This is a genomic window from Gloeomargarita sp. SRBZ-1_bins_9, from assembly GCA_039794565.1.
Classification (GTDB): domain Bacteria; phylum Cyanobacteriota; class Cyanobacteriia; order Gloeomargaritales; family Gloeomargaritaceae; genus Gloeomargarita.
Genome location: JAUQVX010000007.1, coordinates 59,613 through 112,470, shown reverse-complemented (window position 1 = coordinate 112,470; position 52,858 = coordinate 59,613). Strand labels below are relative to the sequence as shown.

Below are 52,858 nucleotides of genomic sequence, written 5' to 3'. Positions count from 1 at the left end.
CCCTTGCGCACTTCATAACGCCCAAAGTAGACAACGTCCCCAGGAGTAGGTATCGGTATCAATTGTTGGAGGTCCAGGGTTAAGGGGTAAGGTATAACTGCTGCTTGGTTTAGGGCGGTTTTCAGCTCCGTCTGGGTCTTTTCGAGGATAAATTGGCTAGGGGCAACAATGCCGTCGGCAGCCAAGATGCACCACTTCTCCAGACAGCCCACCCACCAGACCGGCAACCGGTACTCGGGAAAGCCATTAACCCGTCGTGCCTGATACTGGGCGGTGTGAAGAACCAGGACAATAGGTACATTTTCCAGAGCAGGCTCCCCCTGTAGCTTCCGCTGCAATAAAAAGTAGCTCAGTGCTAAACACTCTTGGGATTCAATAACGTCTGGTTTGCCCTGTTTTTGGATGTACTCAATCACTGCTTCGGCCATCTGGTAGCTCTGACCGATGCCCTCCGACATGTGGGTGTAAGGGAAACTCAAAAGATTCTTTTCTAGCCGAACAATGCGGACACCATTGATGGTGGTCTCACGGTGATGATTGGCATCTTCGGTGAAGCCAAATACCACAACCTGATGGCCTGCCCTTACCAAGGCTTCCGAGAAGTTTTTGACGTAGTTAGCAATGCCACCCGCTAGCGGATAAAGCTCAGAGGTCAGGATAAAGATGTTCATAGAATGCCTTGACTAGCTTCGGCCGTTGTCCCTGAAGGCAAAACCTACTTTTTTTAGCACCGTGGGTGGGGATTGTCAATGGGGCTGGACGGTTGACTGGTTTCCAAGGTACCCTAAAGATAAAGACGCAGTGCAAATGCTGTGATGAGTGACGTTCCCCAACCCAGGCAAACGCCCCAGTTCGATGAACCTAAGTTCGGCTTCAATACCTACAGTGAGCGGCTTAATGGCCGGGCAGCCATGGTGGGCTTTGTCCTAGCTATCCTGATTGAACTGATTACGGGTAAGGGGGTACTAACCTGGTTGGGCTTGATCCGCTAGGTTAAAATTGAAAAGCCAGTAACTACGTGGTCCGTAATGTCTCTTGCGCGACGGATTCGCTCTTATTACAGCCGTTACCCGGTGGTCAGTATGGTGGTCACGGCGGGGTTGATTGATATGGTGCTAGGGGGGACGAAATCGGCTTGGTCCCTGTTCTGGCTGGGATTTTTGGCAACCACGGGAACGCTGACCTGGCGCTGGCTAGTGTCCCGACGCACGGCACCACCACCGGCAACGGAACGTCCCCGCCACTATCTCACCAGTGAATCGAGCGCCAGTTCGTTGCCGATGCTGCGCATGAACCGGCGGTCTAACCCATGAGGGAAACGGAAGCGCTGGTGGCGGAAATTCGCCAGGCAGTGCAATGGCGGCGGAATTTTGCCATCATTTCCCACCCGGATGCGGGCAAGACGACGCTGACGGAAAAGCTCTTGCTTTATGGGGGCGCGATTCAGGAGGCAGGGGCGGTCCGGGCGCGGCGTAACCAGCGTCATGCCACCTCGGACTGGATGGAGTTGGAAAGGCAGCGGGGGATTTCGATTACGTCTACTGTTTTGCAGTTTGCGTATAAGGGCTTTACGATTAACCTGCTAGATACGCCAGGACACCAGGACTTTAGTGAGGATACCTACCGGACGTTGGCGGCGGCGGACAATGCGGTGATGCTGATTGATGCGGCTAAGGGCATCGAACCCCAGACCCGCAAGCTTTTTGAGGTGTGTCGCCTGCGTCAGTTGCCAATTTTTACGTTTGTAAATAAGTTGGACCGGCCGGGGCGACTGCCGCTGGAACTGTTGGATGAAATCGAACGGGAGTTGGGGTTGACGCCCTATGCGATGAATTGGCCGCTTGGGATGGGGGACCAGTTTCAAGGGGTGTATGACCGACGGGGGCGCTGCTTCCACCTGTTTCAACGGGGTGAACGGGGTCAAACGGCGACGGAAACGGTGATTCCCCAGGGAGACCCCCGCATCGAAACCTGTGTGCCTAACCCCTTGTACTACCAACTGAAGGATGACCTGGAATTACTGGAGGGGTTGACGCCGGATTTGGACCTGCAGGCGGTGCACCAGGGGCAGATGACGCCGGTGTTTTTCGGCAGCGCGATGAACAACTTTGGGGTGGAGTTGTTTCTGCGCCAGTTTCTGGAGTTGGCCGCACCGCCGGGGGGACGCAACAGTACCCAGGGCTGGATTCCCCCAGATTACCCGGAATTTAGCGGTTTTGTGTTTAAGTTGCAGGCAAATATGGACCCGAAACACCGGGACCGGGTGGCCTTTGTGCGGGTGTGCTCGGGTAAGTTTGTCAAAGATATGACGGTACAGCATCCCCGTACGGGCAAAACGATTCGTCTGAGCCGGCCTCAAAAACTCTTTGCCCAGGAGCGGGAGTCCCTGGAGGTGGCCTATGCGGGGGATGTGATTGGTCTCAACAATCCGGGGGTGTTTGCCATCGGTGACACCATTTGCACAGGGAGCCAATTTCACTTTCCGGGGATTCCCAGCTTCTCGCCGGAGCTGTTTGCCTACCTGAAGAATCCCAACCCGGCCAAGGCGAAATCGTTTCATAAGGGGGTGGCACAGTTAGCCGAAGAGGGGGCGGTGCAAATTCTGTACTCAACCGATGACAGCAAACGGGACCCCATCATTGCTGCCGTGGGCCAATTGCAATTTGACGTGGTGCAGTTTCGGTTGCAGAGCGAGTACGGGGTGGAGACCATTCTAGAACCCTTGCCCTACACCTTGGCCCGTTGGGTGGTAGGGGGATGGCCGGCCCTGACCCAAGCCGGACGCCTGTTCAATACGGTGGTGGTCAAGGATGCCCAGGAACGACCGGTTTTGCTGTTCAAAAATGCCTGGAATCTCCAGCAGGTGCAGGAGGACCACCCCAATCTCCAACTCAGCCCCGTGTCACCCCTGGATTACTGATCGAGCGTGCGATAGCTGCTGGGCACTGCCACATCGGAAAGACCCGTCAGCACCCGCAGGTTTTGCGCGCGCACCAGTTCGGTGAAGTTCAGACCCCGTCGCTCCAGTTGGGCTTGGCGTTCGGTGGCCTCCAGAAGAGCGCGAGCTGCCTCCGTTTCGCTGTAATCCCGACGCTGGGCCCAGGTGAGAGCCGCCTCATCCGCTTGCAGTTCGTAGGCCGGGGAGCGGTAGTAACGCCACAGTTGCCGCACCGCCAGAGCCGTCAGTCCCGCCCCTACCACTGTGCCCACCGCATCCCCCTGGAGCGCTTCGGCCAATACTGCCACCCCACCCACCAGCGCCAACCCCTGGGACCAACCGGGCCGCAACCAGGCCATGCCCCGTAGCCAGCGGTCCATCCGCAAAAACAGCAGGTCACGCTGGGGACGGGTTAACTGCTGCCACAGCTCAAAGTTAATATGGATGGGCAACTCCCAGCGCCAGGGCCAGGGAAAAGGGGCAGCAATGACCTGGGACTGTTGAGGACGGGACAAAATCCGCACCCGCATCCGGCTGCTTGCCGGCAATAAGTCCATCAGCCGCGCGATTTCCGTATCTCGGTCAAACGCATCCATCAGGACCCCTGGACGGTGATGGTTTCCAACACCTTTATTGTGCCATCCGGTTGCACCTGCCAGACCTCGTAGGCCCCCAACACGTCCCCCTGCTCATCAAAATCCAGTACACTGCTGGCGCCCTGAAAATTAATCTCTTGTCCTTCCCGCAACAGGCGCAGCCCTTCGCACACATCCGTCACCTCCACACCGGGGGGATTGGCCACTGCCCGAATGTTGTCGCGAATCTGCACCCCCTGATTGGAACGAGCCGCCTGGGCCGCCAATACCAACACCGCCGCCGCATCCCAGGTGTTGGGGGCAAACACGTTGGGTTCGCGGTTAAACGCCTGGCGATAGCGCTGCCGGAAATCGGCCAAACCAGGTCCCCCCGCCGCCGGCGCCGTCCCCACCACACCGGCAATAATCCACTGCCCCTGGGGTGTCTTGCCCACCAGTTCGGCCAATCGGGCCTCCTTCATGCCGTCGGTCAGCACCAGGGGAATACGCGGGATAAACCCCTGTTGAAAGGCCGAGCGAATCACGATGGTGCCCGTTTCCGGATAACCCACCAGCACCACCGCCTGGGGATTGCGCCCAAAGACCGCCCGCACTTCCGAGTCAAAACTGGCCGCCTGCGCTTCGTAGAACTGGGTGACCACCACCTGTCCACCCCGCTGCTGCATCGCTTGCTGAGTCGCCTGGGCCAGTCCCCGCCCGTAGTCATTGTTGATGGCCAAAATACCGATGCGCTGCCAACCCCGTTTTTGCATCAGTTCGGCCAGGGCCTGCCCCTGAAATGAATCCGGCGGCGCGGTGCGAAACCAAAACCCCTGCAACTCCCCCCTTTTGGCCCGCTCGGTAAACACCGGACTGGTACTGGCCGGGGAGATCATCACCACCTGACCCCGCACAGCAATGTCCACCGCTGCCCCTGACACTGCACTACTGGCCGCTCCCACCACACCCGCCACCCGGTCCACCTGCACCAGCTTGGTCATAGCTGCCGCACCTGCCGTCGGTTGGGTTTGGTCATCTTCAGAAATGAGCTGCACCGGTTGGCCGTTGACGCCGCCGCAGGCATTTACCGTTTGCACCAACAAACTAGCCGCATCCTGCATACCCGGACCGAACTGGGCCAGGTCACCACTGATGGGCAACAACGTACCGATTTTCAAAGCCCCGCCCCCCGGCTGGCACGCCGCTAAGCCCACCAGCAACAGCCAACACCACCGCTTCACCCGCGCACCTCCTGCACAGACCTGCCAACGTAAGATGACCCTATCCTGTGTATCGTATCAGGTGAGAGTGCTGGACAGCCGCTCGATGTCCGCCCCGATGGCCCGCAACTTTTCCTCTAACCGCTCGTAGCCCCGGTCCAGGTGGTGCAAGCCGCTGATGATGGTCTCCCCCCGGGCCGCCAGACCCGCCAGCACCAAGGCCGCCGATGCCCGCAAATCCGTGGCCGTCACCGGCGCACCCGTCAAAAAGGGCACCCCCTGGATAAGGGCATGGTTCCCCTTCACCCGAATATTCGCCCCCATGCGCTGCAACTCCGCCACATGGCGCAGGCGATTTTCAAACACCGTTTCCGTGACCACGCTGGTGCCTTCGCTCAGGGTCAACAGGGCCATGAACTGGGCCTGCATATCCGTGGGAAACCCCGGAAACGGCAACGTTTCAATATCCGTGCCCCGGTAAGGGTCATCCCCCGGTTGCACCCGCAGCGTGTTGGGCGACTCCAACGTGACCCGGCAGCCAATTTCCGTCAACTTGGCCGTCACCGGCGTCAGGTGCTCAGGGATCACCGGACTCAGCAGCAACTCCGAGCGGGTAATGGCTGCCGCCACCATGAACGTCCCCGCTTCGATCCGGTCCGGGATGATCGTGTAGTCTGTGCTGTGCAAGCGGGGCACCCCCACCACCGTAATCGTTTTCGTGCCGGCCCCCCGAATTTTTGCCCCCATACTGCGGCAGAAATTGGCCAAATCCACCACCTCCGGCTCCTGGGCCGCATTTTCGATCACCGTTTCCCCCTCCGCCAAGGTCGCCGCCATCATCAGGGTCTCGGTGGCCCCCACGCTAGGGTAGTCCAGGTAAATATGGGCACCCCGTAATTTGCGGGCGTAGGCGTGGACCATACCATGTTCAATCTGCACCGTTGCCCCCAGGGCCTGTAACCCTCGCACATGCAACTCCACCGGTCGCGCTCCAATGGCACAGCCCCCCGGCATGGGCACCCGCGCCACCCCCAACCGCGCCAACAACGGTCCAATCACAAAAAAACTAGCCCGCAGTTGACTGACGATTTCGTAAGGGGCCAGGGAACGATGCAAATGGGTCGCGTCAATCTCCAGCATCCCCCGGTCATAGTGGACCTCCACCCCCAAGGCCGTCAGCACCTGCCCCATGCGGTGGACATCCACCAGATCCGGTACATTGCGAATCCGGCAATCCCGGGAACACAGCAACGCCCCCGCCATCAGCGCCAGCGCCGAATTTTTTGCCCCACTAATGCTGACCGCTCCCCCTAGGGACAACCCCCCACGAATCCGCAAGACAGCATTGGACCCCGTTCGCTCCTCCACCTGCGCAGGCATTTCTCTCAACTCCTCACCACCCCAATTACCCTGATTCTACGCCAAATCGGCGGGGGTTCACAGGGTAGGGTACCGTTGCGGGGTAGCCAAGGAGCTGGCCGTAGGTTGCAACTTGGGCATCGCCTGGCGCACCAGGGCCGTCACCTGGGTCGTGGTCGCATCGTACATGCTGGTCACCAAACGGGGATACAGCCCAATGCCAATTACCGGTACCAGCAACGACGCAATAATAAACACCTCCCGCGGCTCCGCATCAATCAATTTTTCGTGGGCCACCAATTCCTCGTTCTCTGGCCCATAGAAAATCTGGCGCAGCATAGACAGCAGGTAAATCGGCGTCAGAATCACCCCTACCGCCGCCAACAGCAACACCAGCACCTTAAACGGCACGCTGTAGGCATCACTGGTAGCAAAACCAATAAACACCATCAACTCCGCCACAAACCCACTCATCCCCGGCAGGGCCAGCGACGCCAAAGAACAGGCCGTAAACATGGCGAAAATCTTAGGCATCTTTTGGCCCACCCCGCCCATTTCCTCCAGGATCAGGGTGTGGGTACGGTCGTAGGTCGCCCCCACTAGGAAAAACAAACTCGCCCCAATTAACCCATGGGAAATCATCTGCAAAACTGCCCCGCTCAGGCCCGTCGTCGTATAGGACGCAATCCCGATCAACACAAACCCCATGTGGGAAATAGACGAGTAGGCAATTTTCCGCTTCAGGTTGCGCTGGGCAAAGGACGTCAACGCCGCATAGATGATATTCACCACCCCCAAAATCGCCAGCACCGGCGCAAACAGGGCATGGGCCTCCGGCAGCATCCCCATATTCATGCGGATCAGGGCGTACCCCCCCATCTTCAACAAAATGCCCGCCAGCAACATGTGCACCGGCGCCGTCGCCTCCCCGTGGGCATCCGGCAACCAGGTATGCAGGGGAAAAATGGGCAACTTCACCGCATAGGCAATCAAAAACGCCCCATAGCACCAAAGCTGCAGCGCCAGGGGGTAGGACTTCAAGGCCAAATCCCGCATCTCAAAACTAATGGGGTCCCCGTAAAAAGCCATCGCCAGCCCCGCCACCAAAATAAACAGGGACCCCCCCGCCGTATAGACAATAAACTTATTGGCCGCGTACTGCCGCTTGTGCCCCCCCCAAATCGCCAGCAGCAAATAAACGGGGATCAGCTCCAGCTCCCAGACCAGGAAAAATAGCAGCATATCCTGCACGGCGAACACGGCAATCTGCCCCCCGTACATCGCCAGCATCAGGAAATAAAACAGCCGGGGCTTCAGCGTCACCGGCCAGGCCGCCAGGATCGCCAGGGTGGTAATAAACCCAGTGAGCAAAATCAAGGGCATGGACAGCCCATCCACCCCCACCGACCAGTTCAGGCCGATTTGCGGCAGCCAGGGGTAGCGCTCCACCAGTTGCAAATCCGGCGAATTCAGGTCGTAGCCCCGCCAAAAGCTATAACTAATCAGAGCAAAATCCAACAGCCCCACCCCTAGGGCATACCAGCGCACCGTTCGCCCTTCCTTATCCGGCAAAAAAGGGATCGCCAGGGCCGCCACCACCGGCAGGAGAATGATCGTGGTCAACCAGGGAAAACCAGCCGTCACCATACACCCCCCTTAGGAAAACCAGCCCGACACCACCGCCAGCCCCAACACCGCCAGCAGGATCACCAGCGCATAGGTCTGCACCCGCCCGTTATTGACGTACTTGAGCACCTCCCCCGTCACCAACGTCACCAGCCCCGTCAGGTTCACCAGCCCGTCAATAATGCGGTAATCCGTCTCCAGGGCCTGGCGGGCCAGCCGACGCAACGGCAACGCCACATACCGCTCGTACAGGTCATCCCAGTACCACTTGTGCACCAGAAACTCATACAGTTTCGGGAAGCGCTCCGCCAGGGGTTCCACCCCCGTGTACTTACCGCCATAGGTGGCCACCGCTAGGGCTATGCCCAGCAAACTCACCCCCACCGACGAACCCGCCACCGTCAAAAACGCCCTCCAATCGAAGGCCTCCTCCAGTCCATGGCCGCCTTCTAGGAAACGGGCAAAGTGATTGGCAAAGGGCAGGCCCACCCAGCCAACGGCCACCGACGGCATCGCCAGCAGCACCAACGGCAAGGTCATCGTCCAGGGAGACTCGTGGGGTTCCGGGGCATGGGTTTGCGCGTGGGTCAGCTCCGCCACCTGCATCGCCCCCGGCCCAAACGCCAAACCGCGAAACTCCCCCCCAAATGTCAGCAGGTAAATGCGAAACATGTAAAACGCCGTCATGCCCGCCGTCAGCCAGCCCACCAACCACAGCCCCGGGTGAGCGGCAAACACCACCTGCAAAATCTCATCTTTTGACCAGAACCCAGAAAACGGCGGAATCCCACAAATAGCCAACGTACCAATCAAAAACGTGGCCGCCGTAATGGGCATGTATTTCCGCAAGCCCCCCATATAACGCATATCCTGGGCCTTTTCCGGGTCATGGCCCACCACCGCCTCCATGGCATGGATCACCGACCCCGACCCCAAAAACAACATCGCCTTAAAATAGGCGTGGGTCATCAGGTGGAACATCCCCGCCACCGGTGCCGCCACCCCCATCGCCATCACCATATAGCCCAACTGGGAAATGGTGGAATAGGCCAACCCCTTTTTGATATCCGTTTGCACCAGGGCAATCGTAGCCCCCAAAAAAGCCGTAAACGCCCCCGTCCAGGCCACCACCTGCAACGTCCCCGGCAAATACACATACACCGGCATCATGCGCGCCAGCAGGAACACCCCCGCCGCCACCATCGTTGCCGCGTGAATCAGGGCGGAAATGGGCGTAGGCCCCTCCATGGCATCCGGCAACCACACATGCAGCGGCGCCTGAGCCGACTTGGCCACCGGTCCTAGAAACACCAGAATTCCCAGACCTGTTGCCGCCCACAGGGGGAGTGATCCATCCTTGAGCAACTCCCCAACCCGCACCGCCAGGTCATCAAACTCCAGCGCCCCCGTCGTCCAATAGAACCCGAGAATCCCCAGCAGCAGGCCGAAATCCCCCACCCGGTTGACGATAAACGCCTTTTGGGCCGCCTCCCGTGCCGCAATGCGCTCGTACCAGAACCCGATCAGCAGGTAGGAGCACATCCCCACCAGCTCCCAGAACACGTAAATTTGCACCAGGTTGGGACTCAGGACCAACCCCAGCATGGAAGCCCCAAACAAACTCAGGTAGGCAAAAAAGCGGGAATATCCCTTGTCGTGGGCCATGTAGCCATCGCTGTAGAGCATCACCAGCAGGGAGACGGTGGTGACAATCACCAGCATCAGACTGCTGAGCCGGTCAACCACTAGCCCCATATCCAGGTGAAACGGCCCCGCCACCGCCCAGGTGAAACGCCAGATGTAGGGGTCGTGCCCTTGCGCTTGACTCCACAACAACGCCGCCGAATGGGCCAGGGCCACCCCCATCAGGGTAAGCACAAAAGCCGCATTGACCCGTTTGAGCCGACTGGTCCACTCCCCAAAGGTGATCAAGCCCGTACCGACCACCGTTGCCCCCAGCAAAGGCAGCACCGGAATCAGCCACGCATACTGGTAGAGCGCTTGTTCCATAGAAATCCACGGGGACAAAACCGTTAACATTTTGCCACAGATCCAGGGATACCGCCGCAGCGACCCAAACGGTCATCTCTGCTGGCATACACAGCCACATCGGCCCTGCCCTCATACAGAATCCTTTAACAATTGCCCCCAGGGGATATGGGCGGCCACGGTTTCGGTCAGAGTGTGCAGCAGCTGAGCGCGCTGGTGGGCAAAGTCCGGGACGGCAGTGGGCAAGGGCGCTAACCCCCGCTGTTGTCGCAATTGGTTCAGCCAGGTGCGCCGCCAGGCCCCGTTGTCCAAAACCCCATGCAGATAAGTACCCCACACCCGGCCCGTTGCATCCACGTAGCCCAGGTCAGGGTCGCTCAACAGGGGCTGCACCTCCCCCTGCACCTGCGTAACCCCCTGATGGATCTCATAGCCCCGCACCGGGAGACCGGCCACCGGATATTGCGCTTGGACCTGGCGTTGGCGGGTGATTTTGTGGGGGGTCATCACCGTGACGATAGGAAGCAAGTTCAACCCTAGACAAACAGAAGCCGGCCCTTCTAACCCCAGGGGGTCCTCCACCCTTTGCCCCAGCATTTGCATCCCGCCACAGATGCCCAATATCCAGCCCCCTTGCCGGTGATAGTCCTTGAGTTGCTCGGCCAGGCCCGTTTGGTGTAACCACTGCCCATCGGCAAGGGTGGTTTTGCTCCCCGGCAAGATGACAGCATCCAACCCGGCTAGCTCCTGGGGCTTATGGATGTACTTCACCTGCACCGTTGGCTCCAGTAGTAGCGGGTCAAAGTCGGTGAAATTGCTCAGGCGGGGCAACCGAATGATGCCAATGGTCAATTCCGCCTGGGGTTGGCAGGGGGCAAAAAGGCTCAGGGAATCCTCCGCCGGCAACAGAGTATCCAACCAGGGCAGCACCCCCAGCACCGGAATCCCCGTCGTTTGCTCTAGCCAGGCCAGCCCCGGCTCCAGCAGCGATAACTCCCCCCGGAACTTGTTAATCACCAGGCCCTTGATGAGCGCCCGTTCCTGGGGTGCCAGCAGCGCCAGGGTGCCAACTAAGTGGGCAAACACACCACCCAGGTGAATATCCCCCACCAGGATGGTTTTCGCTTGGAGATACTGGGCCACCCGCATATTGGTCAAATCGCGGTGCTTCAGGTTGATTTCCGCCGGCGACCCCGCCCCCTCACAGACGATGTAGTCGTACTGGGCCTGCAGCTGCGCCAACGCCTCCGTAATGGCCTGCCATCCCCGGTGGAAGTAATCCCGGTAGTAATCCTGCGCCCGTGTCACACCGGCCACCTGTCCCCGGATAATCACCTGGGAGGTCATCCCCCCCTGGGGCTTCAGCAGGATGGGGTTCATGGCGGTGGTGGGTTCAATGCCGGCGGCCCAGGCCTGCACCGCTTGGGCGTAGCCGATTTCTCCCCCATCGGCCGTGACGTAGGCGTTGAGAGCCATGTTCTGTCCCTTGAAGGGAGCCACCCGATAACCCTGTTGAGCCAACCATCCGCACAAGGCCGTTACCAGCAGGGATTTGCCGGCGTTGGAGGTGCAACCGACCACCATCAGGGCAGGCATAATAGGGAAGAATTTCTACCGGTGACCTTTAACCATCATGCTGACCAAGTCCCGCTACATCAAGGGTTTGCAGTGCCCCAAATGTCTCTGGTTGGATGTTCATGCCCCCGAAAAGGCTGCCATTTCCGATAGCCAAAAACTGCAATGGCAACAGGGAACCGATGTGGGTGCCATGGCCCGTCAGTATTTCCCTGGGGGTGTGTTAGTCACGGGTTTTGGCAACACCCAATGCCAGCAAAAAACCCAGCACTTGCTCGCCCAAAGGGTGACCTGTCTGTTTGAAGCGACCTTCGCCTGGGAGAACATCGTCGTCAAATGCGATGTGCTGCAACAAACCGCTCTGGGGGGTTGGGAAATAATCGAGGTCAAATCCAGCACCAAAGTCAAAAATGAGCATGTGGAGGACCTGGCCATCCAGTGGTATGTAGTCCAGCAAAATGGCCTTCCCCTACAGCGAGTATATGTGATGCACCTCAACAGTCAGGACTGTTTTTATCCCGACTTGAGCAATTTATTTGTCCAGGTTGATGTCACAGCCGAGGTGCAGGCTCTTGTGCAACAAATTCCTGAACGGCTGGCCCAGTTCCAGGCCCTTGTGCAGCAAGAGAATGAACCCGACCACCCGATTGGCGACCACTGCGACCAGCCCTACACCTGCAGTTTCAAAACCTATTGCTGGCGCGATGTGCCCAAAGTGTCCATTTTTGATATCCCCCGCCTGGATAGACAAAAACGCCTAGACCTAATTAGCAAAGGCATTTTTCAGATTGAACAATTGCCGGAGGAGATTCTGAGTACCCTTTCTGAGTCTCAGCAGGCTTTTGTGCAGCAGTATTTGCGGGGACAACCTAGGATTAACCACGACGGCATTCGGGAGTTATTAAACCAATTACGTTATCCCCTGTGCTTTTTTGACTTTGAGGCCACCAATCCAGCCATTCCCCGTTACCCCCGCACCCGGCCCTACCAGCGCGTGCCCTTTCAATTCAGTTGCCACATTTTGACAGCCGAGGGCGTCCTGACCCACTGCGACTATTTGCACACCGACCGCGATGACCCCCGCCCCGCTCTAGCTCGCGCCCTGGTGCAGGCCATTGGCGATACCGGCTCCATCATTGTTTACAACCAGGGTTACGAAAAATCCGTGCTCCAGGAATTGGCCGAACTGCTGCCGGAGTTGGCTCCCCAACTCACCAGCATGGTGGCCCGCCTGTGGGACCAGATGGTGATTTTTCGGGACCACTACCATCACCCGGCCTTTGGCGGCTCTACTTCCCTGAAAAAAATCCTACCTGTGCTGGTGCCGGAACTGAGTTACCAGGACTTGGCTATCCAACAGGGGGACATCGCCAAGTATCGTTGGGAGGCGGCCATTCTCAGCGACGACCCTGTCCTGCAAGCCCAAACCTGGCAAGAGCTACGGGACTACTGCCGACATGATACGTTGGCGATGGTGGCCCTGCACCGGCATCTGGTGGACCTGGTGGCTACACCGACCAAGGCTGTTGGTGTGGCTCTCTCTGATACTGGCTAAACAGCAGCTCCAGAGCCGCAATGTAAGAGAGTGGCTGCTGGCGCGGCATGGATACCCCCACCGAGTCCCGGAATCAATTGCAGAAGGCTGTTTCCAGTGTGCTCCTGCTTTGGTCGCCAAACTGCCCACTAGCCCCGCTCCATGGGCAACCCAAACGTCGCTACCGGCTTGGCACGATTAGGCATCCGACAACGGCAAAGGGTTTGCCTCTACTGTTGCTGCACTACTGGCTGCCGCCCGGACAATGCTATGGGACTGGCTTTTTTCAGCTCCAGGTCTACCTGCTGGCCTGCCGCCAATGCCCGTTGACATCCCCGGGGCACCACCTGCATGGTGAGTTCCACCAGCTCCCGCGAGGCAACACCATCCCTTCGTCCAGTCCTTCGCGCCTAGCCCGCACCCGGACAGGTTAACCGCCTGGGGCAGCAGCTCCTGTAGCCCGAAAACCCTGGTCCGCCCGTGGTAATCACCACGATCACCCGAATGTGCTCCCGCGCCAGTAGGGCCGCCAACTGCTCCTCAGGCGGTTCGACACGGCGACTGTCTTCGGTGGTGCACACCCAAGCGCAGTGTGTCCCCTGGGGTCCCAGCGCTGCCGTCGCTCTCGGATCAAGCCTTGCAACTGCTAGAGCGTCTGCTGGTAGTCAGCCATTTCCAAGCCGCGCAGATCGCAATGGACAGGGGAATATCAGGCTTGTTGATTTCGCGGGTGTGCCGGGTCACCAGTCATCCCTGGCTGGTCTTTGCCAAATTCCCCTGAAAAGTGGCGTTGATCAGGGTGCGACCCGCCATCAGAATATGCAGCAGGTATCCCCGTTCCCGAAAAGCTTCCTACAACGCGGTCTGCACCATTTGGCCGAGTTGCTCTTCCACCATGGTCATTTCTGCCAACCCACCTCCACTTCATGCAGCGCCCTGAATGAAAACCTGACAGCCCTAGCCCCTCACTCCCGTCCCACCGGCAGGAACGGGTTTGTAACAATCTTTGTCACCCATCACCCCCGAAAAAGACCCCTCTCCACAGGGGAAAGGGGCCAGGTACTGGGCACCTATGCCAGGTGCTACACCGTGACCAGCTTGCGGGTGGCGGCCTTCAACTCACCCTTGGCGTACTTGGCGGCGTATTCCTCGCAGGACATTTGCTTGATCTTGCTGGCGTTACCCGCCGTCCAGAACTGTTGATAGCGCTCGGCGCACACCCGCTTCATGTAGGCAATCGAGGGCTTCAGGAAGTGGCGCGGGTCGAACTCTTTGGGGGCCTTGGCCAAGGCTTCCCGCACCGCCGCCGTAATCGCCAAGCGGTTATCGGTATCAATGTTGACTTTGCGTACCCCGTTTTTGATGCCCCGCTGGATTTCTTCCACCGGCACGCCGTAGGTTTCCGGGATGGCCCCACCGTAGGCATTGATCAGGTCAATCAGGTCCTTGGGCACCGAGGAGGACCCGTGCATCACCAGGTGAGTGTTGGGCAAACGCCGGTGCAACTCTTCGATCCGGTCCATGCGCAGGATTTCCCCTTCCGGCTTGCGGCTAAATTTGTAGGCCCCGTGACTGGTGCCAATGGCCACCGCCAGCGCATCCACGTCGGTCTTTTCCACAAAATCCACCGCCTGGTCCGGGTCGGTGAGCAGTTGGTCGTGGGAGAGCACCCCTTCGGCCCCGTGGCCATCCTCCTTGTCCCCCATGCCGGTCTCCAGGGAACCTAGGCACCCCAGCTCCCCTTCCACGCTCACGCCGACCGCATGGGCTACCTTCACCACTTCCGCCGTCACCGCCACGTTGTATTCATAGCTGGCCGGGGTCTTGGCATCCTCCAGTAGCGAGCCGTCCATCATCACGCTGGTAAAGCCCAGGCGAATCGCCGAATAACAGGTTGCTGGGCTGTTGCCATGGTCCTGATGCATGGCCACCGGAATGTGGGGATAGGTTTCCACCGCCGCCAGGACCAGGTGCCGCAGGAAATTTTCCCCGGCGTACTTGCGCGCCCCCCGCGAAGCCTGCAAGATCACTGGGCTGTCGGTTTCGTGGGCCGCCTGCATAATGGCCTGAATCTGCTCCATGTTGTTGACGTTAAATGCCGGAATTCCGTAATCGTGCTCCGCAGCGTGGTCGAGCAACAAACGCATGGGAACCAGTGCCATAGTCTCCTCCTAAACTGGCCAATTACGCCAAAAGTCTTCACATTATTTTTAACATCTCCCGGCGTCGGCTGGGAAAGTTTTTAGTTGCCGGTCTCGGGATGTTGTAAACGCGCGAGGTCCTGCAAGACCTGCTGGGCGTGGGTTTCCGGTTTTACCTGCCGGTAGATGTGGGCAATTTGCCCCTGGGGATCAATGAGAAAGGTATGCCGCAGCACACCCTCGTAGGTCCGGCCCATGAATTTTTTGGAACCGTAACTGCCATAGGCGCGCGCGACTTGCCCATCCGGGTCAGAAAGCAATAAAAACGGTAGGTTGTATTTCCGACTGAATTTGGCGTGGCTTTCCGGTGGGTCGGTGCTGATGCCGATGACCACTGCTTGGGCCTGCTGCAGGGCCGGATACCGGTCCCGAAACCCACAGGCTTCTTTGGTGCAACCGGGGGTGTGGTCGCGCGGGTAAAAGTACAGCACCACCCACTGGCCGCGAAATTGCGCCAGCGTCACTGTCTGACCGTCGCCGCTGACTAGGCAAAAATCAGGAGCTGGCTGACCGACGGTTAAAGCACTCATGGCTGTTCAGAAATCCGGATCCAAGGGGTGGGTCGTCCCAACGGCGGCAAGGGTTGGCTGAGGGCGCTGGCCGGTTGCCCCAACTGTACCCGCGCCCCGTACAACAGTAAATTCGTCAGGCTTTTCAACCGCGCCCGCCAGGTTTGGATTTGCCAGGGTTGCACCCCCCGCCAGTGATCGAAATCCCGGTCCAAGGCCTGAAGGGCTGCCTGGGCGACCTGCCAGTGGGATGCCGTCGGCTGCTGGGCCAATTGGGTTAGGGCCGTGGCCACCTCCTGCAAAACCCGCCAGTCGGGAATTTGCAGTTGCCCCTGCTGCACCAGAAATAACCACTCTTCCCGTTGGGCCTGATAGCGCTGGAGCAGGGTTTGGAAGGGTTGGCGGTGGGGCACCGGGACCATGGGCTGCTGGATTAGGGGTTGCAGCGACTCGCGGAAATGGGACATGGCAAACAGGGCATAACCGGGTCCCAAACCGCTGTGCCGGGCCGTTTGCACCTGGTCGAGTACAGCCGTCGGGGTCGTCCGCATCAGGGAAATTCCTGGCAAGAACAGCACAGGTGCTGTAAGGGGCCGGGCCGGTTTAAGCAGGTCTTGTAACCCCCGGCTATCTTCGGCGTAGGACATCAACACCACCATGTCCACCGCCCCGGTCACGGCCCAGGTCTCCCAGTCCTGCTGCAAGCGGTACAACCGGGAGGGCCGGCTATAGGCAAACACTGCCGCCGACAGCAACAAATCCGGACGCTTTTGCTTCAGCCGTTGATTTAAGGTGGTGACCAAGTCCGTGACCTGCTGGGTGCGCCAATTCGTCCAGTCCTGCCACTGGGGATGGCCGGGCGATAGGGTCACGGGGTCTATGCCGGTACGCTCCTGGTAAGCTCGCTGCGAGGCCAGACCGTAGCCGTAATGCACCCCGCCACTTTGAAGCGGATAGCGGATGTAGTCCAGGTGCAACCCGTCCACGTCATAACGGGTGACGATTTCCTCGAACAGCCGGAACAGGTACTCCCGCGCCTGGGGATGGGCCGGGTCGAGAAATGGTTTGTCCTGCCGGGGGGGAATGGGTTGGCCCCGGTTGTCCAAATTCGCCCACTCGGGATAAACACTCAGCACCGGCCCCAAGTAGTTCCAGGGTTGACCCACCAGCTGGTTGTGGCGTTGATTGCCCACGGCCAACACCCAGACCCAGGCGTGCAACTCCATCTGCCGCTCTTTGGCCAGGCTCACGGCTGCCGCCAGCGGGTCCCACCCCCGGGTCAAGGGATTTTGCTGGGGGGCCACCCGACTGGGATAAATGGGATACCCAGCGTTCACCGTTTCCAAAAACACCAAATTAACCCCGGCGGCCCGCATCCGGTCAAACAGCCGCGCCAGGCCCGCTGCCGACCCTGCTTGCACGATCGCTCCCCGGTCCAGCCACATGGCCCGCACCTCCGGTTTAGCCGGGGACACCAACGCCGGATAGTTCTGCCAGAGCAGGTCCTGGGCCTGGAGCCACTGCTGGCGAGCTAGTTCCGTATTACCTTGGGCCATCCATCCCTCTAATTGACCCAGCACCGCTTCGGCAAACTGTAGGGCTTGGATAGCCCCCGCTACCTGGGTTTTCTGATTGTGCATCTGGGCGGTGATGACCAAAGCGCGTACCCGCTCCACCAGTTCCCCCAATTGCCCCTTCATGGTGCGCAGTTGAAACGGGCTAAGATGGCGGGGGAGCGGCCGCGCCGGCAGGACAAAGTTGCTAGGGTCGTGGGTGTCCAGGGGTAATCCCCCCTCCTGGGCACGGACAGGGGAGGTTACCAGCAGCATTGCCGTCCAGGCGATGATGGTAAGGAGCGATTTCATGGCGTTTTTGGGGACAGACGCCTTGATTGTAAAAGCAAACCCTGTCCCGGCCAACCCCTTGACATCCCCTGTTAGACTGGGGGCAAGACGCAGGCGTGAGGGGGCTAAATCAATGGATGACCTGTTTATCCTCGTCTTAAACGCCGGTTCCAGCAGTCAAAAAAGTTGCCTATATCAACTGCCGCTATCAACCTTACCCGAACAGCCTCCCGCGCCCCGCTGGCAAGCCCATGTGGATTGGCATAAAATCCCCGGTCAAGCCGCCATTAAAATTAAGTTGCCAAATCGGGTTCTAACCCAAGAAATTCCCCTGACCTCCCGCCTAGAGGTGATGCACAAAGTACTGCATACCCTGGTGTCTGCCCCCGGGCAAATTTTAGAAAATTTTCAACAAGTCACTCTGGCGGGGCACCGGATTGTGCATGGGGGGTCCAAGTACGCCGTGCCGACCCTGATTACCCCGACGGTCAAGCAGGATATTCAGGATTTGATTCCCCTGGCGCCCGGTCACCATCCCGCCCACCTAGAGGGGATTGAGGTGTTAGCAACCCTGTTGCCCCACGCTCCGCAGATTGCCGTTTTCGACACGGCGTTTCACCAGAGCTTGCCCCTGGCGGCCCAGGTGTATCCCATTCCCTACGCCTGGTACGAAAAGGGCATCCGGCGCTACGGGTTTCATGGGATTAATCACCAGTACTGCGCCCAGCGGGCTGCTCAGTTGCTGCACCGGCCCCTGGCTGAACTCCGGCTGATTTGTTGTCACCTGGGGAATGGGGCCTCCTTGTGTGCGATTCGCGGCGGTCAAAGTGTGGATACGACGATGGGATTTACGCCCCTGGAGGGTCTGATGATGGGGACGCGCTCCGGCTCGATTGACCCGGGGATTCTGTTGCACTGGTTACGCCGGGAGGGGCTGACCGCTGACCAAATCGATCACCTGCTCCATCAAGAATCCGGGTTGAAGGGGGTTTCCCAACTGGCGGGGGATATGCGGCAGATTTTGGCGGCCCGGGCGCAGGGCCATCCGGGAGCGACCCTGGCGTTTGAGGTGTACCTGCACCGGCTGGCTCAGGCGGTAGGGGCGATGTGGGCGAATTTGGAGGGGTGCGACGCCCTAATTTTTACCGGTGGAGTGGGGGAAAATGCGGCGCCGGTGCGGGCGGAACTCTGTCAAAAACTGGCCCACTGGGGGGTGTACTGCGACCCGGAAAAAAATCAACTTTCGGAGGGCGACCGGGATATTGCCACCCCTGATTCACCGGTGCGGATTTTGGTAATTGCAGCGGAGGAAGATTGGGCCATTGCCCAGGCCTGTTGGCACTGGTGGCACCGGCAAAGGGGGAGCTAGAATGGGGGTCTATAGGAGAAATTGCTGCGCTACCGCCACTCCAGCCAGGCCATCCTGGACGCCGATGATGTCTCAGTGGTGGAAATTGCCGCCGGCGGTGGAGCTATTGACCCCGCACGGTAACGAAACAAGCATAGGCCCCAAGGGGGTACGAGAATACCTAGTTGACGGACGCCGGATCGCCGTTTCAGGCCGCATAGCTAGAGCACTTGGAAAGCGACGTTTTCCCGGGGCTGTGGCCGGCGGTTGCAGTGGGTTTTAAGGGGAGACGCATCGGCATGGCCTGTCCCGCCGGCCTCGAGATGGCATACAATAAACAGCAATAGATGGATGTATCCTGCTTTCACGCGGTGGTTGGACCACGAATTTTGGTCATTGACAACTACGACAGTTTTACCTACAACCTGGTGCAGTACCTGGCGGAACTGGGGGCGGAGGTGCAAGTGTTCCGCAATGACCAAATTACGCTGGAGCAGGTTGACCAACTGCGCCCCCAGGGGGTGGTGATTTCACCGGGTCCGGGGCGTCCGGAAGAGGCGGGGATTTCCATGGCCTTGATCCGGGAATTGGCCCCTACTTTGCCCATCCTGGGGGTGTGTCTGGGGCACCAGAGCATTGGGCAGGTGTTTGGGGGGCGGATTGTGGGGGCGCCAACCCTCATGCATGGCAAAACTTCGGAGATCTATCACCAAGGGGTGGGGGTTTTCCAGGGATTGCCCCAGCCCTTTACCGCCACCCGCTACCACAGCCTGGTGATTGAGCGGGAGTCCTGCCCGGAGGTGTTGGAAATTACCGCCTGGACGGATGATGGCACCATTATGGGGGTGCGCCACCGGGCCTATCCCACCTTGCAGGGGGTACAGTTTCACCCGGAAAGTATCCTGACGACGGCGGGCCATGCGCTGCTGGCGAACTTTTTGCGGGACGTGGCCTAGGGGTAAAATGGGGGTAGGCGCGAGGGAGGACCGGTCGATGGTGATTTGGGTGAATGAGCAAGTGGACCCGGGCGGTTTGATCCATGCCTGTTTGGCCACCTGTGATGAGACGGTCGCCTGGCAGTGCCATGTCAATTTCCAGCAAAATCTGACGCCGGACCAACGAGCGAAGGGGTGGCAAGCGCGGTTGCGAGCGGTGCACTCCTGGGAAGAGGTGCCGGTAACCGCTCTCAAACTCTGCTAGGACGCTGGTTCGATGACCACCGCTCCCCTGACCCCTAGTCAGCAACGCATCCTGGCCCTGTTGCAAACGGAAGGGCAAGCCCTATCGGCCCAGGGGATTTATCTCCGACTCAAACAACTGCGCCAGGGGGTGGGGTTGGCCACGGTTTATCGGGCGTTGGAGGTGCTCAAAAAAAGGGGGGCGGTGCAGATGCGGTTGCTCCCCAATGGCGAAGCCGTCTATAGCGCCCGGCTCCACGACCGCCATCACCTAACCTGTCTGCACTGTCACAGTTCCATCGCCCTAGGGGACTGCCCCCTGGAGGACCTGGAAGCGTTTTTGCAAAAGACCTACCATTTCCAGGTCTATTACCACACCTTGGAATTTTTTGGCGTTTGCCCCCGCTGCCAGACCCAAACCTTGGCCTCCTAAGCCCCCAGGGCCTCCTTGGCTGCGTACAGGACTTCCAGGGTAATCGTGCTGATCCCCTGTTCCCGGGCGAATTTCTCGGTGTTGCGTTTGACCCGCCCCCGCACAAAACCCGGTACTTTTTGCAGTTCCTTTTGGGCGGCTTCGCTCCAGTGCAAATCCGTGGGGGCCGATAGGGTTTTGGTGATGACTTCCTTGGTATCGTGGCCGCCGAAAATTTCCAGCAGATGGTCCTCCATGCCCAATGTGAAAGAGTGATAGACCAAATCGGCAATTTGATTGGTTCCCTCATAGCCCAAAAAGGGGCGGTAGCCCAAGGGGAAGTTTTGGATATGCACTGGCGCAGAAATCACCCCACAGGGAATGTTCAAGCGTTTGCCGATATGGCGTTCCATCTGGGTGCCAAAAATGGCCGCCGGTTCCGCCTGGGCAATGGCATCCGCCACCTGGGTATGGTCTTCGGTGACCAACACCCCATCGCAACAACCGGTGACTTGTTCCCGAAACCAATCCGCGTCATCGGTGCAGTAGGTTCCGGCCCAGACGACGTGAATTCCCATTTCTTTGGCCAGGATGCGGGTCATGGCCGCCGCGTGGGTATTATCGCCAAAAACCACCGCTTTTTTGCCCGTTAAATTCTGGCAATCAATGGAACGGGCAAACCAGGCCGCCTGGGATTGCCAACGGGTTTGCTCGTCTATAAAAGCTTCGTAATCAGCGGGGTATCCTTGGGCATTCAAGACCCGTTGCATATCGCGGATACATTGGGCCGTTCCTAGCACCCCCATCGGTGTCGTCGTGACCATGGGCAGGCCGAATTGCTCCTGTAGGTACTGGGCCGTGCGTAAACCCACTTCCCGATAGGGCACTAGGTTGAACCAGGCCTGGGGCAGTCGCGCTATATCGTGAACCGTAGCTCCCAACGGCAGGATCAGATTGACCTGGATGCCCAAATCCTGCAACAGTTTCATCAGTTCGCGCCGGTCGTGCTGGTGATGGAACCCCAAGGTCGTTAAACCAATGATATTGACCGATGGATGAGGGGTTTTTTCCGTTGGTAAACAGCCCTGTCGCCTGGCTTTTTCGATATAAAAACGCACCACCTGAGCCAGGGTGATGTCCGCCGCCTGCAATTCATTGACCCGGTAGTGGTTGACATCGGCCAGCAGGACGTCACAGTGGGTTTGTTCCCTGGCCCGCTCCACAAAGTTCTGCAAATCTTCCTGCAAAATGCTGGAGGTGCACGTGGGGGTAAGGATGATTAAATCGGGATGGTCTTGGCTATCTTTGCGAAGGATATTTTCCACCACTTTTTCCTGGGATCCCTGGGCTAAAACATGGCGGTCCACAATACTGGCCGTCACGGGCGTAAAGTGGCGTTCGCGCTCGAGCATGGAACGCATGACATTGAAATAGTCATCCCCCAAGGGCGCATGCATAACGGCATGGACCCGCTGAAAGGAGCTGGCAATCCGCAAGGTGCCGATATGGGCCGGTCCGGCATACATCCAATAGGCTAATTTCATGCCCTGTTCTCCCACCGCACACGCCGATAGGCTTCAGCTTAGAGCGCCCGGGCAACTGGCCAACTATTTCGTTAGAAAATGTAGGTGTTTTTAACTTTTGTTATGGGTTAGGCAAAGATTTGCAGCATGGCCGGGTTAGGGGTTGCTCCAGTCAACTTGGCTGTTGCCGCCCTGGTCGATCCCCAAAAAGGGAGCCAAGCGCGAGTGGCGAATGACGGGTTCCAGGGCTTGTAGGATGTGGGCGCCGTAGCTGCGATGGCACACGCGACTGTCCAGCAGGGCCACCCGTCCCCCCCGCACTGGGGCCACCGCCCGTTGGAGACGATCCAGCGTCTGGGGCAGCAAATATTCCCGAAACCAATCCCGTCCTTGGCGCCGCAGGGCCTCTAACCGAGCTGCCACCAGGGGTTGCTCCCGCGAGGGAATGGGCAGTAAGGGAATAACCAGCAGGCTGGGGGTGGGCAGGCGCTCCTGGTGGGTTTGCCAAAACTGCCAGCCGCTGATAAGAAGGCCGTTTTCCTCCAAGGCCGTGCGTTCCCGTTGCACCCGGGAGCCAAATTCGGCCGCCAGGGTCACAGCCAGTTGGGTTTGCAGGGGTTGCTCGTCCACGACAATCACCACCAGACCGCTGACATGGGGCAGGAGACGATACAACTCTTGCCGCAGGGCGCTGTAGAACTGGGGATGGTTGGGGGGCGGCAAGTGTCCTGGCGCGTACAGGTGTAGGACTTCATCCCGGGGATGGGGCGCAAACCGGCAGCGGGTCACCGGGGGTAGGGTGATGCTGCTCAAGGCCATTCCCAAACCCACCCACGGTCGGCGGGGCCAGTAGGGCAACAACTCCCGCAGCGGCCACAGGGGTGAACAGTGGCAGGTGAACCGCTCCAAGGACCGCTCCAGGGTCACCCAACGCACCCAGTCCCAGTGGTTACAGGGCCAGACCGCCTCTAGCCAGCCGCGTTCGGTCTCGTTGAGTAACCACTGCTCGTAGGGGTTGGGGGGATGGCTCAGCAGGGATTGGGTCAGGGCCAGTTGGGTTTCCCGGATGGCTTCCGCCTGGTGGGGTTGCGCCCACACCAACGCATCCCAGCCGTCAGGGGGCAAATGATGGGTGAACACCGCCTCCGCCCAGCTTTCGAGATCGTCTAAGCCGTCCACAATCGTCGGCCAGTCCGGCCAGGGGGAACTTTGGGCCAGCAATAACTTTAACCAGTGATCCGGCGTGACCAACACCAGGGCACCGTCTATTGCCTCTGGCACTTCCGGGTAACGATACAGGGGTTTATCCGTCCCTAACCAGGTGCGCAACCGGGGTAAGTCCACCTGTAAACAACGCTGTTGGATAGGGGAAGGGGCCACCACCACCACCGTCCCCGGCCACAACAAAGCTGCAGCCAGATAGCCCAGGCGATAGTAACCCTGCACCCCGGCCAATCCTCCTACCTCCAGCACTGTACTGGGACCCAGGCGTAAGGCACGGGTGACCAACCGGGCCAGGGTCAAATGGTGGGGCCAGGCAGGGAGCGATTGGGTCTGCAACAGGGAACGCAACCGTCGGTGGACTTCGACTTCCAACATTGGGCTAGAGTGATTTATGTTCATCCTACTGCGACCAAGGCATGCGCATCGGCATTGTCGGGTTGGGTCTCATCGGTGGGTCCTTGGCCTTGGACTGGCGACGGGCCGGCCATCAGGTGATCGGGGTCAGCCGACAGGACGAAACGGTGGCCCTGGCCTTGGAGCGGGGGGCGATTGACCAAGGAGCTACGGATTTATCCCTGGTGCGGGGATGTCAGGTAGTAGTGCTGTGCGTGCCCCTGTCCCAGATGCTGCCGGTAACCCAAGCCCTACGGTCCTACCTGCACCCTGAAACCATTTTGACCGATGTGGGGTCAGTCAAAGCGCCCCTGGTGCAAGCCCTGACATCCCTATGGCCAGGATTCATCGGTGGGCATCCCATGGCCGGAACCGCCGATCAGGGCATGGCAGCGGCCCAGGTGGGTTTGTTTCGCCAGCGCCCCTATGTGCTTACGCCCACGCCCCGGACCGACGCCCACCAGTTGCAACAGTTGCAGGACCTCGTTAGGGAATTGGGTGCCCAGGTCCTGGTCTGCGACCCGACCCTGCATGACCGGGCGGTGGCCTGGATTTCCCATCTGCCCCTCTGGGTAAGTGCAGCGCTGCTGGCGGCCTATGCCCAGGAAACGGACCCCCAGGTGGCCCATCTGGCGCAACGGTTGGCCAGTTCCGGTTGGCGGGATACCACGCGGGTCGGGGGAGGCAATCCGGAGCTGGGAGCCTGCCTGGCCCAATTCAACCGGGAAGCCCTGCTCCAAGGTCTCCGGCAGTACCAGGCCCAGTTGCAAGCGGTGATTCACCTGGTGGAAAGTCAAGACGTGCCGGCGCTGACTGCCTACCTTCAGCAGACGCGGTGGGTACGTCAACAGATGACCACACCCCCCTAGAATAGAAGCAGCAGCTCAGGAGGTGGCTATGGAGGCATTGACCTACACCGTGTTGCTGGTGGGTGCCCTGGGGGTGATCTTTTTTGCCATCTTTTTCCGGGAACCCCCCCGCATTGACCCCAGCGTGCGCCGGGAAAACAAATAGGTCTTACAGGTAGGCGCTGTAGCCCTGGGCCTGCAGATGGGTCAGCAGTTTTTTGATCTCTTGGGTGCGGTCGGCGGCCACCACCAGGGTGACGGAGCCGTGGCGTACGATCACCACGTCCTGGAGGCCCAAGGTGGCAACCAGTTCCTGGGGGTCGGTGCTGTAGACCTGGACGCCTTGGCTCTGCCAATCCACGTGTTGCACCGGTAGGGGACGCTGGGGTAATCGTTCCAAACTGCGCCAATCCCCCAGGTCATCCCAGGCAAAGGTCACTGGCACCACGACGGCCCTTTGGGTGTGCTCCATGACGGCGTAGTCAATGCTGATTTTGGGCAAGGTGGGGTAGGCGGCTAGGCCCTGGTCCTGTAAGGGTACGGCAATTTGGGGCGTGTGCTGCTCCAGCTCCTGCCACATCACCCCCGCCGGAAAAATAAACATGCCCCCGTTCCAGTGGTATTCGCCGGTGGCCAGAAACTGCACAGCCTGGGCTACATCCGGTTTTTCCGTAAAGCGCACCACTCGGTAAGCTCCTTCGGCCACGGGTTCCCCTCGCTGGATATAGCCATAGCCGGTGGCCGGATGGGTGGGAGTGATCCCCAAGGTCACGATGCTCTGGGTTTGGGTAGCCACAGCAATCGCCTGGGCCAAGGTGTGCTGAAACGCCTGGGTGTCGGGAATCCAGTGGTCCGCCGGGAAAATGCCCACCACGGTTTCCGGGCCATAGCGCCGCTGCAATTCCCATGTGACCCAGGCCACCGCCGGCGCTGTATCTCGGGGTTCTGGCTCCCCTAAAATTCGGTCGCGGGGTAGCTCGGGGAGTTGTTCGTGCACTAGGGGAACCAAGTCGGCGCGGGTCACCACCCAGACCTCCCCGGCGGGCAAGCGGGCCACGGTGTTTTGGAGCAGGGTGCGGCCACTGCCATCTAAGGAAAGAAACTGTTTGGGTCGGTTGAAGCGACTCAGGGGCCAGAACCGTTCCCCTTTACCCCCCGCCAGCACCACCGGCACAAAGCGCACAGTCATTCCCATCCCTCCTCACAGCAGGCGAAAGCGTTTGCACACCTCGGTCAATGCCTGTTCCAGTTGCCGGGCCAATTCCGCGGCGTTGCGGGGCAGTAGGCGGAGTTCATCGCTGATGCTAAAGGGAAAGCGGACCGGTTCCGGGGACGGCCATTGCACCAGCTTGATTTGGTAAGGCTTTTTGGTCATCAGGGCATAGCCTACCCCCAGGCACACCTCGGGACTGGGAAACCCCTTGCCGTTGACGGTGATAATCGGGGTTGTATCAGCAATCACCACCAGGGACTGGCGAATCAACCGCCGCACATCCGTATCCAGACGCACGGTGCCATCGGGTAGGCGGGCCGGGCGTTCAAGGCGGATTTTTCCCCGTAGGATGTGCTGGGTTTGCAACTTGTGGATGGTCTGGTGTAGGGCGTGGCCAATTTGGGCGCTGCTATCGGGTAGGTCCGTTTGGTCGCAAAAGAAAATTAGGGGGGGAAAGGCCGGCGGCAGCTCGGAACGCTCTAGGTATACCTCGCGGCTGACCAGGTCCATATTCGCCAGGGTGTAGGTGCCGCTGCCCTCCAGGTAAAACTCCACCTTTTCCCCGGCCAGGAAACTGCGAAACCACGCTGCCTGTTGCACTTCCTGGGCATCATCCACAAAAAAACCCCGAAAGGCCCGTTTCAGTAAACTTTTTTTGCTCAACCGCAACGTTGGGGGGCGCTGTTCCACATCCTCCGGCAGTAGGGGGTAGTCCAAATACCAGGCTTTGACGATTAACATGGGCGGGGGTAGCGGCGCCGTGCTTCATAGATAGCAGGAACGACCCCTGGCGTCAACTCCCCTGCCGGTGGCACTGCAGCGCCAATTGGTACAAGGTCCGGCGGGGCCAACCGGTCTGGGCGGCCAACTGCTGGGCAATTTCCCGACAACCTAACCCCTGGGCCACCAACCGCTCCACCTCCGACTGCACCTGGGCCAGGGGAATGTCCGGGTTTGGTTCGGCGCCCGCTACCACCAGGGTGATTTCCCCCTTGGGGGGATGTTCGACATAGTGCCGCGCCGCTGCCGACAAGGTTCCTCGCCAAAATTCTTCGTGGACTTTGGTCAACTCCCGGGCCACCACACACCGCCGGTCCCCCAGCACCTCCGTCATGGTAGTTAGACTGGCGACCAGCCGATGGGGTGCCTCATAGCAAATGAGCGTGGCTGCCACCACCTTGACCCGCTGGAGCACCTGGCGCCGCGCCGTCTCCCTAGGGGGCAAAAACCCCAGAAACAGAAAGGGAGTGGTGGGCAAGCCACTGGCCACCAGGGCGGTGATGGCGGCATTACACCCGGGAACGGGCGTTACGGGAATCCCTTGGGCAAGGCAGGCTTGGACCAGTTCTTGGCCCGGGTCACTGATGCCCGGCGTCCCCGCATCACTCACCAGGGCAATCTGTTCCCCGGCCTGCAACCGCTGGAGCAGTTCCCCCAGACGCTGGCGCCAATTGTGCTGGTGATAGCTCACCTGGGGCGTCGTGATGCCATAGTGATGGAGCAATTTCCCTGTGTGGCGGGTGTCCTCGGCGGCGATCAGGTGCACTTCTTTCAGCACCCGCAGCGCCCGTAGGGTGATGTCCTCCAAATGGCCGATGGGGGTAGCCACCAGATACAGCCGTCCCTCAGGAAGTGGCGTCATGGTTGCGCAGGTAGGGGGGTCGCCAACCGGGTTTGACCACCTGGCGCGCCCGGGCAATGACCAAGGCATCGGGGGGTACATCCTCCGTCACCACCGACCCTGCCGCCACCGTTACTCCTTCACCCAACGTCACCGGCGCCACCAGCACACAGTTGGCCCCCAGCTTGCAGTTGTCCTGGATCACCGTGGGGTGCTTGTCCCGCCCATCGAAATTGGCAGTGATGGCGCCGGCCCCCACATTCACCCGGGCACCGATTTGGGCATCCCCCAAATAACTCAGGTGAGCCGCCCGACTACCCGGCCCCATCTGGGTTTTTTTCATCTCCACAAAATTGCCCACCCGGCAGTTTTCCGCCACCTGGGTCTGGTCGCGCACATGGGCAAAGGGTCCCACCTGGCACCCCGCGCCAATAACGCTATTGGCCACCACCGAGTAGAGAATGCGCACGTTTTCCCCGATGGTGCTGTTTTCCAGCCAGCAGCCGGGGCCGATGTGACTGCCCGTACCGATGACCGTACGCCCCCGCAGATGGGTTTGGGGTTCGATCACCACATCCGGCGCCAGTTCCACCTCATCCTCAATCGTGACGCTATCCGGGTCAATCATGGTCACCCCCCGGTGCAGCCAAGACTCCCGCAGGCGGGCGTAGAACAGTTGGGTGGCCGTCGCCAGTTGCTGCCGGTCGTTGATGCCCAGGATTTCCGTGCTGTCAGGAATGTCCACCGCCCGCGCCGGTTTGAGCCACTGAATGGTGTCGGTCAGGTAGTACTCCTGCTGTTGATTGTTGGGGGTCAAACGGGGCAGGACTTCCCGCAACTGGGGCCAGCGGAAACAGTAAATGCCCGCATTGACGCGCTGGTTTTGCCGTTGCGCCGGTGTACAATCCCGGTCCTCAATGATAGCGCTCACGTGCATCTGCCCATCGCAAATCACCCGCCCGTAGCCCGTGGGGTCCATCAACAGGGCCGTCAGCAACGTCACCGCGTACTGTCCCTGGCGATGGGTTTCCCACAACTGCAGGAGCGTTTCCGGGCGAATCAGGGGCACATCGCCGTTGAGCACCAACAAATCACCGGTGTAGTTCTCCAGGTAAGGCACCAACTGCTGCACCGCATGCCCCGTTCCCAGCAGCGGCGATTGCTCCACGAATTCCACCCGGGGCCAATGGGCCAAGACCTGACGCACCCGGTCCGCGCCATGGCCCACCACCACCAGTAACCGCTCCACCGGCAGCGCCTGGGTGCTCTGGAGTACCCGCTCCACCATCGGTTTCCCCGCCAGCGGGTGCAGCACCTTGGGAATGCTCGACTTCATCCGCGTCCCTTTGCCCGCCGCCAATACTGCCACTGCCACCATCGCTGCTGCTCCTTGCGTCCTACGTCACCCCCCCCCCTGATGACTCTAGCGACCCGGTGGCCCCCCTGGCAAGCCTCAGCCCCGCCCTACCGTCGCAAAAATAGCCTGGAGAATGGCCTCCGCCCCCTGTTGTCGCAGGGATTGGGCCAGGGCCTCCCCTAGGACTGCTGCCTCCGTTTCGTTGGTCACCCGCGCCGTTTGCGTACCCGCCACCCGCTGTTGCCCGTCCAAACTGAGCACCACACCGCTCAGGGTCAACATCTCCCCCTCGAGTTGTGAATGCACCCCAATCGGCACCTGGCAACCTCCCTCCAACTGGCGCAAAAAGGCCCGTTCCGCCCAACAGCGCAGCGCCGTCTCCTGGTGATGCACCACCTGCAAAAGCTCCCGCACCGATTCATCTGCCGCCCGGCATTGCACCCCCAACGCCCCCTGCCCGACGGCATACAGGGAAATCTCCGGCTCCAACACCTCGCTAATCCGGTCGGCCCACCCCAGCCGCCGCAAACCCGCCACCGCCAGAATCAGCCCATCGTAGTCCCCCCGGTCCAGCTTTTGCAGGCGCGTATTCAAATTGCCGCGAATGTCCCGGAAGGTAAGATGGGGAAACCGGTGGCGCAACTGGGCCAACCGCCGCAGGGACGACGTGCCGATAACCGTACCCGCCGGTAAGTCCGCCAGCCGTGCCCTCTGCCAGCGGGGATGGAGCACCAGGGCATCCCGGGGTTCTTCCCGTTGGGTAATAGCCCCCAACACCAGACCCTCCGGCATACGCGTCGGCAAATCCTTCAGCGAATGCACCGCCAAATCCACTTCCTGTCGCAGCAGCGCCTGCTCCAGCTCTTTGGTGAACAGTCCCTTGTCCCCAATCTTGGCCAGGGCCACATCCAAAATTTTGTCCCCCTGGGTGGTCATGGTGATGATGGGAAACTCCCGGTCCGGGTAATGCTTTTGCAATTCGTCGCGCACCCAGTGGGTCTGAATCAGGGCCAGTTGACTCTGGCGGGAACCGATGCGGGTGACAAGAGCCATGGGGAGTTAAAAAAAGCCAGTAATTCTCTAGGATAGGTCCAAAGGGGCTACAGCAGGAATGCCCCACAGGGGATAGCCGCACCGAAAAACGGCACCGTCTGGTCACGGGTGTAAACCGTCTGCTTCTGATAACCCCCTGTTTTCGGCTCGCTGTCAACCTTAGTTGTCCAGTAAGTTCACCAGCCAACGGGTGGGAATCCCCGCCTGGGCATACATTTGATCACCAGGAGAATCGCCGGCGGGCTGGGGTGGCACTCCAGATCAACCCCGTCTTCGACAATGACCATGTCCTACTCCGGCTCACTGTGTAATCCAGTCCTGGCATTGGAGTCAAGGACGGCAAAAGCTGCAATAGGGCGCCTTTAGGGAACATCGGGTGTAATAGGCCGGCAATCAACTCTATGCGTTCCTGGGGTGCCAACTGCCCCTGCCGAATCAGCGCATGGTACTACCCGGAGGTCAGTTGCGCCATGGCCCCCAACTGGCAAACAGCTCGTTGCGGGATTTCCAGGGGTAGTGACCCATCTCCCAGCCCAGCAACCTTGCCGGGGAAGGACTCCCCCATGGCGTGGCAGCAGATATAGTGATAAACAGGCGACCTCCGTCCCTATGGCCCAGCCCATCATCGAATTTCGCCACGTTCACAAAACCCTAGGTAGCCGGCCTGTCCTCAACGGCGTGAGTTTGGCGGTGTATCCTGGGGAAGCGGTGGCCATTATTGGACCATCGGGGGCCGGCAAATCCACAACTCTACGACTCATGGCGGGACTGATGGTGCCCGATGCGGGAGAAGTTTGGGTCAAAGGCCACCCCCAAGTCCTGGTCACCGAAGGGGAAAAAAGCCCAGCCCGCATCGGCATGGTATTTCAGGAAGCGGCCCTGTTTGACTCCCTCACCGTAGCCGAAAACGTAGGTTTTTTGCTGACCGAACACAGTCGCCTACCGCCAGAACGCATCCAGGAACTGGTGGAGCAAAGTTTAGAGCGCGTTGGACTCAAAGGCATCGGCGACCGCTATCCGGCGGAACTTTCGGGGGGCATGCGCCGGCGGGTGGCCCTAGCTCGGGCGATCATCGCAGACCCCGACACCCCCGACGACAATCTAGACATTTTGCTTTATGACGAACCCACCGCCGGCCTAGACCCCATCGCCGCCCATCGCATCGAAGACCTAATGCGCCATTTGCAAAAGTCCGTCCAGCACGCCGCCACCTACGTCGTCGTCACCCACCAAGAAAGCACCATTCGCCGGGCCGCCGACCGCATCTTACTGCTCTACGACGGTCAAATTCGCTGGGAAGGCACCCCCGCCGACCTGGACACCAGCGACAACCCCTATCTCACCCAGTTTCTGCGCGGTGAGCTACAGGGGCCGATTCGCCCGGTGGACTAGGGTGCTGGTAACCAAAAAAGTCAATCCGGTAATGGGTAATTTTCGTGCCCGTCTGCCGCTCCACCTGAGCAATCAACTCCGGCGGCAGCTCCACCCACACATCCTGAATCCGCTGCGTATCTAAGCAATGCACATGGCTATGGGGTTCGCTGATCCGGCCATAGAGACGCCCATCTGCCCGCTCGATACACTCGATTACCCCTTGGGACGCCAGGGCATCCAGATTCTGATACACCGACGTGTGGCCGATGTCCTGGCCCTGGGCATTCAACCGGTGGTAAATCTCCCGCGCCGACAAATGCTCCCCCGTTTGCCACAACAACTCCAAAATTGCCCGCCGCTGCTGACTTAAGCGCATCCCCAGCGCTTGACACCGCTGGATCGCCTCCGCCAACGACCGCACGCCCGTACCTTTACCGGCCATCACCCTACCCCTACGTTTGTTAAATCTTGGTTAATATACCCCCATGCCCCCATTATAACTCAAGGCAAAGTCATTTCCAGTACGGCTTGGGTCAGTAGTTAGGGCAAATCGTCGAGTTGATGGCCGGGATTGTCGGGTTATGGCTGAAGGCCGCACTGGCACCCCCAGTCACTGTATTACCAGCCCCTGTAGTTAGAAACGTCCCCAACTGGGCGTTAGTGGTAATCGGATTAGGCGTGGCATTGAAGAGAGCGACACCGCCGGCCACATGCAAAAAGCGGAAGTGGGTATTGAGGGCGTTAGGAGTGGTTGACGCATTACCTGCAATCCGTACACAAACTGGCCGGGTAGCTGTACCTGTATTAGCCTGGACAAAAACACCAGAAGAAGAACCATCGTTCGGTGAACCTGTCGGTGCAAAATTGCCGCCGCTAAAGTTGATCGTGTTATTGAGAATATCCACATTGACGTGATTGGGGTTGGGTATGGCCAGGTTATCGTTATAAATGCGGATACCGGTAGCTCCCGCTTGGCCTACTAAATTGGCTGACTGCACGTTGATCGTATTGTTGGCAACCAAAGCCCGACCAATCTCAGGATTTTGCCCCGCTTGTGGAAAGAGCAATTCCGTCCCCAGCAAAATGCCATCAGTAGTTAACGTAGTAGCATTGCCGGCCGTCACGCTGTTGTCACGAATAATAACACTTGGAGCACCGGGGGTAACCGTACCAATGCGCGGACTGCCACCTGGCAAATTAGAGACCACAGCATTCGCAACGATTCCCTGGGCCCGTGAACCCGCATTAGCGATAACGCCATTGACAGTATTACCCTGTATAGTTAAGTCACCAATTGTGTTATTGTTGACCGCACGCACCAATATACCAATGGCATCACGGAATGATGTAGCCGTTACCTCGACAGGAGAAATGGGACTACCCACCTGATTACCAGTAATTGACACATTGCCCATATTGCCTGGCGTTGGCCCAGATTGCGTAATTCCGGCTTGCACAACAATACCCCTAGCAGCCAGGGTGCCCTTGACCTGACCACTAGTACTGACATCTGAATTCCGTATAGTCACATCACCAAAAGTTGAACCGATACCCGTCTGTACCTCAATCCCATAGGCTCTACCCTGGACGCCAGTTGCCCGCACATCCTGAACACTTGTTCTTTCCGTTGGGTTGGCCGAGCCGATGGTGATATTGCCCACTGTACTGTTGAGGGCGCTGGGGGGAACTCGAACACTAATTCCGGCAGCAGTGGCCGTTGCCAGGATATTGCTAATTGTGTTCTGACCCGTAATACGAATATCCCCAATAGTCTGATTTGTAAATAGGAAACCTGGAAATCCCGTGGCTATGCTAATACCGGAACTATCAACCACAGCAGTGACATTATTCACTTTGATATTGCCAACATTAATCACCCCACTGCTAGCAATACTAGAGGCGGTAGCGCTGGCCACAATCCCTAAACCCGCTGCCCCATTAAAGGCTGAAGTATTTTGAATATCCAGATTTTCAATGTTGATAGTACCGTTCTGAGCAATGGTGGCATTATTGGCATTAAAGTTTGTTAGAATTGCCGCGCCAAAGGCCACCGAATTACCGAGGGGATTCGCCTCTGTATTGACGATCTGATGGCTGCCAGTGATATTGATAACGCCACCATTGGCAATCTTAGAATTTGCTCCTGTTGTACCGACAACCAATCCAATAGCTCTAAATCCACTAGTTTGGGTGTCAGTAATGACATTATTACCGGTAATACTCACGCTACCAATAGATGAATTAGCGCCATTAGTTGTGACACCAATCCCCCCTGCTTGGTCGCCGGACTTGGTTTGAGAAATGGTATTATTTCCCGTGATATTTACTACGCCGATTGTTGAATTATCTGCCGTTGTAAAAATACCAATTCCACCGGCAGTTGCATCCACAGTAGCCAGAGTAGTTGTATTGCTAATGGTATTGTTGGCGCTGACATTGACTTGACCAATCGTGGAACCTGGTGCGATAGTCGTTACTGCCAAGCCCAGGGCTGTAGCTTTATCAAAATCAGCTTGGGTGTTTTGGATAGTATTGCTACCGGTAATATTCACCACCTGGATCGTATCCTGTGTGGAAATGGCCACCCCTGATGCCCCATCACCGAGAGCGCCACCTGCTGTAGCTTTGGTATCATTAACCGTATTCGTGCCACCGATGGTAACTGTAGCAACATCGCCACCCTGAGTTGTCACATCTATCCCAACTGCTTTGGTTTGACCCGTGGTTCCCTGTACGTGGGAATTCAGGATAGATATACTGTTTGTATTACCTATAGCTTCTACGCGAATTCCCCGGGCATCTGGGGCGATTGTATCACTGATCCTACTGTCTGCAACCGTAACGCTTCCGCTTTTAACCGTAACCAAAATACCCCTGGCATCCTGCGAACTGGTGGTCTTTTCAACCTGATTATTGACAACAAATATATCTCCGGCTTTGACAAGCTGATTTTTGATAGACAAGGTGAAACTGCCGATTGAGCTGCTGGCGTTCTTTAATGCGATTCCCGTATCCTGGGCGTCGGTAATCTTGTTGGAAAGGATTACCGGGTTACTGTTGTTGGTACCGCTTATCCCGGCGCTGGCGCTGTTAGGGTTAATTGCCAAGCCCACAACAGCCTGGCGATTCCCACCCGCAACCAGTTGAATGTTTCCCTGAATCTGGGGTAAGGGTTGACCGTCATTGACCGTCAAGAAACTGTCAAAATCCACCGGCGGCCCACCCACTCCCCGCTGGGCAATAAACGGCAAGCTTCGGTTGAAGAAATTGGCCACCGGTGCCGAACTCGATACTAACTTCACCCCATCCCCGACGGAAAAACTACCCACTAAAGGCGCCAAAGCACTATTTTTTTGATAAATATAGGTCACCCCATTCCCACTAGCACCGGCGGCACTGCTCAAGGCAGCTGTTAGACCTGCTGGTGTCCCTGGGAATACCATCGGTGTCCCCCGCAAACCTGCCGGATTATCCGTCACGATGTAAAACTGATACGGCTGGTTGGTGTCGGGATTGATTGCCAAAATGTCGGTAATCCCCTCCGCGACATTTTGCACAATGATGGTGCTAGGTTTTTCCACAGGCTCATATAGCCGCTGGGCAAGCGTGGGTGCCTGGGGTTGGCGCGGATGACCCGGTAAGTTGATCCCCACTTGGAACGATACCCGCGTATCAAACACCCTATCATGCTGCACCCCCAAACCGAGGTTGAACCAGGCATGGTCGTAGCGTATTTCCCCCTTGACCCCAACTGTACTGGTGTAGGGGGACTCCAAGTAGTACACCCCTAGGCGTGGACGCATATAATCTGGCCCTACGGGAATGGTGGTATCTACGGCGATTTCCCAACCGGCCATCGTGCTATTAAAACGACGTTCCCGGCGCTCAAACACGTAAAAAGGGCCATCGAAGAAGTTGGCATCGAGTACTGTGCCTAAGCCAGCATCTGCCTGCCGCCGCCCGATGGGTAAAAAGCCGGTGACATAGGCCCCAAAGCGCTCCCGTTTGTACTCGGCGCCGACGCTGAGTTGGTGGAAGACGCGGCCTAGGACATCACGGTTGTCGTAGCCGATAAAGGTGCCGAAGAGGTCTTTGCGCCTAAGGGTACGCCAACCCACAATGACCGATGAACCGAGGCTGCCATTGTCGAAGATTTTCAGGTGGGGTTCCAGGAAGAAAAAGGAGGCCGTTTCCCGAGTCAAGGGAATACGTACCCCTAGACTGGTATGGCCGTCCTGTCCCCGTTCCTCACTGTGGTACTTCACAAACCCATGGGGCTGAATTGGCTGCGCCCAGACGGGATGGACACCGACAGACCATAGCAAACCACCCCCAAAAAACAACACCCGCAAACGCAAATGACAATCGGTTAAACCCATGAGTTACCTACTGCAAATTCAAAGGAGCGGCAATCTTGAGAAACGCTGAGTTTTAGCTGACAGCCCTAGCGCTTGGCCATCTGAGTACCCATCTATCGTAATGTATATTGATTTTGTAGTTCCAGTCAAGCTCATGGTAATCAATAGTCTCCGGCGCTGGTTGTTGCCCTTTGCGGACCCAGAGGTATTGTCCTGGTCGGCGGCGGCCCGCTGGTTGCAACGACTAACGTTTCTGTGGCTGGGGGTGGGCTTGGTGGTGCTATTTTCGGCATCCTTGCCTATGAGTTTGGCCGACCACGGGGATGGATTTTATTACATCAAGCGGCAGTTGGCCTGGGCAATATTGGGGGTCTTGGGCTACAGTGCGGTGTTGCGGCTGCCGCTGAAATGGTGGTGGCGGATGGCCGGACCGGGGTTGTTGGTGTGTACGGTGCTGATGGGGTTGACGCTATCCCATGGCACGGAGGTGAACGAAGCGAGTCGCTGGCTGGCGCTGGGGCCGTTGCTGGTGCAGCCGTCGGAACTGGTGAAACCCTTTCTCATCCTGCAAAGCAGTCGGCTCTTTGGCAATTGGTTCCACGTTTCCCCGATGGCACGGTTGTGTTGGCTGGGGGTGTTTGCCCTGGTGGTGGGCATGATTTTGCTGCAACCGAACCTGAGCATGGCGGGGCTGACGGGGATGACCCTGTGGGTGCTGGCGCTGGTGGCGGGGTTGCCCTGGTTTTATCTGGGAACTACGGCGGTCACGGGCGTGCTCCTGGCCGGGATCAGCCTGATGCTTAAAGACTACCAACGGCAACGGGTGGTATCTTTTCTCAATCCCTGGGCCGACCCCCTGGGGCATGGATATCAACTGGTGCAGAGTTTACTGGCGGTGGGGTCGGGGGGCCTGTGGGGCACGGGGCTGGGCCTGTCCCAACAGAAATGGTTTTTCTTGCCCATCCAGCACACGGATTTTATCTTCGCAGTCTTTGCTGAGGAATTCGGGTTGATTGGGGGGTTGCTGTTTTTGGCGTTTTTGCTGGTGTACGGGGGGTGGGGGCTGCGAGTGGCCCTGGCGACAGAAACGCAACCGGCCCTGCGTTTGGTGGCCCTGGGGGCAACGGTCTTGCTGGTGGGGCAGTCGTTGTTGAATATCGGCGTGGCGACGGGGGTGTTGCCCACTACGGGGTTACCCTTGCCGTTTTTTAGCTACGGGGGGAACTCCCTGTTGGCCAGTTTTCTCCTGGCGGGTCTGCTGGTGCGGGTGGCGCGGGAGGTGGACCGGGACGAGGTCATTCCCTGGCCCAAACGCTCACTACACTGGGGGTAGGGAAACGGTGACCGGCTATACCCCCTCCTGCGGTGAAACCAAAGCATCTGCGGCGCCGAACCCTTCTATCCCTGGGGATATTGGTGGCAGGGGTAGTGTTGACCTGGGCGCCGCTGCCGGGGGTATCCCGCAAGTGGTGGTGGTAGGAACGGAACTGCGGCAGGTGCTGGAAGCTTGGCAACCCCACTTTGAGCAACAACAGCCGGGCCTGCAATTAGAGTTGCATTTCCAGGGTTCCTAGGAGTTGGTCAATAACTACAAGGTATTTGTGCAACAGGGGTTTCGTCCGGTGATCAACCTGGCCCAGTGCCCGCCGGACCCTGGAGCCAAGGGATTCCCGGTGCAGCGGCTGCCCATGCCCCCAGCAGCGGTCCTGGAGGAATTGCAAAAGCAGTAGCAACGGCTCTAACGGCGGCCCAGTAGGTAGTACACCCGCATTTCGCCCTTGCCCTTGACCGGAATGACCCCCCGTTCCTGGAGGACAAATTCCGCCTTGAGCAGATGATAGGTGGCTTCCGAGACCTGAATGGTGTTGGGGTGGCCCACCATTTGCATGCGGCTGGCGGTGTTCACCGTATCCCCCCACAGGTCGTAGATGAACTTTTTGGTGCCGATGACCCCCGCCACTACTGGTCCGCTGTGCATACCGATCCGTACCCGCAACAGTCGTTGGGTGTTTTCATCCGCCTGTAAGGTAGCCAGCACGTCCAGGGCAAAAGCTGCCACCGCTTGAGCGTGGTCAGGACGGGACATGGGCAATCCCCCCACCACCATATAGGCATCGCCGATGGTTTTGATCTTCTCCAAGCCATGGCGTTCCGCCAGGTGATCAAACTGGGAGAACACCCCATTGAGGAGGGCCACCACCTCCTGGGCGGGCATGCGGGCGGCTAACGAGGTGAAATCCACAATATCGGCAAACAGCACCGTTACCGCCGGGAAATGGTCGGCAATCACCTGCTGGCCCTGCTTGAGCCGTTCCGCTACCGGTTTGGGCAGGATGTTGAGCAGTAAACGCTCGGACTTTTCCTGCTCTAAGCGCAGCAAACGGTGCTGTTCATCCAAAGATTGCAGGGCCTGGCGCAATTGGGCTTCCTTGGCTTTGCGCTGGTCCGTTTCGTGCTTGAGCCGCAAACAGGAACGCACCCGGGCCAGGAGTTCGATTTGGTGGGGTGGTTTGACGATGTAATCCGTTGCCCCCGCTTCAAACGCCGATTCCAGGTCGGACACCTCCACACTGGCGGTGACCATAATGACGGGAATATCGTGGAATGCGGGTTGGCTTTTCAGGTGGCGGCAGGCTTCGATGCCGTTGATTTTGGGCATGCTCACGTCCATGAGGATTAAATCCACAGGCTGCCGATGCAGGAGAGCGAAGGCCTCCTGGGCGCTATCGCAGGCGTACAGCCGTTGGAAACCCGCCGCCTTTAGGATGGCCAGTAAGGACAACCGCTGACTGGGAGAATCGTCCACAACCAAGATGGCCATCTCCGCTAGAGGACTGGCCGCTGTTTCCATAGGGGTCTGATTGCAGGGCTACCCGTATCCTAAGGCAAGACCTGGGACCCGAACCCATTTGTGCGGGAGGTTTTTAGGTTTGGGGCCGTTCATTACCGGAACTTAACCTGGGGATTCCCCGTTTGCCGGTAAACTAAAGGGCAGATGTACACGAGGAAGCCACCATGCACTTTGCCAGCAAGCCGCAACGGGCCTGCTACGAAAAAATCCGTCCTTGGATGCAAGAGCTATTCGGCGACCAGTTGGAAGTGCGGGATGATTTACCCATTTTTATCATCCCCCGGGGGTCGGCTTATGCTGCGGTAGAAGTATTGCCCTGGACCGAGAACGATGCCCTCATTTGTACCTGGTCCTACGTGGTCAAGGGCGCAGAACTCAAACCGGAACTGTTGCAGTACCTGTTGCGCAAAAACACGGAAATTCCCTTCGGGGCCTTCGGCATTGACGAGGACGGGGATATTTTGCTTGAGCACACGATAGTGGGTTCAACGTGTGACCCCAAGGAGCTGGAAACTTCCGCCCGTTCGATTATGGAAATGGCCGACCGCTTTGACGACGAAATCGCCGCCCTGGCGGGGGGCCAACGCGCGGCTGACCGCTTGGGGCTACAATCGTCATAAGGTTGCCGGTTTAGAAGAAACATCGTGAGGAGTGAACGTGATGACCACCAATCCACCCGACATGACCAATAAAAAGATACTGGCCGGTGTCCTGGCGATTGTGCTGGGTGCCCTGGGGGTGCATAAGTTTGTTCTGGGCTACACCACCGAGGGATTGATCATGCTGCTGGTGACCCTGGTCGGCGGCATCATCACCTGTGGTTTAGCCTCGGCGGCGATGGGAATTGTCGGCCTGATCGAAGGGATTATCTACCTCACCAAAAGTGACGAGGAATTTGCCCATACCTACATCTTCAACAAAAAGGGTTGGCTATAGGCGATGACGGCAGGGATGGTGGCAGGAGCCTGTCTGTGGGCGATTGCCCTGTACTGGGGGTTTATGGACCTCAACGATTGGATCTATGAACGCCTAGAGCGACGCTTGCCCTCGGCGCTGGCTTCCGTGGTGGCCATTTTGCCTCTCCTTGGGGTGGGTACGGCCTGGGAATGGGTTTTGGACGGGTCCCTGGGCAAAAGCTGGGGGGTCAGCTGTGCTCTGCTGGCGGCCATCGGGGCGGGGGTTTATGCCTTGGGGCGGCGCAGCGTGTCCTAGGGGGATTAGGGGATACAATAGAGCCATCCCGTCTTTCCCCAACCAATGGACACGCCCCGGCTGCACCCGGAAACCATCGAACAGGTGCGGCGAAAGTTAGACATTGTGGACATCGTTTCCACCCGGGTGGTGCTGCGGCGCCAGGGGAAGGATTTGGTGGGCCTATGTCCCTTCCACGACGATAAAAACCCCAGTTTTCATGTCAATCCCCAAAAGCAGCTCTATCACTGCTTCAGTTGTGGCGCCGGGGGGGATGCCATCAAGTTCCTGATGGAGCTAGGGAAAACCTCATTTCAAGAGGTGATCCTGGACCTGGCCCATCGCTATCAAGTTCCCATTCGTACCCTGGAGCCGGAACAACAAAAACAACTGCAACAGCAACTTGCCCGCCGGCAACAACTCTACGAAATCCTGGCCGTGGCCGCCCACTTTTACGCCTACGCCCTGGCTCAGAAGAACAATCAAATGGTGATGGATTACCTCACCCAAAAACGGCGGTTGACCCCGGAGACCATCCAGGCGTTTCAACTGGGTTATGCGCCCCACGGCTGGCAGACCCTCTACAGCTATCTGGTGGAACACAAGGGATTTCCAGCCCCCCTGGTGGCCGAGGCGGGGTTGATTGTGCCGCGCTCCAGCGGTGGCTACTACGACCGGTTCCGCAACCGCTTGATGATTCCCATTCGGGATGCCCAGGGGCGGGTGATTGGGTTTGGGGGCCGCAGTCTCGATGGCGAAGAACCCAAGTATCTCAACTCGCCGGAAACACCCCTGTTCAACAAAAGCCAGGTCCTGTTTGCCCTGGATAAGGCCAAGGAGGCCATTGCCCGCGCTGATGAGGTGCTGGTGGTGGAGGGTTATTTCGACGCCATAGCCCTGCACCAGGCCGGCCTGACCCACACCGTGGCCGTATTAGGAACTGCCTTGAACGCGGACCAGGTGCGATTGCTCCTGCGCTATACGGAATCCAAGCGGGTGATTCTGAACTTTGATGCGGACGCGGCCGGCCAAAAAGCGGTGGATCGGGTGATCGCCGAGGTGCAGACCATGGCCTACCGGGGGGAAGTGGCGTTGCACGTGTTGTATCTACCTGCTGGCAAGGACGCCGCCGACTACCTGCAAGAACACACCGCCGAAGACTACCAGGCCCTGGTGCGGGCGGCCCCCCTGTGGTTGGACTGGCAGATCAACCGGATTTTGCTGCAACGGGACAACCGCCGACCCGACCAGTTAATGGCCATTCTGCGGGAGTTAGCCGACCTGCTGCGTCAAATTCCCAATCCGGCCCTGCGCCTGCGCTACCTCAGTACAGCGGTCAACGACCTGAGCCAGGGAAACGCCCGGTTGGTATTGCAACTGGAGGCCTACCTGCGTCGGCTCCTGCGCCGGTGTGATGTTGCCCCACAGCGGTTTGTACCACCGGTGACCAGCGCCAATTTACTAGAGGCGGCCGAGGCCCAACTCCTGCGGATCTACCTACACTTGCCCCCCTATCGCCAAGCGGTGGTGGATGCCCTGGAGGAGTGGGATTTGGCCTTTGGTACGCCCCATCACCGCTGGCTATGGCAGCAAATTCGGGCGCTGGAGCAACGGGTTGCCCAAAGCGGTGGCGTGCCCTACACCCTGGACCTGATTCAGGCCCTGCAACGGCTCCACCAGGATTACCCCGAAGAAATGCGCCAGGTCCAGGGATTGTTCCAGCTCAACGAAGTGACGGCGTTAGAACTGCGCCAGCCCCCTTTGGTCATCCAATCGGCTGTGGCCACCATCGCCCGCGTGATCTGCGAAAAGAACTGCCAGCAGCTGCTTTCTCTGTGGCAGGAGCGCAGCCAATTGCTCAGTCAAACCCAGGACCTACAGGAGCGCCAGGCCCTTTTGGCCGAACTGCAACGCCTACAGGACTCCATCCAGGCGGAGAAAAGCTATTTGGAACACCTGGACCGGCAACGCTGCTGGCAACCTGCCCGTCCGAGCCTGGCGGCAACCGACCCCGGGCAGCCCTCCATTGAGATTGACACCGCTGATTGGTCGAGCTAAGCTAATCAGAAGACACATTACCCTCTTTTTTCTGGAGTCATCCACTACGGAACCCTTTGGTGGTTGTAGCCTGAGCGCTGCAATCAGCAGGGAGAAGTTCCGCGTTAGCCCAGGGGCAGGGGACAGGTCTGGTCGTGTAGGGGTGCTGAATTAGCGGTCTGGGCAGCTCATCTCCTGACTAACTACTGGGCACGGTGGGAACGTCAACGGCAAGCTCAAAGGAGGTGGGCTATGGGTCGGTATAGAGCCATATCCTGGCGATGGTGGATGTCCTCTGGTGAGAACCTCCTAGCTATTGGTGTCTTAGTCAAACGAAGACGTTGACGTTCGTAGGTTTAGTGGCCTTGCCATCTTGCGGGCATGGTACCGGCGGTGACCCGTTGAGGTAATCCAGAGAACCCCTATTGGCTTCAAAGCAGGACAGGGCAAATCCTGGCCTTGAGGATTAGTTTTGGCATTTTTTACGTCCAGACCGGCGGACAAAAAGGAGGCGGGGGCCATGCGGCTGTTTCGGTCGGGTGCTAGATCCCTGGATGAAGCCCCGTTCCCGCCCGGCGACCCAAGGCTTGACCGGCTCAAACTGGATGATTTCTTTGGCAAAGGAGGTGATAACCATGGGTCAACTGCAACAGTTCCTATACCCGGTGGCCCGTTACCGGGGAGCGATGGACGGCTACAGCGCCGAGTTCAACCGGCATTTGCAACTATTTGCCCAGCGGGTGACCTTTCTGGCCAGTTTGCACACGGGCGGTAAGCTCTCGACAGATGAGACCTACCGACAGCTATTGAGCTGCTGGAACGAATTGCGCCCTTACCTGTCCCTGGTGGTCGAGCACCAACCCCTGGAGACGGCGGCAGACTTCAGACCTCTGGAAGCCGATTAGCCTTGCCCTGGCTCCAGAACCTACAGGACAGGGCGCCTGGGAATGGCTGGGGGAAGTGCTTGTGGCCTGACCTTCCCCTGGCCAACCGGGTGATCCTAGATGCCGTGCTGGTTCCCCGGGTTCTGGTCAACCCTCCATCTTCCCAGCAACAGGTCCTGTTAGTTGCTACCTAGAGATGAGCATGACGGACAACGTGCTGAATCATTTGTTTGACCACCTGACCCGCCCAGAGGTCATGGCCTATCAGTTGCAGCGTTTGAGCGACTCGATGCTAGTGACCCAGCTGCCGGAACTGCCCCTACATCGCCAGGCCCTGGTGTTGCTACTCTTGCCCGATGACCGGGCGATGACCGTTTTTCAGCAACTGCCCCCTCCGCAACAGGCTCAACTGTTACAGGAATTGGACGTGCCTGAAGCCAAACAATTTTGGACTGCTCTGACCCCCCGACAGCAACAGGCCCTTCGTCCCTATCTGCTGACTGCTCCCGGCGGGCATACAGCGGTCATTCTACAGGAACCCCTGGACCAAGCCCCTTGAGGGCAGCTACGGGGCAGGCTTTCCAGCGTCGTTTCAACAGGGGCATCCCCTGGTGACAAAGTTGAATGATGACATACCCCACTGTACAGCCTATGATCAGGGGCGACAAAACCTTCAGAACCGGCAGCGTACAACCCAAACGGGACAAGCCAACGACAAGGGCATCATCCATGAACCCAACTAACAGGGGAATCAATGGGCGTAACGGAATACTCAAAGGGTCTTCAGCTTGGTTAGTCATTGTTACCTTGCAACAGATGAAAACCTACAAGTCAGCTCTCCAACAGCCAATTGGCTCAATCACCCCCCTTTTACCAAGCTAGCGCAACCCTAGACCGATCATTGTTAAGACGGCTTTAAGTTAGGGTTATAGGAAAGCGGGCCACCTCCCCTCCGCCGATGCAGGGACTGGTCCTCCAGGTGACGCAGACCCGGCTCTACCGGCGGACCTTGGCGCTAAAGCCCATGGCCTTAAATTGACTCAACTGCAACGGGGGTGGTTGATCCGCCGGAACCATCAGGGGCAGATGAAACTCGCTGATCCCCGGCGGGATTTCTTCGATGGTGCCGAGGCGCCCACGCTTAGGAATCGCTGGTTCCCCGTTAGCGTCATAAACCCGACCAAACACATCCGCGTCATACACCGTGCGGTTGGTGGGATTTTCCGCCTGACCGGTTACCCAGTAGCACCGCGCCGGCAGGGTATGACCCCCACTGGTGACCGCACCTTCCGCCAGTTCCGCCGGGCAATCACTCACCTGTAGGTTGAACAAGCGGACTTCCGTCAGAGCCAGGACCGGCGTGGTCAGCCCTCCCCAGATCACCACCACCGTCAGCCAAGCGACCAGTAACCGCAACACCAGACTCGCCCCTCCTTAATTTTTTTTGACTAGCCTACCAAAAATCTTACCTCCCCCCCTCTTAAACAAGTATTTACCCATGTCAAAGTCAGCAAAGAGTTATCACAAATATGTAATAAACGACCGCCAGTCCAGGGGAATTTTCTATAGTGATATTAGGCACCTAGAAGGCAGCAAAAAAGGGATCGAGACGTAGGTGCCCCGGTCGCGATCCTACCCACTTCCCGGCAGGGAGGGTGTAAACACAAGCGATTGCGCAGTCGTGTTGGTTGAACCCATTAGTGCTGAGTCAGGTGGCATAGATAGAGAGTCTCGTGTGGGTAACGACTCTGTAGTTGGGTCTGGATCGACCCAGGCCACCGTCAGCCCCGCAGTGAGAAGTTGGGTCCGTTATCCGTCAACCTCGTTTACTTCGTTTACCTAAAATACCTAACCTAAAAGTCGCTTGATGAAGATGCTTGGAGGGTTTGGCTCGACTAACAGCCAGACCCTTGCCGTGTTTATGGGGGTGCCGTTTTGCGCTAGCCTGAAAAACGGTGGTGGAGGAATAGGCATGACGGCATCCCCTGAACTCATCAAGCTGGCCAAGCAGGCGGTCGGGCAACAGGCGGCCCAGTTGGTGGCCTCCGGCATGGTGGTGGGGTTGGGGACGGGTTCAACAGCGGCCTTCATGATCCAGGCGCTGGGGGAACGGCTCCGGCGGGGTGAAATTCAAGGGGTGCGGGGTGTGCCCACCTCCTTTCAAGCGGCTGTTCTGGCCCGGCAGGCGGGGATTCCCCTGACAACCCTGGATGAGGTGGAGACGATTGACCTGGCCATTGACGGCGCCGATGAGGTGGACCCCCACAAGAATTTGATCAAGGGGGGAGGGGCGGCCCACACCCGGGAAAAGGTGGTGGATAGCCTGGCCCAGGAGTTCGTGGTGGTGGTGGACGAGTCCAAGCTGGTGGAGCGCCTGGGCAGTACCTTCCCGGTGCCGGTGGAGGTAATCCCCATGGCGGTAACGCCGGTGATGCGGGCCTTGGCCAGATTGGGGGGGCAGCCGGAGTTGCGCATGGCGGTGAAAAAGGACGGCCCGGTGATCACCGACCAGGGCAATATGGTGATAGATGTGAGGTTCCCGGCGATTCCCAACCCGGCGGATCTGGAAATGCGGATCAACAATATCCCGGGCGTGGTGGAGAATGGACTATTTGTCGGTCTAGCAGGGCGGGTGCTGATTGGCCAGGTGGTGGAGGGCCAAACCCAGGTGCGGGTGTGGTGAGGGAGATTCTGATACAATGCTTAACCGACGTGCGTGCGAGAACGGCATGGTGTGCAACCGGCCCCGGATTGCGGTAGATGCGATGGGAGGGGACTATGCGCCTGAGGAAATCGTCACCGGTGCCCTGCGCGCACAAGCCGAATTGGATGTGGAGATTTTGTTGGTCGGCCAGTCGGAGCGCCTGCAACCTCTGTTGGCCCAGCACCAGCACCGACTGACGATTATTCCGGCTCAGCAGGCCATTGCCATGCATGAGGAACCCCTGACGGCCCTACGCCAAAAGCCGGAGGCTTCGATCACGGTGGCCATGAACCTGGTGCGGGAGGGGCAGGCGGATGCGGTTTATTCGGCGGGTCATACGGGGGCGGTGATGGCGGCGGCGTTGTTGCACCTGGGGCGGTTACCGGGAATTGACCGACCGGCGATTGGGGTCACCCTGCCGACGTTAATCCCCGATAAATCGGTGTTGTTGCTGGATGTGGGGGCTAATGTGGATTGCCGGCCCAAATTTCTCAACCAGTTTGCCCTGATGGGTTCCATTTACAGCCAATGCGTACTGGGGGTGCCCCGGCCGAAGGTGGGTTTGCTGAATATCGGGGAAGAACCCTGCAAGGGCAATGACGTGGCGGTGCGAGCCTATCAACTCCTGGCCCAGAATCCCGAAATTGATTTTGTCGGCAATGCTGAGGGCCGGGATGTGATTTCCGGGGCCTATGATGTGGTGGTGTGTGATGGCTTCGTGGGCAACATCTTACTGAAATTTGCTGAGGGGGTGGGGCGGGTGATTGTGCAACTGCTGCGGGATGAACTGCCGCGGGGCTGGCGGGGAATGGTGGGGGTGCCCCTGCTGCGGGATAACCTGCGGCGGGTGAAGCAACGGTTGGACGACGCGGAACGGGGTGGTGCTTTGCTGCTGGGGGTGCCGGGGGTGTGTGTGATTGGCCACGGCAGTTCCCACGCACCCTCGGTTTTCAATGCCATCCGGCTGGCTGCTGAAGCCGTGGAGCAGCGGGTGGTGCAGCGGCTGGAGGAAAAAGTGGGTGCCTTGACCCGGCGGGATGGTCGCTAGTGCTGGGCGTGCGTTGGCTGGGAACGGGTCGGGCTGAGGGAGCCGGCGTACTGGATAATCACCAGTTGAGCCGGTTGGTGGACACCAGCGATGAATGGATCGTCACCCGCACCGGGATTCGCACGCGGCGCTTGGTCCACCCCGACCAGGGAGTGACGGATTTGGCGGTCCAGGCGGCGCAACAGGCCCTGACAGCAGCAGGTTGGCATCCCCTGGACATCGAGTTGATCATTCTGGCCACCTCCACACCCGATGATTTGTTTGGTTCGGCCAGCCTAGTGCAAGACCGGTTAGGGGCAAAACGGGCGGTGGCCTTTGACCTGACGGCGGCCTGCTCTGGGTTTGTGTACGGGGTGGTGACGGCGGCCCAATTTTTGAAGACGGGGGCCTATCGGCGGGCGGTGGTGATTGGGGCGGATGTGCTGTCGCGCTGGGTGGATTGGCAGGACCGGCGGACGTGTATTTTGTTTGGGGATGGGGCCGGTGCAGTGGCCTTGGCGGCAGATACCCCGGACGGTCTGCTGGGGTTTGAGTTGCAAAACGACGGCAGCCAGCACGCCTGTCTCACCCTGGCCTATGGGGGCAAACCCCAACCCCTGCTTGACGGTTTGACGGTCACCTGCGGCGCCTACCGGTCCATTGCCATGAACGGTCAGGAGGTCTATAAGTTTGCTGTCAAACGGGTGCCGGAGGTGATTGAAAAGGCGCTGTTCCGGGCCGGTTTGACCAGTGACCAGATTGATCACTTTGTATTGCATCAAGCGAATCAACGGATTTTGGATGCGGTGGCAGCCAGGCTGGGGGTGCCGGCGGCGCGGATGCTGAGCAATCTGGACCGGTATGGCAATACGTCGGCGGCTTCGATTCCCATCGTGCTGGATGAGGCGGTGCGCGCAGGGCGTATTCGCGTCGGTCAGACCCTGGTGCTGGCGGGCTTCGGGGCCGGGTTGACCCTGGGGGCGCTGGTCTGCCGCTGGGGTTAAACCGTTGCCTTTAGTAGGTGGTGCGCTTTAGACTGGGTCTGATGTCTGTCATTCAAGAGATAGGGTCATGGTGAATGGGGGTCTGTACCCGCTTTTGGCAAGTTTGGAGGTGGGGGAACATCTGTACTGGCGCTTGGGGAACTTAAAAGTCCACGGTCAGGTGTTAATTACCTCCTGGGTGGTGATGGCCTTGTTGATTGGCGCGGCGCTGCTGGCGACCCGTAACGCCCAACGGGTGCCCCACGGCTGGCAAAACTTTATGGAGTATGTCCTGGACTTTGTGCGCAATCTGGCCCGTAACCAGTTGGGGGAGAAGGAGTACCGGGCTTGGTTACCGTTTGTGGGGACGTTGTTTTTGTTTATTTTTACCTGTAACTGGACGGGGATTCTTGTGCCCTGGCGGTTGATTGAGCTACCGGCGGGGGAACTGGCGGCCAGCACCAATGACATCAATACCACGGCGGCCCTGGCGCTGCTGACCTCCTTGGCCTATTTTTATGCCGGGTTTAGTCGCAAGGGGTTGCTGGGGTATTTCAAGGGGTATTTGTACCCGTCCCCCATCATGCTGCCGTTTAAGGTGATTGAGGATTTCACTAAACCCTTGTCCCTGAGCTTCCGTCTTTTTGGGAATATCCTGGCGGACGAATTGGTGGTGGGGGTGCTGGTGTTGTTGGTGCCGGTGCTGGTGCCCGTGCCGTTGATGGTGCTGGGGTTGTTCCTGAGCGGGATTCAGGCGGTGATTTTCGCCACTCTGGCAGCCACCTATATCGCCGAAGCCCTAGAGGACCACGAGCACCACGAGGAAACCGAAGGGGAAATGGCCTAAGATTGTTGTGGGACTGGGAACAAAACCTGGTATGGTGATCTGCGGGGAGTTTATATCCCGTTACAGTTAACTGAGTGCGAGGATGAGCGTATGGATGGACTGACGTCTGCTGCTTCGGTGATCGCGGCCAGTTTGGCGGTGGGTCTGGCTTCCCTGGGGCCGGGTTTGGGCCAGGGGAATGCGGCGAGTCGCGCCGTGGAGGGGATTGCCCGCCAGCCGGAAGCGGATGGGAAAATTCGGGGTACTTTACTGCTGAGCTTGGCCTTTATGGAGGCGTTGACGATTTACGGCCTGGTGGTGGCTTTGATCCTGCTGTTTGCCAACCCGTTTGCGGGCTAGGGGAGGTTCAAGGGGCATGACCGTATTGCCGGGTTTGCTGGCTGAAGCCGGGGGTTTGTTTGACCTAGACGCCACCCTGCCCGTCATGGCGGTGCAGTTTCTGGTGCTGGTGGCCATTTTGAATCAGGTGTTCTACCGGCCCCTGTTGCGGGTGGTGGATGAGCGGGAGGAGTACATCCGGTCGAACCGGGCCCAGGCCAAGGAGTTGCAGGCGAAGGCGGCAGAACTCACCCGGCAGTATGACCAGGAACTGGCCCTGGCGCGACGGGAAGCGCAACAGATGGTGAACACCGCCCAGGCGCAGGCTAAACAGGAGGCCCAGGCCCAAATTCGGGTGGCCCAGCAGGAGGCCCAAGCCCAGTTGACCCAGGCCCGGGCGGAATTGGCCGTCCAGCAGGAAAAGGCTCTGGCCCAACTGGAACCCCAAGTGCAGAGCCTGGGCGAGGCAATTTTGGCGAAATTGTTGGGTTGAGCTATGGATGCCCTACTTTTGGCCACGACAGCGGAGGCAACAGGGGTGCAATTCAACCCCGACCTCCTGGGGAGCAATACCCTGAACATTCTGGTGGTGCTGGGCCTGCTGGTGTATTACGGGCGGGGTTTTCTGGGGCGGTTATTGCAGGAGCGGCAACAGAGCATTGCCCAGGCCATCGCCCAGGCGGAAACGGCTCAACGGGAGGCGCACCAGGCCTTCGTGACGGCCCAGCAGAATTTGGCCCAAGCCCAAGCCCGGGCAGAACAGATCCGGCAAGAGGGACGGGCCAAAGCGGAACAGATGCGGGAGGCGATTCTGGCCCAAGCGGCTCAAGAGGCAGAACGGATTGGTTTACAAGCGCAACGCCGCATCGAGGTGGAACAGGCCCAAGCGATTGCGGCCGTTCGCCAGCGCTTGACCGAACTGACCTTGGCCTACGTCACGGCCCAACTGCAACAGCGGTTGACCCCGGAACAACAGGCCCGGTTGATCGATGCGGGGATTGCCCGGTTGGGAGGTGACCTATGACGGTGGCCGTAGCCCGTTTAGCAGAACCCTACGCCGAGGCCTTGATCGACCTGGCCCAAGCCCGTAACCAGGTGGAGACCATCGAACAGGAGCTGGTGGGCCTGAAGCAACTACTCCGGCAGGTACCGGAATTGGCGAACCTCCTGCGGCGGCCTACGGTGCTGGCGGAGCGGAAAAAAGCCCTCCTACGGCAAATTTTCGGTGGGCGGATGCAGCCGGTGGTTTTGAATTTTCTGTTGCTGTTGATTGACCGGGGACGTATTGTCCTGCTGGAGCGCATCATTCAGGTGTTTCAGGAGCGGGCCAGGCAGGTGCGGGGAACCCGGTTGGCGCGGGTACGGGCAGCGGTGCCCTTGACCCCCGACCAAGCGGAACGACTCAGCCGGCGGTTGGCCCAGCTCAGCGGCGCTCGCCAGGTGGAATTGGAGGTGCAGGTGGACCCCTCGCTGCTGGGGGGGTTTACGGTGCAGTTGGGTTCCCAATTTTTAGACACCAGTTTGCGGAGTCAGTTGCAGCGGCTGGCTCTACGATTGAGTCAAAGTGTTGTCTAGTCCCCAGGTAAGGAAGGAAGGTTATGATTAGCATTCGCCCTGATGAAATCAGCCAGATTATCCGCCAGCAGATCGAGCAGTACGACCAAGTTGTGGAGACCACCAATATCGGTACGGTGCTGCAGGTGGGGGATGGCATTGCCCGGATTTACGGCCTGGATCAGGTGATGGCCTCGGAGTTGCTGGAGTTTGAAGACGGCACCATCGGCATTGCCCTCAATCTGGAGCAGGACAATGTGGGGGCGGTGCTGATGGGGGACGGGCGCAACATTTCTGAAGGGAGCACGGTAAAGGCCACGGGGAAAATCGCCCAGGTGCCGGTGGGGGAAGCTCTCATTGGGCGGGTGGTCAATCCCCTGGGGCAACCCCTGGATGGCAAAGGCCCGATTGAGACCACCGAGAGCCGATTGATCGAGTCGCCGGCGCCGGGGATTGTGGCCCGTCGGTCGGTGTACGAACCCTTGCAGACGGGGATTACGGCCATTGACGCCATGATTCCCATCGGGCGGGGACAGCGGGAGTTGATCATTGGCGACCGGCAAACGGGGAAGACGGCCATTGCCCTGGATACCATCCTGAATCAAGCTGACCAGGACGTAATCTGTGTGTACGTGGCGATTGGGCAGAAGGCCTCCTCGGTGGCTCAGGTGGTGGGGGTGCTCGAAGAACGGGGCGCCATGAAGTACACCATTGTGGTGGCGGCCAACGCCGATGACCCGGCCACGTTGCAGTACCTGGCTCCCTACAGCGGCGCCTCCATGGCGGAGTATTTCATGTACAAGGGCAAGGCGACCCTGGTGATCTACGACGACCTATCGAAGCAGGCCCAGGCCTACCGGCAGATGTCCCTGTTGCTGCGGCGGCCGCCGGGGCGGGAGGCTTATCCGGGGGATGTGTTTTACCTGCACTCCCGGTTGTTGGAGCGGGCGGCCAAGCTAAATGACGCCCTGGGCGGGGGGAGTATGACGGCCCTGCCCATTGTGGAAACCCAGGCGGGGGACGTGGCGGCCTACATTCCCACCAATGTGATTTCCATTACCGACGGGCAGATTTTCCTGTCGGCGGACCTGTTCAATGCGGGGGTGCGGCCGGCGATCAACGTGGGGATTTCCGTGTCCCGGGTGGGGTCGGCGGCTCAGATCAAGGCCATGAAGCAGGTGGCGGGCAAGTTAAAGCTGGAGCTGGCCCAGTTTGCCGAGCTGGAGGCCTTCGCCCAATTTGCCTCCGATTTGGACAAGGCCACCCAGGAGCAACTGGCGCGGGGGCAACGGATCCGGGAAATGCTCAAGCAGCCCCAGTTTTCGCCAATTCCAGTGGAGGAGCAGGTGGCCATGATCTACACCTGTACCAACGGCTATGTAGACGATTTGGCCCTGGCCCAAGTGCAACCCTTCCTAACGGGGCTGCGGGAATACCTGCGCACCAACAAACCCCAGTTTGGGGAAATCATCCGCACCAAGAAACAACTGACGCCGGAGGCGGAAACCCTGCTCAAGGAAGCCATCAGCGAATACAAAGCCAGCTTTACGGCCTAGGGGGGATGGAGCGATGCCGAGTTTAAAAGCGATTCGGGACCGGATCAATTCGGTCAAGAACACCCGTAAGATTACGGAAGCCATGCGGTTGGTGGCAGCGGCCAAGGTACGGCGGGCGCAGGAGCAAGTGCTGGCCACCCGTCCTTTTGCTGACCGGCTAGCCCAGGTATTGTACGGCCTACAGTCGCGGTTGCAGTTGGAGAATCTGGATGTGCCTTTGTTGCAGCAGCGACTGGTGCGGCGGGTGGCCCTGGTGATCCTGTCGGGGGACCGGGGGTTGTGCGGGGCCTACAACGCCAATGTCATTCGCCGGGCCGACCAGCGGATTCAGGAGCTAAGGGAGTTGGGATTGGACTACACCCTAGTGCCGGTGGGGCGCAAGGCCACCCAGTATTTCAGCCGCCGGCAACACCCGATTAACCGCTCCTTTACCGGCCTAGAGCAAATTCCCACCGCCGCCGAGGCCCGCCGGATCAGCCAGGAGATGCTCAGTCTGTTTCTGTCGGAGGATGTGGACCGGGTGGAACTGATCTATACCCGCTTTGTCTCCCTGATCAGCTCCCGACCGGTGGTGCAGACCATCCTGCCCATGTCCCTCCAGGGTCTGGAACCCCAGGATGACGAAATTTTCCGATTGACCACCCGGGAGGGACGATTTGCGGTGGAACGGCGTCCCCAAGCGCAACCACCGGGTCTGGTGTTTCCCCAGGAAATGCTCTTCGAGCAGGACCCAGTGCAAATTTTTAGCGCCCTCTTGCCCCTTTACCTAAACAACCAAGTGTTGCGGGCGTTGCAAGAGGCTGCCGCCAGCGAACTGGCTGCCCGGATGACCGCCATGAGTAACGCCAGCGATAACGCCAAGACCCTGATCAAAAACCTGACCATCTCCTACAATAAGGCCCGACAGGCGGCCATCACCCAACAGATTATGGAGGTGGTGTCCGGGGCCAACGCCCTGAAGGATTAGAGTTACTCGGACACCTTGTTCTGGTCGGTGATGCGCTGGAATAGGTACCCCGTGCCCCGGGCCGTCAGGATCAGATCCGGGTTGCTGGGGTCGTCCTCCAACTTGGCCCGCAGGCGGGAGATATGTACGTCCACCACCCGGGTATCCACGTGGCGCTCCGGCGTGTAGCCCCAGACCTCCTGGAGGATGTCCGTGCGGGAGAAAGGTTCCCCAGAGCGGCTCACCAACAACTCCAACAGGCTGAACTCCATCCCTGTCAGCCGGATACGCTCGTTGTTTTTGTAGACCTGGCGTTTATTCAGGTCAATTTTGAGGTTGTTGATCACGATCACGCCCGAGCTGGGGATACTGTTGGAGCTGCCGTTTTTCTCCACCCGGCGCAGGACCGAACGGATGCGGGCTTCCAACTCCTTGGGGGAGAAGGGCTTGACCACGTAATCATCCGCCCCTAGCTCCAAACCGGTGATGCGGTCCGCCACATCCCCCAGGGCCGTCAGCATGATGATGGGGACATCCGACTCCTTGCGCAACTCTTGACAGACCCCATAGCCGTCCAACTTGGGCATCATGACGTCCAAAACCACCAGGTGTGGGTGCTCCCGCCGAAAAACGGTGAGGGCTTCCTCCCCATCGGCCGCCGTCACCACCTCATAGCCGATCATGGAAA

General features: G+C 58.9%; 53 protein-coding genes. 29 read left to right on the top strand and 24 right to left on the bottom strand.

Annotated features, from left to right (window positions below; genetic code table 11):
- The coding region (locus Q6L55_07915; protein MEN9258636.1) for a glycosyltransferase family 4 protein at window positions 1–671 on the bottom strand (671 nt) is incomplete at its 3' end.
- A gap of 144 nt (window positions 672–815) precedes the next feature.
- Here Q6L55_07915 and Q6L55_07910 point away from each other — a divergent pair.
- The 3 genes from Q6L55_07910 to prfC are packed head-to-tail and all read left to right on the top strand — an operon-like array spanning window position 816 to window position 2,920.
- Window positions 816–992: a chlorophyll a/b-binding protein gene (locus Q6L55_07910; protein MEN9258635.1), complete on the top strand. Its 177-nt coding sequence runs from the start codon at window positions 816–818 to the stop codon at window positions 990–992.
- Between the two features lie 36 nt (window positions 993–1,028).
- A complete protein-coding gene (locus Q6L55_07905; GenBank protein MEN9258634.1) occupies window positions 1,029–1,313 on the top strand; it encodes a hypothetical protein in 285 nt (94 codons plus the stop codon).
- Window positions 1,310–2,920, top strand: a complete 1,611-nt coding sequence (gene prfC, locus Q6L55_07900) for a peptide chain release factor 3 (GenBank protein MEN9258633.1) — start codon at window positions 1,310–1,312, stop codon at window positions 2,918–2,920. Before Q6L55_07905 ends, prfC begins: the two co-directional genes overlap by 4 nt.
- On the opposite strand, the gene Q6L55_07895 is transcribed toward prfC, so the two are convergent.
- From Q6L55_07895 to Q6L55_07870, 6 genes are all read right to left on the bottom strand, one after another.
- Window positions 2,914–3,534, bottom strand: a complete 621-nt coding sequence (locus Q6L55_07895; protein ID MEN9258632.1) for a DUF3318 domain-containing protein — start codon at window positions 3,532–3,534, stop codon at window positions 2,914–2,916. The genes prfC and Q6L55_07895 overlap by 7 nt on opposite strands.
- On the bottom strand, window positions 3,534–4,754 hold the full coding sequence (locus Q6L55_07890; GenBank protein ID MEN9258631.1) for an ABC transporter substrate-binding protein: 1,221 nt from the start codon (window positions 4,752–4,754) through the stop codon (window positions 3,534–3,536). Before Q6L55_07890 ends, Q6L55_07895 begins: the two co-directional genes overlap by 1 nt.
- 57 nt (window positions 4,755–4,811) lie before the next feature.
- On the bottom strand, window positions 4,812–6,113 hold the full coding sequence (gene murA / locus Q6L55_07885; GenBank protein ID MEN9258630.1) for a UDP-N-acetylglucosamine 1-carboxyvinyltransferase: 1,302 nt from the start codon (window positions 6,111–6,113) through the stop codon (window positions 4,812–4,814).
- A gap of 57 nt (window positions 6,114–6,170) precedes the next feature.
- Entirely contained in the window at window positions 6,171–7,739 is a 1,569-nt protein-coding gene (ndhD1, locus tag Q6L55_07880; GenBank protein ID MEN9258629.1) for a photosynthetic/respiratory NAD(P)H-quinone oxidoreductase subunit D1, read from the bottom strand.
- A 9-nt stretch (window positions 7,740–7,748) separates the two neighbouring features.
- Window positions 7,749–9,728, bottom strand: a complete 1,980-nt coding sequence (locus Q6L55_07875; GenBank protein MEN9258628.1) for an NAD(P)H-quinone oxidoreductase subunit 5 — start codon at window positions 9,726–9,728, stop codon at window positions 7,749–7,751.
- Between the two features lie 111 nt (window positions 9,729–9,839).
- On the bottom strand, window positions 9,840–11,303 hold the full coding sequence (locus tag Q6L55_07870) for a cobyric acid synthase (GenBank protein MEN9258627.1): 1,464 nt from the start codon (window positions 11,301–11,303) through the stop codon (window positions 9,840–9,842).
- Between the two features lie 37 nt (window positions 11,304–11,340).
- Here Q6L55_07870 and Q6L55_07865 point away from each other — a divergent pair, with 37 nt between their 5' ends.
- A complete protein-coding gene (locus tag Q6L55_07865) occupies window positions 11,341–12,837 on the top strand; it encodes a DUF2779 domain-containing protein (protein MEN9258626.1) in 1,497 nt (498 codons plus the stop codon).
- 209 nt (window positions 12,838–13,046) lie between these two features.
- Here the strand turns inward: Q6L55_07865 and Q6L55_07860 are convergent, their stop codons facing one another.
- The 5 genes from Q6L55_07860 to Q6L55_07840 all read right to left on the bottom strand — a co-directional run bounded on the left by Q6L55_07860 (window position 13,047) and on the right by Q6L55_07840 (window position 17,391).
- Window positions 13,047–13,181, bottom strand: coding sequence for a hypothetical protein (locus Q6L55_07860; protein ID MEN9258625.1), 135 nt, complete (start codon window positions 13,179–13,181; stop codon window positions 13,047–13,049).
- A gap of 45 nt (window positions 13,182–13,226) precedes the next feature.
- A complete protein-coding gene (locus Q6L55_07855) occupies window positions 13,227–13,397 on the bottom strand; it encodes a hypothetical protein (protein ID MEN9258624.1) in 171 nt (56 codons plus the stop codon).
- Window positions 13,398–13,898: 501 nt separating this feature from the next.
- Window positions 13,899–14,978 carry a fructose-bisphosphate aldolase class II gene (fba, locus tag Q6L55_07850; protein MEN9258623.1) on the bottom strand — a complete coding sequence of 360 codons (1,080 nt, stop codon included), beginning with the start codon at window positions 14,976–14,978 and terminating at the stop codon, window positions 13,899–13,901.
- Window positions 14,979–15,058: 80 nt separating this feature from the next.
- Complete coding sequence (gene bcp, locus Q6L55_07845) at window positions 15,059–15,547, bottom strand: thioredoxin-dependent thiol peroxidase (GenBank protein MEN9258622.1); 489 nt, start codon at window positions 15,545–15,547, stop codon at window positions 15,059–15,061.
- Window positions 15,544–17,391 (bottom strand): family 10 glycosylhydrolase, encoded by a 1,848-nt coding sequence (locus Q6L55_07840; protein MEN9258621.1) that lies wholly within the window; start codon window positions 17,389–17,391, stop codon window positions 15,544–15,546. Before Q6L55_07840 ends, bcp begins: the two co-directional genes overlap by 4 nt.
- A gap of 112 nt (window positions 17,392–17,503) precedes the next feature.
- On the opposite strand from Q6L55_07840, the gene Q6L55_07835 reads away from it, so the two are divergent.
- From Q6L55_07835 to Q6L55_07820, 4 genes are all read left to right on the top strand, one after another.
- Complete coding sequence (locus Q6L55_07835) at window positions 17,504–18,739, top strand: acetate kinase (protein ID MEN9258620.1); 1,236 nt, start codon at window positions 17,504–17,506, stop codon at window positions 18,737–18,739.
- 326 nt (window positions 18,740–19,065) lie between these two features.
- Window positions 19,066–19,674, top strand: a complete 609-nt coding sequence (locus Q6L55_07830; protein ID MEN9258619.1) for an aminodeoxychorismate/anthranilate synthase component II — start codon at window positions 19,066–19,068, stop codon at window positions 19,672–19,674.
- A 37-nt stretch (window positions 19,675–19,711) separates the two neighbouring features.
- On the top strand, window positions 19,712–19,918 hold the full coding sequence (locus Q6L55_07825) for a glycogen debranching protein (protein MEN9258618.1): 207 nt from the start codon (window positions 19,712–19,714) through the stop codon (window positions 19,916–19,918).
- A 12-nt stretch (window positions 19,919–19,930) separates the two neighbouring features.
- The gene (locus Q6L55_07820) at window positions 19,931–20,329 is read left to right on the top strand and encodes a Fur family transcriptional regulator (GenBank protein ID MEN9258617.1); all 399 of its coding nucleotides are present in this window, start codon (window positions 19,931–19,933) and stop codon (window positions 20,327–20,329) included.
- Here the strand turns inward: Q6L55_07820 and bchB are convergent.
- Together bchB and Q6L55_07810 are read right to left on the bottom strand one after the other, a co-directional pair.
- Entirely contained in the window at window positions 20,326–21,852 is a 1,527-nt protein-coding gene (bchB, locus tag Q6L55_07815; protein ID MEN9258616.1) for a ferredoxin:protochlorophyllide reductase (ATP-dependent) subunit B, read from the bottom strand. The genes Q6L55_07820 and bchB overlap by 4 nt on opposite strands.
- A gap of 135 nt (window positions 21,853–21,987) precedes the next feature.
- A complete protein-coding gene (locus Q6L55_07810) occupies window positions 21,988–23,430 on the bottom strand; it encodes a hypothetical protein (GenBank protein ID MEN9258615.1) in 1,443 nt (480 codons plus the stop codon).
- 41 nt (window positions 23,431–23,471) lie between these two features.
- On the opposite strand from Q6L55_07810, the gene Q6L55_07805 reads away from it, so the two are divergent.
- Window positions 23,472–24,317: a prephenate/arogenate dehydrogenase gene (locus Q6L55_07805; GenBank protein MEN9258614.1), complete on the top strand. Its 846-nt coding sequence runs from the start codon at window positions 23,472–23,474 to the stop codon at window positions 24,315–24,317.
- A 28-nt stretch (window positions 24,318–24,345) separates the two neighbouring features.
- Window positions 24,346–24,462: a photosystem II protein T gene (locus Q6L55_07800; GenBank protein MEN9258613.1), complete on the top strand. Its 117-nt coding sequence runs from the start codon at window positions 24,346–24,348 to the stop codon at window positions 24,460–24,462.
- A 3-nt stretch (window positions 24,463–24,465) separates the two neighbouring features.
- On the opposite strand, the gene Q6L55_07795 is transcribed toward Q6L55_07800, so the two are convergent.
- The 5 genes from Q6L55_07795 to hemC form a co-directional block, all read right to left on the bottom strand.
- Window positions 24,466–25,485 carry a sugar phosphate nucleotidyltransferase gene (locus Q6L55_07795; GenBank protein MEN9258612.1) on the bottom strand — a complete coding sequence of 340 codons (1,020 nt, stop codon included), beginning with the start codon at window positions 25,483–25,485 and terminating at the stop codon, window positions 24,466–24,468.
- Window positions 25,486–25,497: 12 nt separating this feature from the next.
- Window positions 25,498–26,250 (bottom strand): hypothetical protein, encoded by a 753-nt coding sequence (locus Q6L55_07790; protein ID MEN9258611.1) that lies wholly within the window; start codon window positions 26,248–26,250, stop codon window positions 25,498–25,500.
- 52 nt (window positions 26,251–26,302) lie between these two features.
- Window positions 26,303–27,151, bottom strand: a complete 849-nt coding sequence (rsmI, locus tag Q6L55_07785) for a 16S rRNA (cytidine(1402)-2'-O)-methyltransferase (GenBank protein MEN9258610.1) — start codon at window positions 27,149–27,151, stop codon at window positions 26,303–26,305.
- A complete protein-coding gene (gene glmU / locus Q6L55_07780) occupies window positions 27,135–28,508 on the bottom strand; it encodes a bifunctional UDP-N-acetylglucosamine diphosphorylase/glucosamine-1-phosphate N-acetyltransferase GlmU (protein MEN9258609.1) in 1,374 nt (457 codons plus the stop codon). The genes rsmI and glmU overlap by 17 nt, the downstream gene beginning before the upstream one ends.
- Before the next feature lie 75 nt (window positions 28,509–28,583).
- Window positions 28,584–29,540: a hydroxymethylbilane synthase gene (gene hemC, locus Q6L55_07775; protein ID MEN9258608.1), complete on the bottom strand. Its 957-nt coding sequence runs from the start codon at window positions 29,538–29,540 to the stop codon at window positions 28,584–28,586.
- 609 nt (window positions 29,541–30,149) lie between these two features.
- Here hemC and Q6L55_07770 point away from each other — a divergent pair.
- Window positions 30,150–30,932, top strand: a complete 783-nt coding sequence (locus Q6L55_07770) for an ABC transporter ATP-binding protein (protein ID MEN9258607.1) — start codon at window positions 30,150–30,152, stop codon at window positions 30,930–30,932.
- Here Q6L55_07770 and Q6L55_07765 read toward each other — a convergent pair.
- The gene (locus Q6L55_07765; GenBank protein MEN9258606.1) at window positions 30,880–31,356 is read right to left on the bottom strand and encodes a Fur family transcriptional regulator; all 477 of its coding nucleotides are present in this window, start codon (window positions 31,354–31,356) and stop codon (window positions 30,880–30,882) included. The two genes, Q6L55_07770 and Q6L55_07765, sit on opposite strands and share 53 nt — an antisense overlap.
- A 91-nt stretch (window positions 31,357–31,447) precedes the next feature.
- A complete protein-coding gene (locus tag Q6L55_07760; protein MEN9258605.1) occupies window positions 31,448–35,293 on the bottom strand; it encodes a hypothetical protein in 3,846 nt (1,281 codons plus the stop codon).
- Between the two features lie 133 nt (window positions 35,294–35,426).
- On the opposite strand from Q6L55_07760, the gene Q6L55_07755 reads away from it, so the two are divergent.
- Both Q6L55_07755 and Q6L55_07750 read left to right on the top strand, forming a co-directional pair.
- Window positions 35,427–36,605, top strand: coding sequence for an FtsW/RodA/SpoVE family cell cycle protein (locus tag Q6L55_07755; protein MEN9258604.1), 1,179 nt, complete (start codon window positions 35,427–35,429; stop codon window positions 36,603–36,605).
- A gap of 244 nt (window positions 36,606–36,849) precedes the next feature.
- Window positions 36,850–37,002 carry a hypothetical protein gene (locus tag Q6L55_07750; GenBank protein ID MEN9258603.1) on the top strand — a complete coding sequence of 51 codons (153 nt, stop codon included), beginning with the start codon at window positions 36,850–36,852 and terminating at the stop codon, window positions 37,000–37,002.
- Window positions 37,003–37,010: 8 nt separating this feature from the next.
- Here Q6L55_07750 and Q6L55_07745 read toward each other — a convergent pair whose 3' ends face one another.
- Complete coding sequence (locus Q6L55_07745) at window positions 37,011–38,123, bottom strand: adenylate/guanylate cyclase domain-containing protein (protein MEN9258602.1); 1,113 nt, start codon at window positions 38,121–38,123, stop codon at window positions 37,011–37,013.
- 164 nt (window positions 38,124–38,287) lie between these two features.
- Here Q6L55_07745 and Q6L55_07740 point away from each other — a divergent pair, with 164 nt between their 5' ends.
- The 6 genes from Q6L55_07740 (at window position 38,288) to Q6L55_07715 (ending at window position 42,794) form a co-directional block, all read left to right on the top strand.
- Window positions 38,288–38,743, top strand: coding sequence for a YbjN domain-containing protein (locus Q6L55_07740; GenBank protein ID MEN9258601.1), 456 nt, complete (start codon window positions 38,288–38,290; stop codon window positions 38,741–38,743).
- Between the two features lie 40 nt (window positions 38,744–38,783).
- Window positions 38,784–39,059 (top strand): TM2 domain-containing protein, encoded by a 276-nt coding sequence (locus Q6L55_07735; GenBank protein MEN9258600.1) that lies wholly within the window; start codon window positions 38,784–38,786, stop codon window positions 39,057–39,059.
- A 3-nt stretch (window positions 39,060–39,062) separates the two neighbouring features.
- The gene (locus Q6L55_07730) at window positions 39,063–39,335 is read left to right on the top strand and encodes a hypothetical protein (GenBank protein ID MEN9258599.1); all 273 of its coding nucleotides are present in this window, start codon (window positions 39,063–39,065) and stop codon (window positions 39,333–39,335) included.
- A gap of 45 nt (window positions 39,336–39,380) precedes the next feature.
- On the top strand, window positions 39,381–41,372 hold the full coding sequence (gene dnaG / locus Q6L55_07725; protein MEN9258598.1) for a DNA primase: 1,992 nt from the start codon (window positions 39,381–39,383) through the stop codon (window positions 41,370–41,372).
- 614 nt (window positions 41,373–41,986) lie between these two features.
- Window positions 41,987–42,256, top strand: coding sequence for a hypothetical protein (locus tag Q6L55_07720; protein MEN9258597.1), 270 nt, complete (start codon window positions 41,987–41,989; stop codon window positions 42,254–42,256).
- Window positions 42,257–42,431: 175 nt separating this feature from the next.
- Window positions 42,432–42,794 (top strand): hypothetical protein, encoded by a 363-nt coding sequence (locus tag Q6L55_07715; GenBank protein ID MEN9258596.1) that lies wholly within the window; start codon window positions 42,432–42,434, stop codon window positions 42,792–42,794.
- A 437-nt stretch (window positions 42,795–43,231) separates the two neighbouring features.
- Here Q6L55_07715 and Q6L55_07710 read toward each other — a convergent pair whose 3' ends face one another.
- The gene (locus Q6L55_07710) at window positions 43,232–43,654 is read right to left on the bottom strand and encodes a hypothetical protein (protein ID MEN9258595.1); all 423 of its coding nucleotides are present in this window, start codon (window positions 43,652–43,654) and stop codon (window positions 43,232–43,234) included.
- A gap of 553 nt (window positions 43,655–44,207) precedes the next feature.
- Between Q6L55_07710 and rpiA the strand changes: the two genes are divergently transcribed.
- The 10 genes from rpiA (at window position 44,208) to Q6L55_07660 (ending at window position 52,191) form a co-directional block, all read left to right on the top strand.
- Window positions 44,208–44,918: a ribose-5-phosphate isomerase RpiA gene (gene rpiA, locus Q6L55_07705; protein MEN9258594.1), complete on the top strand. Its 711-nt coding sequence runs from the start codon at window positions 44,208–44,210 to the stop codon at window positions 44,916–44,918.
- Between the two features lie 46 nt (window positions 44,919–44,964).
- Entirely contained in the window at window positions 44,965–45,987 is a 1,023-nt protein-coding gene (plsX, locus tag Q6L55_07700; GenBank protein MEN9258593.1) for a phosphate acyltransferase PlsX, read from the top strand.
- 8 nt (window positions 45,988–45,995) lie between these two features.
- Complete coding sequence (locus tag Q6L55_07695; GenBank protein ID MEN9258592.1) at window positions 45,996–46,970, top strand: beta-ketoacyl-ACP synthase III; 975 nt, start codon at window positions 45,996–45,998, stop codon at window positions 46,968–46,970.
- A 67-nt stretch (window positions 46,971–47,037) separates the two neighbouring features.
- Complete coding sequence (atpB, locus tag Q6L55_07690; GenBank protein MEN9258591.1) at window positions 47,038–47,796, top strand: F0F1 ATP synthase subunit A; 759 nt, start codon at window positions 47,038–47,040, stop codon at window positions 47,794–47,796.
- A gap of 90 nt (window positions 47,797–47,886) precedes the next feature.
- Window positions 47,887–48,135: an ATP synthase F0 subunit C gene (gene atpE / locus Q6L55_07685; GenBank protein ID MEN9258590.1), complete on the top strand. Its 249-nt coding sequence runs from the start codon at window positions 47,887–47,889 to the stop codon at window positions 48,133–48,135.
- A gap of 16 nt (window positions 48,136–48,151) precedes the next feature.
- Window positions 48,152–48,607, top strand: coding sequence for a F0F1 ATP synthase subunit B' (locus Q6L55_07680; protein MEN9258589.1), 456 nt, complete (start codon window positions 48,152–48,154; stop codon window positions 48,605–48,607).
- Window positions 48,608–48,610: 3 nt separating this feature from the next.
- Window positions 48,611–49,138 (top strand): F0F1 ATP synthase subunit B, encoded by a 528-nt coding sequence (locus Q6L55_07675; GenBank protein ID MEN9258588.1) that lies wholly within the window; start codon window positions 48,611–48,613, stop codon window positions 49,136–49,138.
- Window positions 49,135–49,689, top strand: a complete 555-nt coding sequence (gene atpH / locus Q6L55_07670; protein ID MEN9258587.1) for an ATP synthase F1 subunit delta — start codon at window positions 49,135–49,137, stop codon at window positions 49,687–49,689. The genes Q6L55_07675 and atpH overlap by 4 nt, the downstream gene beginning before the upstream one ends.
- A gap of 23 nt (window positions 49,690–49,712) precedes the next feature.
- The gene (gene atpA / locus Q6L55_07665; protein ID MEN9258586.1) at window positions 49,713–51,224 is read left to right on the top strand and encodes a F0F1 ATP synthase subunit alpha; all 1,512 of its coding nucleotides are present in this window, start codon (window positions 49,713–49,715) and stop codon (window positions 51,222–51,224) included.
- A 13-nt stretch (window positions 51,225–51,237) separates the two neighbouring features.
- Window positions 51,238–52,191 carry a F0F1 ATP synthase subunit gamma gene (locus tag Q6L55_07660; protein MEN9258585.1) on the top strand — a complete coding sequence of 318 codons (954 nt, stop codon included), beginning with the start codon at window positions 51,238–51,240 and terminating at the stop codon, window positions 52,189–52,191.
- Window positions 52,192–52,193: 2 nt separating this feature from the next.
- Here the strand turns inward: Q6L55_07660 and Q6L55_07655 are convergent.
- Window positions 52,194–52,858, bottom strand: a 665-nt coding sequence (locus Q6L55_07655; GenBank protein ID MEN9258584.1) for a response regulator transcription factor, incomplete at its 5' end; no start/stop codon positions are given.

Coding starts and splice junctions, on each gene's coding strand:
- Q6L55_07910 (MEN9258635.1), top strand. CDS start 816: ATGAGTGACGTTCCCCAACCCAGGCAAACGCCCCAGTTCGATGAACCT.
- Q6L55_07905 (MEN9258634.1), top strand. CDS start 1,029: ATGTCTCTTGCGCGACGGATTCGCTCTTATTACAGCCGTTACCCGGTG.
- prfC (MEN9258633.1), top strand. CDS start 1,310: ATGAGGGAAACGGAAGCGCTGGTGGCGGAAATTCGCCAGGCAGTGCAA.
- Q6L55_07895 (MEN9258632.1), bottom strand. CDS start 3,534: ATGGATGCGTTTGACCGAGATACGGAAATCGCGCGGCTGATGGACTTA.
- murA (MEN9258630.1), bottom strand. CDS start 6,113: ATGCCTGCGCAGGTGGAGGAGCGAACGGGGTCCAATGCTGTCTTGCGG.
- ndhD1 (MEN9258629.1), bottom strand. CDS start 7,739: ATGGTGACGGCTGGTTTTCCCTGGTTGACCACGATCATTCTCCTGCCG.
- Q6L55_07875 (MEN9258628.1), bottom strand. CDS start 9,728: ATGGAACAAGCGCTCTACCAGTATGCGTGGCTGATTCCGGTGCTGCCT.
- Q6L55_07870 (MEN9258627.1), bottom strand. CDS start 11,303: ATGCCTGCCCTGATGGTGGTCGGTTGCACCTCCAACGCCGGCAAATCC.
- Q6L55_07865 (MEN9258626.1), top strand. CDS start 11,341: ATGCTGACCAAGTCCCGCTACATCAAGGGTTTGCAGTGCCCCAAATGT.
- fba (MEN9258623.1), bottom strand. CDS start 14,978: ATGGCACTGGTTCCCATGCGTTTGTTGCTCGACCACGCTGCGGAGCAC.
- bcp (MEN9258622.1), bottom strand. CDS start 15,547: ATGAGTGCTTTAACCGTCGGTCAGCCAGCTCCTGATTTTTGCCTAGTC.
- Q6L55_07840 (MEN9258621.1), bottom strand. CDS start 17,391: ATGAAATCGCTCCTTACCATCATCGCCTGGACGGCAATGCTGCTGGTA.
- Q6L55_07835 (MEN9258620.1), top strand. CDS start 17,504: ATGGATGACCTGTTTATCCTCGTCTTAAACGCCGGTTCCAGCAGTCAA.
- Q6L55_07830 (MEN9258619.1), top strand. CDS start 19,066: ATGGATGTATCCTGCTTTCACGCGGTGGTTGGACCACGAATTTTGGTC.
- Q6L55_07825 (MEN9258618.1), top strand. CDS start 19,712: ATGGTGATTTGGGTGAATGAGCAAGTGGACCCGGGCGGTTTGATCCAT.
- Q6L55_07820 (MEN9258617.1), top strand. CDS start 19,931: ATGACCACCGCTCCCCTGACCCCTAGTCAGCAACGCATCCTGGCCCTG.
- bchB (MEN9258616.1), bottom strand. CDS start 21,852: ATGAAATTAGCCTATTGGATGTATGCCGGACCGGCCCATATCGGCACC.
- Q6L55_07810 (MEN9258615.1), bottom strand. CDS start 23,430: ATGTTGGAAGTCGAAGTCCACCGACGGTTGCGTTCCCTGTTGCAGACC.
- Q6L55_07805 (MEN9258614.1), top strand. CDS start 23,472: ATGCGCATCGGCATTGTCGGGTTGGGTCTCATCGGTGGGTCCTTGGCC.
- Q6L55_07800 (MEN9258613.1), top strand. CDS start 24,346: ATGGAGGCATTGACCTACACCGTGTTGCTGGTGGGTGCCCTGGGGGTG.
- Q6L55_07795 (MEN9258612.1), bottom strand. CDS start 25,485: ATGACTGTGCGCTTTGTGCCGGTGGTGCTGGCGGGGGGTAAAGGGGAA.
- Q6L55_07790 (MEN9258611.1), bottom strand. CDS start 26,250: ATGTTAATCGTCAAAGCCTGGTATTTGGACTACCCCCTACTGCCGGAG.
- rsmI (MEN9258610.1), bottom strand. CDS start 27,151: ATGACGCCACTTCCTGAGGGACGGCTGTATCTGGTGGCTACCCCCATC.
- glmU (MEN9258609.1), bottom strand. CDS start 28,508: ATGGTGGCAGTGGCAGTATTGGCGGCGGGCAAAGGGACGCGGATGAAG.
- hemC (MEN9258608.1), bottom strand. CDS start 29,540: ATGGCTCTTGTCACCCGCATCGGTTCCCGCCAGAGTCAACTGGCCCTG.
- Q6L55_07770 (MEN9258607.1), top strand. CDS start 30,150: ATGGCCCAGCCCATCATCGAATTTCGCCACGTTCACAAAACCCTAGGT.
- Q6L55_07765 (MEN9258606.1), bottom strand. CDS start 31,356: ATGGCCGGTAAAGGTACGGGCGTGCGGTCGTTGGCGGAGGCGATCCAG.
- Q6L55_07760 (MEN9258605.1), bottom strand. CDS start 35,293: ATGGGTTTAACCGATTGTCATTTGCGTTTGCGGGTGTTGTTTTTTGGG.
- Q6L55_07755 (MEN9258604.1), top strand. CDS start 35,427: ATGGTAATCAATAGTCTCCGGCGCTGGTTGTTGCCCTTTGCGGACCCA.
- Q6L55_07745 (MEN9258602.1), bottom strand. CDS start 38,123: ATGGAAACAGCGGCCAGTCCTCTAGCGGAGATGGCCATCTTGGTTGTG.
- Q6L55_07740 (MEN9258601.1), top strand. CDS start 38,288: ATGCACTTTGCCAGCAAGCCGCAACGGGCCTGCTACGAAAAAATCCGT.
- Q6L55_07735 (MEN9258600.1), top strand. CDS start 38,784: ATGACCACCAATCCACCCGACATGACCAATAAAAAGATACTGGCCGGT.
- Q6L55_07730 (MEN9258599.1), top strand. CDS start 39,063: ATGACGGCAGGGATGGTGGCAGGAGCCTGTCTGTGGGCGATTGCCCTG.
- dnaG (MEN9258598.1), top strand. CDS start 39,381: ATGGACACGCCCCGGCTGCACCCGGAAACCATCGAACAGGTGCGGCGA.
- Q6L55_07720 (MEN9258597.1), top strand. CDS start 41,987: ATGGGTCAACTGCAACAGTTCCTATACCCGGTGGCCCGTTACCGGGGA.
- Q6L55_07715 (MEN9258596.1), top strand. CDS start 42,432: ATGAGCATGACGGACAACGTGCTGAATCATTTGTTTGACCACCTGACC.
- rpiA (MEN9258594.1), top strand. CDS start 44,208: ATGACGGCATCCCCTGAACTCATCAAGCTGGCCAAGCAGGCGGTCGGG.
- plsX (MEN9258593.1), top strand. CDS start 44,965: ATGGTGTGCAACCGGCCCCGGATTGCGGTAGATGCGATGGGAGGGGAC.
- atpB (MEN9258591.1), top strand. CDS start 47,038: ATGGTGAATGGGGGTCTGTACCCGCTTTTGGCAAGTTTGGAGGTGGGG.
- atpE (MEN9258590.1), top strand. CDS start 47,887: ATGGATGGACTGACGTCTGCTGCTTCGGTGATCGCGGCCAGTTTGGCG.
- Q6L55_07680 (MEN9258589.1), top strand. CDS start 48,152: ATGACCGTATTGCCGGGTTTGCTGGCTGAAGCCGGGGGTTTGTTTGAC.
- Q6L55_07675 (MEN9258588.1), top strand. CDS start 48,611: ATGGATGCCCTACTTTTGGCCACGACAGCGGAGGCAACAGGGGTGCAA.
- atpH (MEN9258587.1), top strand. CDS start 49,135: ATGACGGTGGCCGTAGCCCGTTTAGCAGAACCCTACGCCGAGGCCTTG.
- atpA (MEN9258586.1), top strand. CDS start 49,713: ATGATTAGCATTCGCCCTGATGAAATCAGCCAGATTATCCGCCAGCAG.
- Q6L55_07660 (MEN9258585.1), top strand. CDS start 51,238: ATGCCGAGTTTAAAAGCGATTCGGGACCGGATCAATTCGGTCAAGAAC.